This is a genomic window from Streptomyces sp. IBSBF 3136, assembly GCF_036815105.1.
Classification (GTDB): Bacteria; Actinomycetota; Actinomycetes; order Streptomycetales; family Streptomycetaceae; genus Streptomyces.
The window spans coordinates 1-50,053 of sequence record NZ_JAJSZC010000031.1 but is presented as its reverse complement, the minus strand read 5'-3'; the positions used below and the strand labels follow the sequence as shown (position 1 = coordinate 50,053).

General features: G+C 69.9%; 61 protein-coding genes and 1 pseudogene. 7 read left to right on the top strand and 55 right to left on the bottom strand.

The window, feature by feature from the left end:
• Together V7E45_RS09955 and V7E45_RS09950 are read left to right on the top strand one after the other, a co-directional pair.
• Positions 1–2,101: glycoside hydrolase family 3 N-terminal domain-containing protein (locus tag V7E45_RS09955; protein WP_443055999.1), on the top strand; the 2,101-nt coding region annotated here is incomplete at its 5' end.
• Positions 2,102–2,228: 127 nt separating this feature from the next.
• Positions 2,229–3,107: a COG4705 family protein gene (locus tag V7E45_RS09950; RefSeq protein WP_333773725.1), complete on the top strand. Its 879-nt coding sequence runs from the start codon at positions 2,229–2,231 to the stop codon at positions 3,105–3,107.
• Positions 3,108–3,300: 193 nt separating this feature from the next.
• On the opposite strand, the gene V7E45_RS09945 is transcribed toward V7E45_RS09950, so the two are convergent.
• The 4 genes from V7E45_RS09945 to tsaB are packed head-to-tail and all read right to left on the bottom strand — an operon-like array spanning position 3,301 to position 5,828.
• Entirely contained in the window at positions 3,301–3,570 is a 270-nt protein-coding gene (locus V7E45_RS09945) for a hypothetical protein (RefSeq protein ID WP_333773724.1), read from the bottom strand.
• Positions 3,567–4,652: a tRNA (adenosine(37)-N6)-threonylcarbamoyltransferase complex transferase subunit TsaD gene (tsaD, locus tag V7E45_RS09940; RefSeq protein WP_333773723.1), complete on the bottom strand. Its 1,086-nt coding sequence runs from the start codon at positions 4,650–4,652 to the stop codon at positions 3,567–3,569. Before tsaD ends, V7E45_RS09945 begins: the two co-directional genes overlap by 4 nt.
• On the bottom strand, positions 4,645–5,175 hold the full coding sequence (rimI, locus tag V7E45_RS09935) for a ribosomal protein S18-alanine N-acetyltransferase (protein ID WP_333773722.1): 531 nt from the start codon (positions 5,173–5,175) through the stop codon (positions 4,645–4,647). Before rimI ends, tsaD begins: the two co-directional genes overlap by 8 nt.
• Entirely contained in the window at positions 5,172–5,828 is a 657-nt protein-coding gene (gene tsaB, locus V7E45_RS09930) for a tRNA (adenosine(37)-N6)-threonylcarbamoyltransferase complex dimerization subunit type 1 TsaB (protein WP_333773721.1), read from the bottom strand. The genes rimI and tsaB overlap by 4 nt, the downstream gene beginning before the upstream one ends.
• Positions 5,829–5,941: 113 nt before the next feature.
• On the opposite strand from tsaB, the gene V7E45_RS09925 reads away from it, so the two are divergent.
• On the top strand, positions 5,942–6,499 hold the full coding sequence (locus V7E45_RS09925; RefSeq protein WP_333773720.1) for a hypothetical protein: 558 nt from the start codon (positions 5,942–5,944) through the stop codon (positions 6,497–6,499).
• A gap of 68 nt (positions 6,500–6,567) precedes the next feature.
• On the opposite strand, the gene V7E45_RS09920 is transcribed toward V7E45_RS09925, so the two are convergent.
• From V7E45_RS09920 to glmS, 8 genes are all read right to left on the bottom strand, one after another.
• Complete coding sequence (locus V7E45_RS09920) at positions 6,568–6,741, bottom strand: hypothetical protein (RefSeq protein WP_333773719.1); 174 nt, start codon at positions 6,739–6,741, stop codon at positions 6,568–6,570.
• A gap of 167 nt (positions 6,742–6,908) precedes the next feature.
• Complete coding sequence (gene tsaE, locus V7E45_RS09915) at positions 6,909–7,430, bottom strand: tRNA (adenosine(37)-N6)-threonylcarbamoyltransferase complex ATPase subunit type 1 TsaE (protein WP_333773718.1); 522 nt, start codon at positions 7,428–7,430, stop codon at positions 6,909–6,911.
• A complete protein-coding gene (locus V7E45_RS09910; protein ID WP_333773717.1) occupies positions 7,387–8,658 on the bottom strand; it encodes an alpha/beta fold hydrolase in 1,272 nt (423 codons plus the stop codon). The genes tsaE and V7E45_RS09910 overlap by 44 nt, the downstream gene beginning before the upstream one ends.
• A gap of 255 nt (positions 8,659–8,913) precedes the next feature.
• Positions 8,914–10,080, bottom strand: coding sequence for an alanine racemase (alr, locus tag V7E45_RS09905; protein ID WP_333773716.1), 1,167 nt, complete (start codon positions 10,078–10,080; stop codon positions 8,914–8,916).
• 372 nt (positions 10,081–10,452) lie between these two features.
• Entirely contained in the window at positions 10,453–11,883 is a 1,431-nt protein-coding gene (locus tag V7E45_RS09900; protein ID WP_333773715.1) for an NAD(P)H-hydrate dehydratase, read from the bottom strand.
• A gap of 76 nt (positions 11,884–11,959) precedes the next feature.
• Positions 11,960–12,331 carry a holo-ACP synthase gene (locus V7E45_RS09895; protein ID WP_317444897.1) on the bottom strand — a complete coding sequence of 124 codons (372 nt, stop codon included), beginning with the start codon at positions 12,329–12,331 and terminating at the stop codon, positions 11,960–11,962.
• 96 nt (positions 12,332–12,427) lie between these two features.
• Positions 12,428–12,916 (bottom strand): NUDIX domain-containing protein, encoded by a 489-nt coding sequence (locus tag V7E45_RS09890; protein ID WP_333773714.1) that lies wholly within the window; start codon positions 12,914–12,916, stop codon positions 12,428–12,430.
• 27 nt (positions 12,917–12,943) lie between these two features.
• Positions 12,944–14,791 (bottom strand): glutamine--fructose-6-phosphate transaminase (isomerizing), encoded by a 1,848-nt coding sequence (glmS, locus tag V7E45_RS09885; RefSeq protein ID WP_333773713.1) that lies wholly within the window; start codon positions 14,789–14,791, stop codon positions 12,944–12,946.
• Between the two features lie 180 nt (positions 14,792–14,971).
• On the opposite strand from glmS, the gene coaA reads away from it, so the two are divergent.
• Both coaA and V7E45_RS09875 read left to right on the top strand, forming a co-directional pair.
• Complete coding sequence (gene coaA / locus V7E45_RS09880; RefSeq protein ID WP_443056000.1) at positions 14,972–15,940, top strand: type I pantothenate kinase; 969 nt, start codon at positions 14,972–14,974, stop codon at positions 15,938–15,940.
• Between the two features lie 16 nt (positions 15,941–15,956).
• Positions 15,957–16,898, top strand: a complete 942-nt coding sequence (locus V7E45_RS09875) for a DUF389 domain-containing protein (protein WP_333773711.1) — start codon at positions 15,957–15,959, stop codon at positions 16,896–16,898.
• A gap of 73 nt (positions 16,899–16,971) precedes the next feature.
• Here the strand turns inward: V7E45_RS09875 and glmM are convergent, their stop codons facing one another.
• The 3 genes from glmM to rplM all read right to left on the bottom strand — a co-directional run bounded on the left by glmM (position 16,972) and on the right by rplM (position 19,510).
• Complete coding sequence (glmM, locus tag V7E45_RS09870) at positions 16,972–18,330, bottom strand: phosphoglucosamine mutase (RefSeq protein ID WP_333773710.1); 1,359 nt, start codon at positions 18,328–18,330, stop codon at positions 16,972–16,974.
• 178 nt (positions 18,331–18,508) lie between these two features.
• Entirely contained in the window at positions 18,509–19,021 is a 513-nt protein-coding gene (rpsI, locus tag V7E45_RS09865; RefSeq protein ID WP_333773709.1) for a 30S ribosomal protein S9, read from the bottom strand.
• A 45-nt stretch (positions 19,022–19,066) separates the two neighbouring features.
• Complete coding sequence (gene rplM, locus V7E45_RS09860; RefSeq protein WP_020941688.1) at positions 19,067–19,510, bottom strand: 50S ribosomal protein L13; 444 nt, start codon at positions 19,508–19,510, stop codon at positions 19,067–19,069.
• Between the two features lie 299 nt (positions 19,511–19,809).
• Here rplM and V7E45_RS09855 point away from each other — a divergent pair, with 299 nt between their 5' ends.
• Positions 19,810–20,688: a hypothetical protein gene (locus tag V7E45_RS09855; RefSeq protein ID WP_333773708.1), complete on the top strand. Its 879-nt coding sequence runs from the start codon at positions 19,810–19,812 to the stop codon at positions 20,686–20,688.
• 3 nt (positions 20,689–20,691) lie between these two features.
• Here V7E45_RS09855 and truA read toward each other — a convergent pair whose 3' ends face one another.
• The 36 genes from truA to V7E45_RS09675 all read right to left on the bottom strand — a co-directional run bounded on the left by truA (position 20,692) and on the right by V7E45_RS09675 (position 43,430).
• Complete coding sequence (gene truA, locus V7E45_RS09850) at positions 20,692–21,543, bottom strand: tRNA pseudouridine(38-40) synthase TruA (protein WP_333773707.1); 852 nt, start codon at positions 21,541–21,543, stop codon at positions 20,692–20,694.
• A 74-nt stretch (positions 21,544–21,617) separates the two neighbouring features.
• The gene (gene rplQ, locus V7E45_RS09845; RefSeq protein WP_333773706.1) at positions 21,618–22,112 is read right to left on the bottom strand and encodes a 50S ribosomal protein L17; all 495 of its coding nucleotides are present in this window, start codon (positions 22,110–22,112) and stop codon (positions 21,618–21,620) included.
• Positions 22,113–22,302: 190 nt separating this feature from the next.
• Positions 22,303–23,325, bottom strand: coding sequence for a DNA-directed RNA polymerase subunit alpha (locus tag V7E45_RS09840; RefSeq protein WP_003966937.1), 1,023 nt, complete (start codon positions 23,323–23,325; stop codon positions 22,303–22,305).
• Positions 23,326–23,475: 150 nt separating this feature from the next.
• Positions 23,476–23,880 carry a 30S ribosomal protein S11 gene (rpsK, locus tag V7E45_RS09835; RefSeq protein WP_003956432.1) on the bottom strand — a complete coding sequence of 135 codons (405 nt, stop codon included), beginning with the start codon at positions 23,878–23,880 and terminating at the stop codon, positions 23,476–23,478.
• A 70-nt stretch (positions 23,881–23,950) separates the two neighbouring features.
• A complete protein-coding gene (gene rpsM, locus V7E45_RS09830) occupies positions 23,951–24,331 on the bottom strand; it encodes a 30S ribosomal protein S13 (RefSeq protein WP_031167100.1) in 381 nt (126 codons plus the stop codon).
• A gap of 188 nt (positions 24,332–24,519) precedes the next feature.
• Positions 24,520–24,633 carry a 50S ribosomal protein L36 gene (rpmJ, locus tag V7E45_RS09825; protein WP_003974245.1) on the bottom strand — a complete coding sequence of 38 codons (114 nt, stop codon included), beginning with the start codon at positions 24,631–24,633 and terminating at the stop codon, positions 24,520–24,522.
• Positions 24,634–24,691: 58 nt separating this feature from the next.
• On the bottom strand, positions 24,692–24,913 hold the full coding sequence (infA, locus tag V7E45_RS09820; RefSeq protein ID WP_003948620.1) for a translation initiation factor IF-1: 222 nt from the start codon (positions 24,911–24,913) through the stop codon (positions 24,692–24,694).
• Positions 24,914–25,075: 162 nt separating this feature from the next.
• Entirely contained in the window at positions 25,076–25,912 is an 837-nt protein-coding gene (gene map / locus V7E45_RS09815; protein ID WP_333773705.1) for a type I methionyl aminopeptidase, read from the bottom strand.
• A 124-nt stretch (positions 25,913–26,036) separates the two neighbouring features.
• Positions 26,037–26,702 (bottom strand): adenylate kinase, encoded by a 666-nt coding sequence (locus V7E45_RS09810; protein ID WP_333773704.1) that lies wholly within the window; start codon positions 26,700–26,702, stop codon positions 26,037–26,039.
• Positions 26,702–28,015, bottom strand: a complete 1,314-nt coding sequence (gene secY / locus V7E45_RS09805) for a preprotein translocase subunit SecY (RefSeq protein ID WP_333773703.1) — start codon at positions 28,013–28,015, stop codon at positions 26,702–26,704. Before secY ends, V7E45_RS09810 begins: the two co-directional genes overlap by 1 nt.
• Positions 28,016–28,248: 233 nt before the next feature.
• Positions 28,249–28,704, bottom strand: coding sequence for a 50S ribosomal protein L15 (gene rplO / locus V7E45_RS09800; protein ID WP_003974249.1), 456 nt, complete (start codon positions 28,702–28,704; stop codon positions 28,249–28,251).
• Between the two features lie 2 nt (positions 28,705–28,706).
• A complete protein-coding gene (gene rpmD / locus V7E45_RS09795) occupies positions 28,707–28,889 on the bottom strand; it encodes a 50S ribosomal protein L30 (protein ID WP_003974250.1) in 183 nt (60 codons plus the stop codon).
• Positions 28,889–29,494 (bottom strand): 30S ribosomal protein S5, encoded by a 606-nt coding sequence (gene rpsE, locus V7E45_RS09790; protein ID WP_007494753.1) that lies wholly within the window; start codon positions 29,492–29,494, stop codon positions 28,889–28,891. The genes rpmD and rpsE overlap by 1 nt, the downstream gene beginning before the upstream one ends.
• A gap of 39 nt (positions 29,495–29,533) precedes the next feature.
• Positions 29,534–29,917 (bottom strand): 50S ribosomal protein L18, encoded by a 384-nt coding sequence (gene rplR, locus V7E45_RS09785; protein WP_100827758.1) that lies wholly within the window; start codon positions 29,915–29,917, stop codon positions 29,534–29,536.
• 3 nt (positions 29,918–29,920) lie between these two features.
• Positions 29,921–30,460: a 50S ribosomal protein L6 gene (gene rplF / locus V7E45_RS09780; RefSeq protein ID WP_020941678.1), complete on the bottom strand. Its 540-nt coding sequence runs from the start codon at positions 30,458–30,460 to the stop codon at positions 29,921–29,923.
• 24 nt (positions 30,461–30,484) lie between these two features.
• Positions 30,485–30,883: a 30S ribosomal protein S8 gene (rpsH, locus tag V7E45_RS09775; RefSeq protein WP_007384075.1), complete on the bottom strand. Its 399-nt coding sequence runs from the start codon at positions 30,881–30,883 to the stop codon at positions 30,485–30,487.
• A 210-nt stretch (positions 30,884–31,093) separates the two neighbouring features.
• Entirely contained in the window at positions 31,094–31,279 is a 186-nt protein-coding gene (locus V7E45_RS09770; RefSeq protein ID WP_003948630.1) for a type Z 30S ribosomal protein S14, read from the bottom strand.
• Positions 31,280–31,284: 5 nt separating this feature from the next.
• Positions 31,285–31,842 (bottom strand): 50S ribosomal protein L5, encoded by a 558-nt coding sequence (gene rplE, locus V7E45_RS09765; RefSeq protein WP_067119440.1) that lies wholly within the window; start codon positions 31,840–31,842, stop codon positions 31,285–31,287.
• Entirely contained in the window at positions 31,842–32,165 is a 324-nt protein-coding gene (rplX, locus tag V7E45_RS09760; RefSeq protein ID WP_133919849.1) for a 50S ribosomal protein L24, read from the bottom strand. The genes rplE and rplX overlap by 1 nt, the downstream gene beginning before the upstream one ends.
• A gap of 2 nt (positions 32,166–32,167) precedes the next feature.
• Positions 32,168–32,536 carry a 50S ribosomal protein L14 gene (rplN, locus tag V7E45_RS09755; protein WP_003998823.1) on the bottom strand — a complete coding sequence of 123 codons (369 nt, stop codon included), beginning with the start codon at positions 32,534–32,536 and terminating at the stop codon, positions 32,168–32,170.
• Positions 32,537–32,663: 127 nt separating this feature from the next.
• Positions 32,664–32,951, bottom strand: a complete 288-nt coding sequence (gene rpsQ / locus V7E45_RS09750; RefSeq protein WP_020941675.1) for a 30S ribosomal protein S17 — start codon at positions 32,949–32,951, stop codon at positions 32,664–32,666.
• On the bottom strand, positions 32,948–33,172 hold the full coding sequence (gene rpmC / locus V7E45_RS09745) for a 50S ribosomal protein L29 (RefSeq protein WP_018564811.1): 225 nt from the start codon (positions 33,170–33,172) through the stop codon (positions 32,948–32,950). The genes rpsQ and rpmC overlap by 4 nt, the downstream gene beginning before the upstream one ends.
• Complete coding sequence (gene rplP / locus V7E45_RS09740) at positions 33,172–33,591, bottom strand: 50S ribosomal protein L16 (protein ID WP_030745246.1); 420 nt, start codon at positions 33,589–33,591, stop codon at positions 33,172–33,174. Before rplP ends, rpmC begins: the two co-directional genes overlap by 1 nt.
• A gap of 5 nt (positions 33,592–33,596) precedes the next feature.
• Positions 33,597–34,418, bottom strand: a complete 822-nt coding sequence (gene rpsC, locus V7E45_RS09735) for a 30S ribosomal protein S3 (RefSeq protein WP_003998826.1) — start codon at positions 34,416–34,418, stop codon at positions 33,597–33,599.
• Entirely contained in the window at positions 34,418–34,765 is a 348-nt protein-coding gene (rplV, locus tag V7E45_RS09730) for a 50S ribosomal protein L22 (protein ID WP_003974262.1), read from the bottom strand. Before rplV ends, rpsC begins: the two co-directional genes overlap by 1 nt.
• Positions 34,766–34,809: 44 nt before the next feature.
• On the bottom strand, positions 34,810–35,091 hold the full coding sequence (rpsS, locus tag V7E45_RS09725) for a 30S ribosomal protein S19 (protein ID WP_003992359.1): 282 nt from the start codon (positions 35,089–35,091) through the stop codon (positions 34,810–34,812).
• A gap of 12 nt (positions 35,092–35,103) precedes the next feature.
• Positions 35,104–35,940: a 50S ribosomal protein L2 gene (rplB, locus tag V7E45_RS09720; protein WP_020941674.1), complete on the bottom strand. Its 837-nt coding sequence runs from the start codon at positions 35,938–35,940 to the stop codon at positions 35,104–35,106.
• Between the two features lie 40 nt (positions 35,941–35,980).
• On the bottom strand, positions 35,981–36,400 hold the full coding sequence (gene rplW / locus V7E45_RS09715; protein ID WP_020941673.1) for a 50S ribosomal protein L23: 420 nt from the start codon (positions 36,398–36,400) through the stop codon (positions 35,981–35,983).
• Complete coding sequence (gene rplD, locus V7E45_RS09710; protein WP_319151596.1) at positions 36,400–37,056, bottom strand: 50S ribosomal protein L4; 657 nt, start codon at positions 37,054–37,056, stop codon at positions 36,400–36,402. Before rplD ends, rplW begins: the two co-directional genes overlap by 1 nt.
• A gap of 8 nt (positions 37,057–37,064) precedes the next feature.
• Positions 37,065–37,709, bottom strand: coding sequence for a 50S ribosomal protein L3 (gene rplC / locus V7E45_RS09705; protein WP_266560738.1), 645 nt, complete (start codon positions 37,707–37,709; stop codon positions 37,065–37,067).
• A gap of 17 nt (positions 37,710–37,726) precedes the next feature.
• The gene (rpsJ, locus tag V7E45_RS09700) at positions 37,727–38,035 is read right to left on the bottom strand and encodes a 30S ribosomal protein S10 (RefSeq protein WP_003948644.1); all 309 of its coding nucleotides are present in this window, start codon (positions 38,033–38,035) and stop codon (positions 37,727–37,729) included.
• A 420-nt stretch (positions 38,036–38,455) separates the two neighbouring features.
• On the bottom strand, positions 38,456–38,956 hold the full coding sequence (locus tag V7E45_RS09695; RefSeq protein ID WP_333773701.1) for a hypothetical protein: 501 nt from the start codon (positions 38,954–38,956) through the stop codon (positions 38,456–38,458).
• A 234-nt stretch (positions 38,957–39,190) separates the two neighbouring features.
• Positions 39,191–41,011: a hypothetical protein gene (locus V7E45_RS09690; RefSeq protein ID WP_333773700.1), complete on the bottom strand. Its 1,821-nt coding sequence runs from the start codon at positions 41,009–41,011 to the stop codon at positions 39,191–39,193.
• A gap of 16 nt (positions 41,012–41,027) precedes the next feature.
• The gene (locus tag V7E45_RS09685; protein ID WP_333773699.1) at positions 41,028–41,417 is read right to left on the bottom strand and encodes a hypothetical protein; all 390 of its coding nucleotides are present in this window, start codon (positions 41,415–41,417) and stop codon (positions 41,028–41,030) included.
• A 126-nt stretch (positions 41,418–41,543) separates the two neighbouring features.
• Positions 41,544–42,365 carry a dioxygenase family protein gene (locus V7E45_RS09680; protein WP_333773726.1) on the bottom strand — a complete coding sequence of 274 codons (822 nt, stop codon included), beginning with the start codon at positions 42,363–42,365 and terminating at the stop codon, positions 41,544–41,546.
• A 108-nt stretch (positions 42,366–42,473) separates the two neighbouring features.
• Positions 42,474–43,430, bottom strand: a complete 957-nt coding sequence (locus V7E45_RS09675) for an AraC family transcriptional regulator (protein WP_333773698.1) — start codon at positions 43,428–43,430, stop codon at positions 42,474–42,476.
• A 200-nt stretch (positions 43,431–43,630) separates the two neighbouring features.
• Here V7E45_RS09675 and V7E45_RS09670 point away from each other — a divergent pair.
• Positions 43,631–44,082 (top strand): annotated as a pseudogene (locus V7E45_RS09670) (LysR family transcriptional regulator); the annotation flags it as partial.
• A 1,063-nt stretch (positions 44,083–45,145) separates the two neighbouring features.
• Here the strand turns inward: V7E45_RS09670 and tuf are convergent.
• The 4 genes from tuf to rpsL form a co-directional block, all read right to left on the bottom strand.
• A complete protein-coding gene (tuf, locus tag V7E45_RS09665) occupies positions 45,146–46,339 on the bottom strand; it encodes an elongation factor Tu (RefSeq protein WP_020941664.1) in 1,194 nt (397 codons plus the stop codon).
• 156 nt (positions 46,340–46,495) lie between these two features.
• Positions 46,496–48,622: an elongation factor G gene (fusA, locus tag V7E45_RS09660; RefSeq protein ID WP_133919843.1), complete on the bottom strand. Its 2,127-nt coding sequence runs from the start codon at positions 48,620–48,622 to the stop codon at positions 46,496–46,498.
• 39 nt (positions 48,623–48,661) lie between these two features.
• A complete protein-coding gene (gene rpsG, locus V7E45_RS09655; RefSeq protein ID WP_003992340.1) occupies positions 48,662–49,132 on the bottom strand; it encodes a 30S ribosomal protein S7 in 471 nt (156 codons plus the stop codon).
• A gap of 2 nt (positions 49,133–49,134) precedes the next feature.
• Entirely contained in the window at positions 49,135–49,506 is a 372-nt protein-coding gene (gene rpsL / locus V7E45_RS09650; RefSeq protein ID WP_003948652.1) for a 30S ribosomal protein S12, read from the bottom strand.
• Positions 49,507–50,053: the final 547 nt, after the last annotated feature.

Sequence of the window (50,053 nt, the reverse complement as noted above, 5' to 3'; positions counted from 1 at the left end):
TAAGACGAACACGTTGCGCCCGGGGGGGGGGGGCCGGGGGGGGGGCGGGGGGGGGGGGGCGCCCCCCCAGCGCCGGATCACCGCGGCGGGCCGCTTCGGCATCCCGGCGGTGGCCCACGAGGAGTGCCTGGCGGGCTTCACGGCCTGGGGCGCGACGGCGTACCCGGTGCCGCTGGCCTGGGGCGCGGCCTTCGATCCCGACCTGGTGGCGGAGCTGGGCCGGCGGATCGGCCACGACCTGCGCTCGGTCGGCGTCCACCAGGGCCTCGCCCCCGTCCTCGACGTGGTCCGCGACCCGCGCTGGGGCCGGGTGGAGGAGACGATCGGCGAGGACCCGTACCTGGTCGGCACCGTCTGCGCCGCCTATGTGCGGGGCCTGGAGTCGGCCGGGGTCGTCGCCACGCTCAAGCACTTCGCCGGGTACGCGTCCTCGGCGGGTGCCCGCAACCTGGCTCCCGTGCGGGCGGGCGTGCGCGAGTTCGCGGACGTGACACTGCCGCCGTTCGAGATGGCGCTGCGGGAGGGCGGGGCGCGCTCGGTGATGGCCTCGTACACCGAGACCGACGGTGTGCCGGTCTCCGCCGATCCGCACCTGCTCACCGCGCTCCTGCGCGACGAGTGGGGCTTCACCGGCACGGTGGTCGCCGACTACTACGGCATCGGCTTCCTGAGGACCCAGCACCGGGTCGCCGAGGACGAGGCGGGGGCGGCGCACCTGGCGCTCGCCGCGGGCATCGACGTCGAGCTGCCGACGCTGCGGTGCTACGGCGAACCGCTGGTGGCCGCCGTGCGCGCGGGCCGGGTGCCGCAGGCGCTGGTGGACCGGGCGGCCCGCCGGGTGCTGATCCAGAAGTGCGAACTGGGCCTGCTGGACGAGGACTGGCGGCCGGAACCGCGGGGGCCCGTCGACCTCGACTCGGCGGGCAACCGCGCCCTGGCCCGCCGACTGGCCGAGGAGTCGGTGATCCTGCTGGACAACCCCGGCGGGCTGCTCCCGCTGGTTGCCGGCGCCCGGATCGCGGTGGTGGGCCCACGCGCCGCGGACCCGCTGGCGATGCTCGGCTGCTACTCCTTCCCGTGCCACGTGCTCCCCCACCACCCCGGGGTCCCGACGGGCATCGCGATCCCGACCGTCCTGGAGGCCCTGCGCACCGAACTCCCGGACGCCAAGGTGACGTTCGCGCAGGGCTGCGAGGTCACGGACCCGGACACCGCGGGCTTCGCCGAGGCGGTGTCCCGGGCGGCGGAGGCGGACGTGTGCGTGGCGGTCCTCGGCGACCGGGCCGGCCTGTTCGGCCGGGGTACCTCGGGCGAGGGCTGCGACGTGGCCGACCTGCGCCTGCCGGGGGCGCAGGGCGAACTGCTGGACGCGCTGGTCGCCACGGGCGTGCCGGTCGTCCTGGTCCTGCTGACCGGCCGTCCGTACGCCCTGGGCCGCTGGGCCGGCCGGCTGGGCGCGGTCGTGCAGGCGTTCTTCCCCGGCGAGGAGGGCGGCCCGGCGGTCGCCGGGGTCCTGTCGGGGCGGGTGAACCCCTCCGGCCGGCTCCCGGTGAGCGTCCCGCGGCTGCCGGGCGGGCAGCCCTGGACCTACCTCCAGCCGCCGCTGGGCCTGGCGGGCGAGGTCAGCAGCCTGGACCCGACCCCGCTGTACCCCTTCGGCCACGGCCGCTCGTACACCACGTTCGCCTGGGAGGGCGGGACCGGTGCCGAGGTCACCGAGCTGGGCACGGACGGCTCGTACGACCTCCCGGTCACCGTGCGCAACACGGGTGGGCGCGCGGGCGCGGAGGTCGTGCAGCTCTACCTGCACGACCCGGTGGCGTCGGTGACCCGCCCCGACGTGCGCCTGATCGGCTACCGGCGGCTGGAACTGGCCCCCGGCGAGTCCCGGCGGCTGACCTTCCGCTTCCACGCCGACCTGTCGGCCTTCACCGACCGCACGGGCGCCCGGGTGGTGGAACCGGGGGCGCTGGAGCTGCGCCTCGGGCCGTCGAGCGCGGAGGTGCGGCACACGGCCCGGCTGCGGCTGACGGGTCCGGTACGGACCGTGGGCCCGGAGCGGCGGCTGCGCTGCGAGGTGGTGGAGGGGGCGGCGGACTGAGCGGGGGCGAAACCACAGAAACGGCGCTTCCACAAGACCTCGGGACGCACGTGTTCAGGATGCGTTCAGGTTGCGGCTGTCAGGGTCTGGGTCCGACCGCGGTTCCCCCAGACCGACAGGAGCACCCTTGACGACGACGAAGTCCGTGATGAAGAAACTGCCCGAGGTGACTCTGGCGTTCTGGGTCATGAAGATCGCCGCCACCACCCTGGGCGAGACGGCCGGTGACCTGTTCTCGCAGACGCTGAAGCTCGGCTACTTCCTCACCACCATCGCCCTGTTCCTGGTCTTCGTGGTGACGCTGGTGGTCCAGCTGCGCTCCTCGCGCTACAACCCGTTCTTCTACTGGACGGTGATCCTGTCGACCTCCATGGCCGGCACCACCATGTCCGACTTCATGAACCGGGACGCCAGCGCCAAGTACCTCTCGAACGGCGCCACGAAGCTGGGCTGGGGGCCGCAGGGCCTCGGTCTCGGTTACCCGGAGGGCGCGGCGATCCTGGTCTCGCTGCTGCTGCTGATCTTCCTCGGCTGGAAGCTGAGCGGGATGACGTTCCAGATCACGGAGATCGTCAGCTTCCGGGGCGAGGCCCTGTTCTGGTCGGCGATCCTCGTCTCCAACACCCTCGGCACCTCGATGGGCGACTTCCTCTCCGACAGCTCCGGGCTCGGCTACCTGGGCGGCGCGGCGCTGGTGACCGGTGTGCTGCTGGTCCTGGTGGCGCTGATGCGGGTGCCGGCGGTGCCGAACGTCCTGCTCTTCTGGTTCGCCTTCGTGCTCACCCGCCCGCTGGGCGCCACGGCCGGCGACTTCCTCACCAAGCCGGTCGCCAAGGGCGGCCTCGACCTGGGTACGGCGGGTTCGTCCGCGGTGCTGCTCGCGGTGCTGTTCGGCCTGATGGCGTACGCGCAGGTGCGGGAGCGGCGGACGGCTCCCGCCGTCGGCCTGGAGGGCGAGGGCCCCGAGGCGGAGGCGGTCCGGCCGCACGACGCCGGGCGGGTCTGACGGCAACGAGAACACCCCGCTCCCGGGAGACCGGGAGCGGGGTGTTCGACGGAGCGCCGGGCAGGCCTTGCACCTGCATTTCCCCGCAGGAAGCGGGGCGTCTTTCCTTGGACCACCAACGCACTGCGTCCGGGCCGGTGTTCCGGCCGTTCGCGTGTGATGATCATAGCGGGCGACGGGCCCGCGTATCAACTCAGGCGTCCGGCTGTTCCCCGTCCACCGACTCGAACCGCCACCGGTGCACCGCGCGCGTCACCAAGTCCCCGTCGGGCTCGGGCAGTTCCGGCAGGTCGGCGTCGTACGGCGCGTCCCACCAGGTGATGACCAGCACCCGGTCACCGGGGGCGCGGAGGGTCTCGCGGCGCAGCGGCGGTGCATCGAGCGGCTGCGCGCGAGCCCAGTCCAGCAGTTCCCCGCCCCTGCCCTGGGCCGCGCGGGCCTCCCACATCAGGGCGACGGTCACGAGTACAGGTTGTCCTTGCTGACCTCGTGCACGTGGTCGTGGCCCGGGACGTGCGGGGCGGTCACCGGCAGCGAGGAGTCGGCGGACAGGTCCCAGCCGGAGGCGGCCCGGTTGCGGGCGACCATCTCGGCGCCGAGGGCCGCGACCATCGCCCCGTTGTCCGTGCACAGCTTGGGGCGCGGGACGCGCAGCAGGATGCCGGCCGCCTCGCAGCGCTCCTGGGCGAGGACGCGCAGCCGGGAGTTGGCGGCGACGCCGCCGCCGATCATCAGGTGGTCGACGCCCTCGTCCTTGCAGGCGCGCACGGCCTTGCGGGTCAGCACGTCCACCACGGCCTCCTGGAAGGACGCTGCGACGTCCCGCACCGGGACCTCCTCACCGGCCGCCCGCCTGGCCTCGATCCAGCGGGCCACGGCCGTCTTCAGACCGGAGAAGGAGAAGTCGTACGCGGGGTCGCGCGGGCCGGTCAGGCCGCGCGGGAAGGAGATCGCCTGCGGGTCGCCCTCCTTGGCGTACCGGTCGATGACCGGGCCCCCGGGGAAGCCCAGGTTCAGCACCCGGGCGATCTTGTCGAAGGCCTCGCCGGCCGCGTCGTCGATGGTGGCGCCCATCGGGCGGACGTCGGAGGTGATGTCCTCGGACAGCAGCAGGGAGGAGTGGCCGCCGGAGACCAGCAGGGCCATCGTCGGCTCGGGCAGCGGGCCGTGCTCCAGCTGGTCCACGCAGATGTGCGAGGCGAGGTGGTTGACGCCGTACAGGGGCTTGCCGAGCGCGTAGGCGTAGGCCTTGGCGGCCGAGACGCCGACCAGCAGGGCGCCGGCGAGACCGGGGCCGGCCGTGACCGCGATGCCGTCGAGGTCCTTGACGGAGACGCCGGCCTCCTTCAGCGCGCGGTCGATCGTCGGGACCATGGCCTCCAGGTGGGCGCGGGACGCCACCTCGGGGACGACACCGCCGAAGCGGGCGTGCTCGTCGACGCTGGAGGCGATGGCGTCCGCCAGCAGGGTGGTGCCGCGGACGATGCCGACGCCGGTCTCGTCGCAGGAGGTCTCGATGCCGAGGACGAGTGGTTCGTCAGCCATTGATCTCGGTTCCTTGTACTGGGGAGGAGTCCGCGGCGGAGCCGCTGTCGGGTGCGGTGGTCAGGCGCATGACCAGGGCGTCCACGTTGCCCGGCTGGTAGTAGCCGCGCCGGACGCCGATGGCCACGAAGCCGAAGCGCTCGTAGAGCTTCTGGGCGCGCAGGTTGTCGACCCGGCACTCCAGCATGACCTCGGCGCACTCGAAGGCGGTGGCCGCCTTCAGCAGCTCGGTGAGCAGCCGGCCACCGAGGCCGGTGCCCTGCTGGGAGCGGGCGACCGCGATGGTCTGGACGTCGCCGAGGTCGCCGGAGGCGGTGAGGCCCGCGTACCCGACGATCCGGCCGCCGTCCTCGGCCACCACGTACCGCCGGGTGGCCTCGGGGCCCCGGGCGTGGGCCAGCTCGGACCAGAACATCCCCCGGGACCAGGCGTCCTCGGGGAACAGGTCCTTCTCCAGCTCCAGGACCGGGTCGATGTCCCACCAGCGCATCTCGCGCAGGCTCGGGGTTGCCGGTTCCGTCACTTGGGGGTGACCACCTTGTAGTTCTTGGGGACCTGGGCGTCGGGGCGGCGCAGGTACAGCGGGCGCGGGGCGGGCAGCTCGTCACCGGCCGCGAGACGCTCGGCGGCCAGCGCGGCGAGGGCGGCGGCGGACACATGCTCGGGCTCGTGGGCGCTCGGGAACGTGTCCGGGTAGAGCAGCGCGCCCGCGCCGACCGCGGGGAGGCCCGCGACCCGGTCGGTGATGTCGGCGGGGCGGTCGACGGCCGGCTCGATCAGCCGGGTGCGGGAGTCGGCGTACGTGGCCCAGTAGACCTCCTTGCGCCGGGCGTCGGTCGCCACGACGAAGGGGCCCTTCTCGATGTCGGCGGCGTAGGCGAGGGCGTCCAGGGTGCACAGGCCGTACACGGGGACGCCGAGCGCGAGACCGAAGGTGTCGGCGGTCATCAGGCCCACGCGCAGCCCGGTGTAGGGGCCGGGGCCGACGCCGACGGCGATCCCGGTGACGGCCTCCAGCTTGAGGCCCGCCTCGGCGAGGACGCGGTCGACGGCCGGCAGCAGCAGCTCTCCGTGCCGGCGCGCGTCCACCTGGCTCGACGAGACGATGACGTCCGTGCCGTCGTGCAGCGCGACGGTGACGGCGGGGGTGGCGGTATCCAGAGCGAGCAAGAGCACGCGAACAGCCTACGGCGCCCGACGCTCGTGCATGGCCGTCCGGGGCAGACGGTCACCGACTGCTACGGTTCGTACGAAGTACGACATATGGCACGAAGCAGAGGTGGGCGCGCGTGGCAGGGACCAGCTCCGGGATCGTGGCCGGCCTGACCGCCGCGGCCGTCGGAACCGTCGGATTCCTCGCCTACCAGGCGTCGGCGACCGTGCCGCCGGGTCTGGGCGGGAAGTCCGGGGCGAGCGCGTCGCCCTCCGCGGTCGTCAGCAAGGCGCCGCGCGACCGGGGCAATCCGGGGGCCCTGCCGACCGGGTCCGGCAAGGGTGAACGGGTCGTGTACTCGGTGGACGACGACCGCGTCTGGCTGGTCGACGCCCGCGACCGGGTGCAGCGCGGCTTCGGGGTGCACCCGGGCTCCGTGGACCCGCCGGTCGGCCTCTACTGGGTCACGTCCCGCTCCAACACGGCCACCGGGACGGACGGCGCCCCGATCGAGCACGTCGTCCGCTTCACCAGCGTGGACGGGGTGGCCATCGGGTTCAGCGCGGCGGTGGGCACCGGCTCGGACACCGCCATGACGGACGTGAAGACGGGTGGCATCCGGGAGCGGCGCGAGGACGGCGACGCGATGTGGCGGTTCGCCACCATCGGCGTTCCGGTCGTGGTGATCCGCTGAGCGTTCCGGTCGCGGTGAGCCGCCGAGCGTTCCGGTCGCGGTGATCCGCCGACCGTCCCGGCGATCCGCTACGCGGCCGCGCGGTGTTCACTCGCCGGCGGCTCGGGGCGGGCCGGCTCGGGGGCGCTCGGCGGCCGGGAGACCAGTTCGGCGGCCGCGCACGAAGCCAGCAGATCGCGCATGGACACCCCGGGGAGCACGGGCGGCCCGGCCGGTCGCGCCGTGGGTCGAGAAGCGGGCATGGACGCCTCCTGACGTGCGGGGCCGGTACGTGGTTAGGCGCGCCTAACCACGGCCTGGACACCATGTGACCACGCCCGGTACGTCCTGCGCAATGACTTCCCGACGGCCTGTCGGAAAGACGTCGGGAAGGCACCACCGCACGGCCGGTCCGGAGCCGCCGGTCCGCTCAGGCCGCGAGCGTCTCCAGGGCCGCGTCCGCCCACCGGCCGCCGAGTCCGGTCACCGTGACGTGCCGTACCTCGTCCGTGGTGTCCCCGACGGCCCGGTGGATGACGACCTGCAGCCGGTCCTCGGTCAGCTCCTCGACCTTGCCCTCGCCCCACTCCACGACGATCACCGAGTCGGGCAGGGACACGTCCAGGTCGAGGTCCTCCATCTCGTCGAGCCCGCCGGAGAGCCGGTAGGCGTCGACGTGCACGAGCGGCGGGCCGTCGCCGAGCGAGGGGTGCACCCGGGCGATCACGAACGTGGGCGAGGTGACCGCGCCGCGCACGCCCATCCCCTCGCCGAGGCCGCGGGTCAGCGTGGTCTTGCCCGCACCCAGCTCCCCGGTGAGCATCACCAGGTCGCCCGCGCGCAGCAGTTTCGCCAGCCGGCGGCCCAGTTCCCGCATCTGCTCGGGGGACGTGACGGTCAGCCGGGTCTCAGCGGGGTCGTGCGGTGCTGCTGGAGCTGCTGCTTGTTCCATAGCCACTTACGGTAGCCCCTGCGGGCACGGCGCCCGCGCGGGTCAGCAGGTCGGCGAGGCGGTCGGTGACCACTTCCGGGTGCTCCAGCATGACGAGGTGCCCGGCGTCCGGCACCAGCACCAGCTCGGCGTCCGGGAGCAGGTCCGCGATGGCCTCGCTGTGCTCGCTGGGCGTGACCAGGTCCTGCACCCCGGCCAGCACGAGCACGGGGGCGTCCCGGAAGCAGCCGAGTGCCTCGGTCTTGTCGTGGTCGGTGAAGGCCGGGTAGAACTCGGCGACCACGTCGATCGGTGTGGACTCGATCATCCGCTCCGCGAACCGCGCGACCGCCGGGTCGACGTCCCGCCCCGCGAACGAGTACCGCTTGATGATCCCGGCGAACAGGTCGGCGGTGGCCCGGCGCCCCTTCTCCACCAGCTCCGCCTGCTGCCCGAGCGCCTTCAGCACCCCCGGGAGTATCCGGCGCACCGCGTTGACGCCGGCGACGGGCAACCCGAAGTTGACCTCGCCGAGCCGCCCGGACGAGGTGCCGACGAACGCGGTGGCCACCACCCGGTCCCGGATCAGCTCCGGGTACTGGGCGGCCAGCGCCATCGTCGTCATCCCGCCCATGGAGTGGCCGACCAGCACGATCGGGCCGTCCGGCACGGCCGTGTCTATGACCGCCTTCAGGTCGCGGCCGAGCTGGTCGATGGTGAGCGGCACGTCCTGCTGGGTCTGGGCCACGCCCCGCCCGGACCGGCCGTGGCTGCGCTGGTCCCAGTGCACGGTCCGGACGACGCCGCGCAGGGCCGCGCGCTGGAAGTGCCAGGAATCCTGGCTGAGGCAGTAGCCGTGGCAGAAGACGACGGTGACCGGGGCGGGCGCCTTGCGTCCGAACAGCCTGCGGCGGCGCGGGGAGACACCGGTGCCGGGGTCGGGCTCGACGTCGTCGACCTCGTAGTACAGCTCGGTGCCGTCGTCGGAGTACGCCTTGCCGGGGGTGCCGCGCAGAGTGCCGTAGGGGCCCGTCGAGTCCAGCGCGAGACGGGCCTTGCGGCGCATCCCGCGCCCCACCGTCATCCGCTCGACGGCCACGCCGGCGGCCGCGCCCGCGGCCAGGACGCCTATCGCGGCACCGGCGATACCGGTCGCCCTGCGCCAGCTCCCGCCCGCCCCCGCGGTGACGGAGGCGACGGCCGCCGAGGCGACGACGTCCGCCACGGCCTCCGCACTGCTCTCGCTCACGTACCGCTCCTCTTCGCCGTACTGCAGTTCGCCGGGTGATGAAACAGGTGGTGCAGGTGATGCTTGTGGTGCAGATGGTGCTTGTGGTGCAGGTGGTGCAGGTGGTGCCCGTGCTGCCGGTGGTGCCGCTGTGGTGCACATGCCGTCCACGCAGGCGGCGTGGTCACCGCCGTCCGTGCCCGTCCGTGCCCGTCCGTGCTGTTCGGTTCACCGACGGAACAGGGGCAACCCACGTGCCGCGGTCCCCCGAAGGGGCTACCCCTCTTGTTCCCTGTCCACATAGACGCGAGGAACGCGCGTTCCGATCCGCGTGACGATCTCGTACGCGATCGTGCCGCAGGCCTGGGCCCAGTCCTCGGCGGTGGGCTCACCGCGGTCGCCGGGCCCGAACAGCACGGCCTCCGTGCCGACCGGGGGCTCGTCGCCGCCGAGGTCGACCACGAACTGGTCCATGGCCACCCGCCCGGCGACCGTCCGCCACTTGCCGTCGACCAGCACCGGACCGCTGCCGGAGGCGTGCCGGGGCACACCGTCCGCGTAGCCGACGGGAACGAGGCCGAGCGTGGTCGGGCCGGGGGTGACGTAGTGGTGGCCGTAGCTGACCCCGTGGCCGCCCGGCACGTGCTTGACCAGCGCCAGCGACGCGCTCAGCGTCATCACCGGCCGCAGCCCGAAGTCGGTCGGGGCGCCGATCTCCGGACTGGGCGAGACGCCGTACATGGCGATGCCGGGCCGGACGAGGTCGAAGTGGGTCTCCGGGAGGGTCAGCGTGGCCGGGGAGTTGGCGATGTGCCGGACCTCCGGGCGCACGCCCTGCTCCTCCGCGTACGCCAGCATCTCCCGGAACCGGGCGAGCTGGGCCGCGATGGAGGGGTGCCCCGGTTCGTCGGCGCACGCGAAGTGCGACCACAGGCCGGTGATCCGGACCAGTCCGTCGCGCTCGGCCCGCAGTGCCTCACCGACGAGTTCGGGCCAGTCGGCGGGCTGGCAGCCGTTGCGCCCGAGCCCCGTGTCGGCCTTCAGCTGCACCCGCGCGGGCCGGCCGGCCTCCCGGGCCGCCTCCGTCACCTCGCGCAGGGCCCACAGCCCGCTGAGCGAGACGTCGATGTCCGCCTCGATCGCCTGCCGCCACGGTCCGCCGGGCACCCACAGCCAGCACAGCACGCGGGTGTCCAGACCCGCGGCGCGCAGCGCGAGGGCCTCCTCCGGCGTGGCGGTGCCGAGCCAGGTGGCGCCCGCCTCGACGGCAGCGCGGGCGCAGGGCAGCGCCCCGTGGCCGTAGGCGTCGGACTTGACGACGGCCATAAGGGCCGCGCCCTCCGCCCGGGCACGCAGGGCCCGCACATTGGCCCGCAGGGCGGCCAGATCGATCTCGGCCCGGGCGCGCAGGGGCGCGGTCGGCACAGCTGAAGTCTCACTCATGGCGCCCCCAGTCTCTCAGAGGGCCGCGCGGGCCCCGGCGCGGTGTCCGGTACCCGCCCGCACGCCGCCGCCCGGCCGCCCAACCGGCTCCGCCGGGACCGGCGGTGACGCCGTGACCCAAGGACCGTCACGCCGCCCGGAGCCGCCCGGACTGCGCGCGATGCCTCGGCTGTGTACGGCCGGCGGGACCAGCCGGACCGGCCGGACCGGCGGGACCGGCGGGACCGGCCGGACCCGCGTGGTCAGCGGAGCCTGCGGAGCGCCCCCGCGCGGCTTCGGCCCCGGGCACCCGGCCACGCCCACCGGCCCGCACCGCGAACTGCCCCAAGGGCCTGTTGCGAACATGGCAGAGGGCCACTCTCGCGACAGGCCCTAGTCCCACACGTCCCGCCACGCCTCCGGGATCCGCGCCGCGACGTCGTGTGCCCCCACCGGCGCGCCCCGCGCCGCGAACCGCCCCGCGAGCCCGTGCAGGTAGGCCGCGACACTGCCCGCGTCGAGCGCGCGGAGACCGGCCGCCAGCAGCGAGCCGGCGAGTCCGGACAGCACGTCCCCGCTTCCGGCGGTGGCCAGCCAGCCGGTCCCGGTGGAGTTCACCCGCACGGCCCCGCCGCCGGGGTCGGCGACCAGAGTCGTGGACCCCTTCAGCAGCACGGTCGCCCGGTAGACGGCGGCCAGTTCCCGCACCGAGGCCAGCCTGGCCGCCTCGACCTCCTCGCGCCGCACCCCGAGCAGCGCGGCCGCCTCACCGGCGTGCGGGGTCATCAGCGTCGGTGCCGTGCGCGAGCGCACCGCGTCCCGCTCCGCCAGCCGCAGCCCGTCGGCGTCGACCAGCACCGGCACCTCGGCGGCCAGCACCTCCGCCACGGTCGCCGCGTCGTCCCCGGCGCCGGGCCCGACCACCCACGCCTGCACCCGCCCCGCCCGGTCCGGACCCCCGTCCGACACCAGGGTCTCCGGGAACCGCGCGAGGACGGCGTCCCCGGCGGGCCCGACGTACCGCACGGCGCCCGCGCCACCGCGCAGCGCCCCGGACACGGCGAGCACGGCGGCCCCCGGGTACCGCGCCGAGCCCGCGGCGATCCCGACTACGCCCCGCCGGTACTTGTCGCTCTCCACCGCCGGGGACGGCAGCAGCCGCGCCACGTCGGCGTGCTGCAACGCCTCCAACTCGGCCCCGGGCGGCAGTTCGAGCCCGATGTCGACCAGCCGGACCGAACCGGCGTGCTCACGCGCCGGGTCGACCAGCAGCCCCGGCTTGTGCGTACCGAAGGTGACGGTGAGGTCGGCCCGGATCGCGGCCCCGCGCACCTCGCCGGTGTCCGCCTCCACCCCGCTCGGCAGGTCCACGGCGACGACCGCCGCCCGCGACCGCCCCACCACCGTGGCCAGCGCCTCGGCGTCCGGCCGCAGCCCGCCCTTGCCCCCGATACCGACGATGCCGTCGAGGACGAGGTCGGCCCGCTCGATCAGCTCCTCCTCGGAACCCGGTGCCGCGACGGAGCCTCCGGCGCGCCGCAACGCGGCGAGCCCCGGGGAGTGGGTGCGCCCGGGCGCGAGCAGTACGGCCGTGACCCCCGCGCCCCGCCGGGCGAGCCGCGCGCCCGCGTACAACGCGTCGCCGCCGTTGTCCCCGCTGCCCACGAGCAGCACCACCCGGCTGCCGTACACCCGCCCGAGCAGGTCGGCGCAGGCGGCCGCCAGCCCTGCGGCGGCCCGCTGCATCAGCGCTCCCTCCGGCAGCCGCGCCATCAACGCCCGTTCGGCCGCCCTTACCGTCTCCACGCTGTACGCAGTACGCATGGCATCGAGTCTGCCCCGGAAGGACGGTCGCCCACACTCGGACCACCCGGACCGGCCCAGAGGTCGGCCGAGCGCGCTACCCCTCCGCGACCACCACCGCCGAGGCGACACCCGCGTCATGACTGAGCGACACGTGCCAGGACCGCACGCCGAGTTCGGCCGCCTTCGCGGCCACCGTGCCCGTGACCCGCAGCCGGGGCTGCCCGCTGTCCTCGACGTACACCTCGGCGTCGGTCCAGTGCAGCCCCGGCGGGGCGCCCAGCGCCTTGGCCAGTGCCTCCTTGGCCGCGAACCGCGCCGCGAGGGACGCGATGCCGCGCCGCTCGCCGCTGGGCAGCAGCAACTCGCTCTTGACGAACAGCCGATCGGCCAGCCCAGGCGTCCGGTCCAGCGATGCCCGGAACCGGTCGATCTCGGCGACGTCGATTCCGACCCCGATGATGCTCATGCGGGGCAGCCTACGGCGGGCAGCGGCACCGCGACGGCCGCCCACCCCGCTCGCGACCGACGGGCCGACGGGCGGACGGGCCGACGGGCCGACGGACTAGGGCTCCTGGCGCAGCGCCCGGGCGACGAGGTCGTGGACGAGGAACTCGCCGGGACGGCGGTTCTCCTTGAGGCGTTCGAGGTCGCCGGGGCCGAACCAGTCGTAGGCGGTGTGCTTGGACCGTTCGAGGGCGGGACGGTCCAGGTCGCCCTCGACGTCCACGAGATAGTCGGCCTCGTGCCGCAGTCCGAGGCCGTCGTCGCCGTGCCAGGTGGTGGTGCCCAGGTGGCGGCGCACCCGGCTCAGGCGCCACCCCGTCTCCTCCTCGACCTCCCGTGCGAGGGCGTCCAGGAGGGCCTCCCCCGGCTCGACATGGCCGCCCACGATGTCCCAGGAGTCGGGGAACAGCCGCCGCAGTGGGCTCCGCTTCTGCGCGAAGGCACCGCCGGGGCCGAGGATGACGGCCCCGACGGCCCACAGCTCGCCCGGCGCGGGAACGGGTACCTCGACGCCGGGGTCCACCCGGTACGACTCAGCTGCGGCCATGGGCGACAGCGTAGGCCCGGCGGCGCCTCACTCGACCGTCACGGACTTGGCCAGGTTGCGCGGCTGGTCCACCTCGTTGCCGCGGGCCGTGGCCAGTTCGCAGGCGAACACCTGGAGGGGCACGCTGGCCACCAGTGGCTGGAGCAGGGTGGGGGTGGCCGGGATCCGGATCAGGTGGTCCGCGTACGGGACCACCGCCTCGTCGCCCTCCTCCGCGATCACGATCGTCCGCGCCCCGCGGGCCCGGATCTCCTGGATGTTGGAGACGATCTTGTCGTGGATCACGGACCGTCCGCGCGGTGAGGGGACCACCACGACCACCGGCAGGTCCTCCTCGATCAGCGCGATCGGGCCGTGCTTCAGCTCGCCCGCCGCGAAGCCCTCGGCGTGCATGTAGGCGAGTTCCTTCAGCTTCAGGGCGCCTTCGAGGGCGACCGGGTAGCCGACGTGCCGGCCCAGGAACAGCACCGTGTTCTTGGTGGCCAGGGAGCGGGCGAGCGACCGCACCGGTTCCATGGTCTCCAGCACGCGCTCGACCTCGCCCGAGATCTGGGACAGGTCCCGGATGACGGCACGGATCTCGTCGCCCCACTTGGTGCCCCGCACCTGGCCGAGGTACAGCGCCACCAGGTAGCAGGCCACGAGCTGGGTCAGGAACGCCTTGGTGGAGGCGACGGCCACCTCCGGCCCGGCGTGCGTGTACAGCACGGCGTCCGACTCGCGCGGGATCGTCGAGCCGTTGGTGTTGCAGATCGCCAGCACCTTGGAACCCTGCTCGCGGGCGTGCCGCAGCGCCATCAGGGTGTCCATGGTCTCGCCGGACTGGGAGATGGCGATGACCAGCGAGCGGCCGTCCAGGATGGGGTCCCGGTAGCGGAACTCGCTCGCCAGCTCCACCTCGCAGGGGATGCGGGTCCAGTGCTCGATGGCGTACTTGGCGATCATCCCGGCGTGGAAGGCGGTGCCGCAGGCGACGATGACGACCTTGTCCACCTCGCGCAGCTCCGAGGGGGAGATCCGCACCTCGTCCAGGGTCAGCGAGCCGGCCGCGTCGATCCGACCCAGCAGCGTGTCGGCGACCGCCTTCGGCTGCTCGGCGATCTCCTTGAGCATGAAGTAGTCGTAGCCGCCCTTCTCGGCGGCCGAGGCGTCCCAGTCGACGTGGTACGAGCGGACGTCCGCCTCACGGCCGTCGAATCCGGTCACCGTCACGCCGTCCCGGCGCAGCTCCACCACCTGGTCCTGGCCCAGTTCGATGGCCGAGCGGGTGTGCTCGATGAACGCGGCCACGTCGGAGGCGAGAAACGCCTCGCCCTCTCCGACACCGACCACGAGCGGGGAGTTGCGGCGGGCGCCCACCACCAGGTCCGGCGCGTCCGCGTGCACGGCGACCAGGGTGAACGCGCCCTCCAGACGCCGGCACACCAGCCGCATGGCCTCCGCCAGATCGGCGCAGGAGGAGAACTCCTCGGCGAGGAGGTGGGCGACGACCTCGGTGTCCGTCTCGGAGGTCAGCTCGTGGCCACGCTCGGCGAGTTCGGCGCGCAGCAGCGCGAAGTTCTCGATGATGCCGTTGTGGACGACCGCGACGCGGCCCGCGTTGTCCAGGTGCGGATGGGCGTTCGCGTCCGTGGGTCCGCCGTGGGTGGCCCACCGGGTGTGGCCGATGCCCGTCGACCCCGCCGGCAGCGGCCGGTCGACGAGCTCCTTCTCCAGGTTGACCAGCTTCCCGGCCTTCTTCGCCGCGGCGAGCCCACCGTCCGCCAGCACGGCGACCCCGGCCGAGTCGTACCCCCGGTACTCCAGCCGCTTCAGGCCGGCCATCACGACATCGAGCGCCGACTGCGACCCCACGTATCCCACGATTCCGCACATGCGCGGCAGCCTACGACCCACACCGCTCCCCAACGGGTCACAGCGTGCCCGAAATCGGAAATTCCTGAGGGGCGTGGGGTGTCCCTCATGGACGCACCGGAGGCGCGGCGTGACGTACCCCACCCCGCCGCCCCGTTCAAACTCCGTTAACAATGGACTGTGATCTCACCGGTCTCCTCGATGCCCCGGAGCGCCCACCGGCCAAGGCCGGAGGCGACTCCCTACGTCGACCTCACCCGTGCGGAGTGGAGCGCGCTGCGCGACAAGACGCCGCTGCCGCTCACCGCCGAGGAGGTGGAGAAGCTGCGCGGTCTGGGTGACGTGATCGACCTGGACGAGGTGCGGGACATCTACCTCCCGCTCTCCCGGTTGCTCAACCTGTACGTCGGCGCCACCGACGGGCTGCGAGGGGCGCTGAACACGTTCCTCGGGGAGAAGGGCTCCCAGTCCGGCACGCCGTTCGTCATAGGCGTCGCCGGGTCGGTCGCGGTGGGCAAGTCCACCGTGGCCCGGCTGCTCCAGGCCCTGCTGTCCCGCTGGCCGGAACACCCCCGCGTGGAACTGGTCACCACCGACGGCTTCCTGCTGCCCACCGAGGAGTTGGAGGCCCGCGGCCTGATGTCGCGGAAGGGTTTCCCCGAGTCCTACGACCGCCGCGCGCTGACCCGCTTCGTCGCCGACATCAAGGCCGGCAAGGAGGAGGTCACCGCCCCCGTCTACTCACACCTGATCTACGACATCGTCCCCGACCGGCGGCTGACCGTGCGGCGCCCGGACATCCTGATCGTCGAGGGGCTCAACGTGCTCCAGCCCGCGCTGCCGGGCAAGGACGGCCGCACCCGGGTCGGCCTCGCCGACTTCTTCGACTTCAGCGTGTACGTCGACGCGGGCGCCGACGTCATCGAGCACTGGTACCTCAGCCGTTTCAAGAAGCTGCGCCAGACGGCCTTCCAGAAGCCGGACTCCTACTTCCGCAAGTACACCCAGGTCTCCGAGGAGGAAGCCCTGGACTACGCCCGCACGCTGTGGCGCACCATCAACAAGCCCAACCTGGTGGAGAACATCGCCCCCACCCGCGGCCGCGCCACCCTGATCCTGCGCAAGGGCCCGGACCACAAGGTGCAGCGGCTGAGGCTGCGCAAGCTGTGACCGCTACCCTGCGGGCATGCTGCATCTGCGTCTGATCACACCGTCCGACAAGACGGACGACGTGGTGCGCTTGATCGAGAAGACGGTCGGCACCACACATCTCGCCGTCGTCCCCGGCGCCGCCCGCACCCCGGCCGGGGACGTCGTGATGTGCGACGTGGCCCGCGAGGCGGGCGACGAACTGCTGACGGGGCTGCAGCGGTTGGGCATCGGGAACACCGGCTCCATCGCCGTGGAGAACATCGACCTGTCGCTGTCCGAGCGGGCCGACAAGGCCGAGGCGGAGGCGCCCGGGGAGAGTGCCGACGCCGTGCTGTGGGAGCACCTGAGCGAGGCGACGCACGAGGAGTCGACGCTGTCGGTGACCTACGTCGCCTTCATCACCCTGGCCACCATGATCGCGGCCTGTGGCGTGGTGCTGGACAACGCGATCCTGATCGTGGGCGCGATGGCGGTGGGGCCGGAGTTCGGGCCGCTGGCCGGGATCTGCACGGCGGTGGTGCGGCGGGCCCCACGACTGGCGCTGCGCTCACTGATCGCACTGCTGGTGGGCTTCGCGGCAGCCATGTTGCTGACCTCGGCGTTCAGCCTCTTCATGGACGCGGTGGGACTGTTCAGCAAGGCGCGGCTGGAGGCGGAGCGGCCCAACACCGGGTTCATCTACGCCCCGGACTGGTTCTCGTTCGTGGTGGCCGTCCTCGCCGGGGCCGCCGGCACGCTGTCGCTGACGTCCGCCAAGTCTGATGCCCTGGTCGGTGTCGCCATCTCCGTGACGACCGTGCCGGCCGCCGCCAACGCGGCCGTGGCCCTGATGTACGGCGACGACAACCAGGCCGCGCGTTCGACGGAGCAGTTGCTGCTGAACCTGCTCGGCATCGTCGTCGCCGGCACGCTCACGCTGCTCGCCCAGAAGTGGTTCTGGGCCGTGCAGCGCGAGCGCACCCCGCGACCGGACTGAGGGCCAGTCGCGAAAGTGGCCTCGCCGCCCGAAGGGCGGCCGGCACGGCAGAGGACCGCTCTCGCGGCAGGCCCTAGCCCAGCGCCGACTTCACCGCGTCGGCCAGCCGGCCGGCGACCGACCGGGCCTGGTCGATGTCGGCGGCCTCCACCATCACCCGCACCAGCGGCTCGGTGCCGGAGGGACGCAGCAGCACCCGGCCGGTCTCCCCCAGCTCACGCTCGGCGTCGGCGACGGCGGCGGCCAGGTCGGCCGAGGTCTTCACCCGGGACTTGTCCACGTCCGGCACGTTGATCAGGACCTGCGGCAGCCGCTCCATCACGGACGCAAGCTCCCGCAGCGTACGGCCGGTCTCGGCCACCCGCGCCGCCAGCAGCAGACCGGTCAGCGTGCCGTCACCGGTCGTCGCGTGGTCGAGGACGATCACGTGCCCGGACTGCTCGCCGCCCAGGGCGAAGCCGTGCTGCTTCATCTCCTCCAGCACGTACCGGTCGCCCACGGCCGTCTGCACGAGCCGGATGCCCACCCGCTCCATGGCCAGCTTGAAGCCCAGGTTGGACATGACCGTGGCGACGACGGTGTCGGAGCGCAGCTCCGAGCGCTCGCGCAGCGCCATCGCCAGCACGGCCAGGATCTGGTCGCCGTCGATCTCCTCACCGGTGTGGTCCACGGCCAGGCAGCGGTCGGCGTCCCCGTCGTGCGCGACGCCGAAGTCCGCGCCGTGCTCGACGACCGCGGCCTTCAGCTTGCCCAGGTGGGTGGAGCCGCAGCCGTCGTTGATGTTGAGCCCGTCCGGCTCGGCGCCGATGGTGACGATCTGCGCGCCGGCCCGGGTGAACACCTCAGGCGAGACACTCGCGGCCGCGCCGTGCGCCTCGTCGAGCACGATCTTCAGACCGTCGAGACGGTTCGGCAGCGCCGACAGCAGATGGCCGACGTACTGCTCGAAGCCCTCGTCGTACGACCGCACGCGCCCCACCCCGGCGCCGGTGGGCCGCTCCCAGGGCTCGCCGTGGCGGTGGGACTCGTAGACGCCCTCGATGCGGTCCTCGAGCTCGTCGGCGAGCTTGTGGCCACCGCGCGCGAAGAACTTGATGCCGTTGTCCGGCATGGCGTTGTGGCTGGCGGAGAGCATCACACCGAGGTCGGCGCCGAGCGCGCCGGTCAGGTACGCGACCGCGGGCGTCGGCAGCACGCCGACGCTCAGCACGTCCACGCCGGCGCTCGCCAGGCCGGCCACCACGGCGGCCTCCAGGAACTCCCCGGACGCGCGCGGGTCCCGTCCGACCACGGCCTTCGGCCGGTGGCCCTCGAAGGTGCCCGCCTCGGCCAGCACGTGCGCCGCCGCGACGGACAGGCCGAGCGCCATCTCGGCGGTCAGGTCCGCGTTGGCTACACCGCGCACGCCGTCCGTGCCGAAGAGTCGTCCCACTTGTCCTCCTGAGGAAGCGTCCTTGCTGCCGGAATGATGGCAGACGCCATGCGATCCGATCACACAAGCCTTTGAGCGTCTTGTGTCGTTATACGCCCTTGACTGGGATAAACGAACGCCCCGACGGCACATGTGGCGTGCCGCCGGGGCGTTCGGAGTACGAGCAGGCAGCTGCTGTTTAGCGCTTGCTGTACTGCGGGGCCTTGCGGGCCTTCTTCAGACCGGCCTTCTTGCGCTCGACCGCACGGTCGTCGCGCGTGAGGAAGCCGGCCTTCTTCAGCGGGCCGCGGTTGTTGTCGACGTCCGCCTCGTTCAGCGCACGGGCGACACCGAGACGGAGCGCACCGGCCTGACCGGAGACACCGCCACCCGCGATGCGGGCGATGACGTCGTAACGGCCCTCGAGCTCGAGCACCTTGAAGGGCTCGTTGACTTCCTGCTGGTGCACCTTGTTCGGGAAGTAGTCCTCGAGGGTGCGACCGTTGATCTTCCACTTGCCGGTGCCCGGGACGATCCGGACACGGGCGATGGCGTTCTTGCGGCGGCCCAGGCCGGCGGCCGGCTGGGGCTCACCGAAGCGGGACGCGAGGGACTCGGAGGTGTACTCGCCCTCGACGGGGACGTCCGACTCCGTGGTGTAGCTGTCGATGTCAAGCTCTTCGAGCGGCTGCTCGGCAGTGGTCTCGGCCACGATTCTCCTCAGAAGATTCTGTTCAGTCTTAGGGGGCGGCCGGACTTACTGCGCGACCTGGGTGATCTCGAACGGCACCGGCTGCTGCGCAGCGTGCGGGTGCACGTCACCCTTGTAGACCTTCAGCTTCGAGAGCATCTGACGGCCCAGCGTGTTCTTGGGGAGCATGCCCTTGACGGCCTTCTCGATGGCCTTCTCGGGGTTCTTGTCGAGCAGCTCGTCGTAACGGACGGAGCGCAGACCACCCGGGTAGCCGGAGTGGCGGTACGCCATCTTCTGGGTCCGCTTGTTGCCGGACAGGTGCACCTTGTCGGCGTTGATGATGATGACGAAGTCACCGGTGTCGACGTGGGGGGCGTAGATCGGCTTGTGCTTGCCCCGCAGAAGGGACGCGGCGGTCGTGGCGAGACGACCCAGGACGACGTCCTGAGCGTCGATGACGTGCCACTGGCGCGTCACATCGCCGGGCTTGGGGCTGTACGTACGCACGGTTCGTAGCCTTCGCTTCGAGTGAATGGTCCTGAACAGGTCACCGAAACGATCACGACAGCCCTGACCGCACCACGGTTGACGCAAACCGCGTGCTGGTCGCTGGTCATCGGCCCGGTGGACCGGTGTAAGGGCCCGTCCCGTGAGAATGAGCAAGCCAATACACAACGAAGAAGCAGGTTACCTGCACGGGCCCGGACGGGTCAAAACGAGGCCCTTCCCCCTCATGTCGGCGGACAAACGCGGCATGCCGACCGACGCGGTCCTGTACCCCGGAACCCACGTCTAAGATGCGCCCCATGAGTTACGGGCAGGGGGGACCCCAGTCTCAGTGGGATCCCTGGAAACCTAATTCCCAGCAGCCGTGGAGCAGCGGCGGCGACGACGGGACTCCGGACTGGGCCGCGCTCGCCGAGGCATCGGAGACGCGGAACAAGCGCCGCAGGCTGCTCTTCATCGGCGGCGGTGTGCTCGCCACGATCGGCGTCGGGACCGCCGTGGCGATGGCCGTCGTGTCCGCGAACGGGGACGACAACGCCTCCGGCAACCCCACCAGCCTGCCCGCGACCGCCTCGCTGCCCAGCGGCTCCGCCACGGCGCCGTCCTTCGCTCCGACCAGCGCCCCGCCGCCGCTGGACCCGAAGGACTTCATATCCAGCGCCAAGAAGGACACCGCGCCGCTGAGCCCCGAGACGCTCTTCCCGGGCACGCAGCTCACCGTGGGCGACACGGTGTACAAGAAGGGCGCCACGGCGGACGCGAAGAACTGCTCCACCGGCGCCGACGGCACCCTGCCCAAGATCCTCACCGCCAACGGCTGCACCCGGCTGCTGCGGGCCAGCTACGTGAAGGACGGGGTCGCCGTCACCGTCGGCGTCGCCGTCTTCGACACGGCGGCCCAGGCCGAGAAGGCCAAGGGCCAGACCGACGGCCGGAGCATGGTGCTCTCGCTGGCCGGCAAGGGCGTCAAGCCCTTCTGCAACGCCGCGATCTGCCGCTCCACGCGCAACGCCTACGGCCGCTACGCCTACTTCACGATCAGCGGCTTCACCAACGGCAAGAACGTCACCAAGAAGGACACGGACGTCTTCCGCACCGGTGACGACCTCCAGCAGTTCACCGCGAACCAGATCTACCGCCGCGGCCAGGCCCAGGCCTCCTCGGCGGCGAACCGGTAGCGCTCAGCAGCAGCCCGCCGACGGCAGCGACCGCTTGTTCCTGGCCTCCCTGTTCCGGGCGGCCAGGAGGTCGTCGGCGGGGTAGCCGACCTCCTCCAGGGTCAGCCCGTGCGGGCGCACGACGTGTACGGCGGAGTCCCGCACACCCGCGGCCAGCACCTTCCCGGGCCACTCCGGCCCGCGGTGCCCGTCGCCCACGAACAGCAGCGCGCCGATCAGCGAGCGCACCATGTTGTGGCAGAACGCGTCCGCCCGGACCGTGGCGGTGACGACGCCGTCGCCGCCCCGCACCAGGCTCAGCTCCTGGAGCGTGCGGATCGTGGTCGCGCCCTCGCGCCGCTTGCAGTACGCGGCGAAGTCGTGCTCCCCCAGCAGGGCCCGCGCGGCCTCGTTCATGGCGTCCACGTCGAGCGGCCAGTCGTGCCACAGCACATGGCCGCGCAGCAGCGGGTCCACGCCACCGGGGTTGTCGGTGACCCGGTAGGCGTAGCGCCGCCAGATCGCCGAGAAGCGCGCGTTGAAGCCGTCCGGCGCCTCACCGACCCGCCATACCCGCACGTCCTTGGAGAGCCGCCCGGCCAGCCGCTTGAGCAGCTTCTCGCGGTGCTCGGCCCACAGCTCGGCGGGCAGATCGACGTGCGCCACCTGGCCGCGCGCGTGCACACCGGCGTCGGTCCGCCCGGCCACGGTCAGCTCGTACGTCTCCTTGGACCGCGTCACCGTGCGCAGGGCGTCCTCGATCTCGCCCTGCACGGTCCGCTTGCCGCCGGCCTGCTTGGCCCAGCCGTGGAAGCCGGAGCCGTCGTAGGACAGGTCGAGGCGGACGCGGACATGACCGGGCTGTACTTCACTCACAGACAGATCCTCTCAGTACGCGAAAGCGGGCCCGCCCCGAAGGGCGAACCCGCTTTCCAGCGTCAGGCAGAGCCTCAGGCGTCCTTGGACTCCTCGGCCGGAGCCTCGGCGGCGTCCTCGACCTTGGTCTCCTCGACCTGGGTCTCGTCGGCCTCCTTGACCGCGCGCTTGGTGGCGGCCTCGGCCTCACCCACGGCCTTCTGCTGCACCGTCAGCGCCTCGACCAGCTCGATGACGGCCATGGGCGCGTTGTCGCCACGGCGGTTACCGATCTTGGTGATGCGCGTGTAGCCACCCGGACGGTTCTCGTACCGCGGGCCGATCTCGGTGAAGAGCGTGTGGACGATGCTCTTGTCCGTGATGACCTGGAGCACCTGACGGCGGTTGTGAAGGTCGCCCTTCTTCGCCTTGGTGACCAGACGCTCGGCGTACGGGCGCAGGCGGCGGGCCTTCGCCTCGGTGGTGGTGATGCGGCCGTGCTCGAACAGCGACTTCGCGAGGTTCGCGAGGAGCAGCTTCTCGTGCGCGGCGCTGCCGCCCAGACGGGCACCCTTGGTGGGCTTCGGCATTATCTTCTCCTGTGTGTCTGCCCCGGCCGTGTCAGGTACCGAGGTCAGTATCCGAGCAGACGGTTGTCTGTCGAAGATCCGGGCGCCTTCTCAGACACCCGGAGGGCCCGCGCCCCATAGGGGCGCGGGGAACTGCGCGACCAGCCACGGCCGGCCCGCAGCCGCAGAACCGGTGCTCCTCGCGGAGCGCTCAGTACTGCTCGGTCTCGACGAAACCGGCATCCGCGTCGTCGTCCGCACCAAAGGCGTCCGCGGCGGCGGTGGGGTCGAATCCGGGCGGGCTGTCCTTGAGGGCCAGGCCCATGCCGGCCAGCTTCGCCTTGACCTCGTCGATCGACTTCGCACCGAAGTTGCGGATGTCGAGCAGGTCGGCCTCCGAGCGGGCGACGAGCTCACCCACGGAGTGGATGCCCTCGCGCTTGAGGCAGTTGTACGACCGAACGGTGAGCTCCAGCTCCTCGATCGGCAGCGCCAGGTCCGCGGCCAGGGCGGCGTCCGTCGGGGACGGGCCCATGTCGATGCCCTCGGCGTCGATGTTCAGCTCGCGGGCGAGACCGAACAGCTCGACCAGGGTCTTGCCGGCCGACGCCATGGCGTCACGGGGACGCATGGCCTGCTTCGTCTCGACGTCGACGATCAGCTTGTCGAAGTCGGTGCGCTGCTCGACACGGGTGGCCTCGACCTTGTACGTGACCTTGAGCACGGGGCTGTAGATGGAGTCGACCGGGATACGGCCGATCTCCTGGCCCACCTGCTTGTTCTGCACGGCGGAGACGTAGCCGCGACCGCGCTCGACGGTCAGCTCCATCTCCAGCTTGCCCTTGCCGTTGAGCGTGGCGAGGACCAGGTCGGGGTTGTGGACCTCGACACCGGCCGGGGGCGCGATGTCGGCGGCGGTGACCAGACCCGGGCCCTGCTTGCGCAGGTACATCACGACCGGCTCGTCGTGCTCCGAGGAGACGACCAGCTGCTTGATGTTGAGGATCAGGTCGGTGACGTCCTCCTTGACGCCCGGCACGGTGGTGAACTCGTGCAGCACGCCGTCGATCCGGATGCTGGTGACAGCGGCACCGGGGATCGAGGAGAGGAGGGTACGGCGGAGGGAGTTGCCGAGGGTGTAGCCGAAGCCCGGCTCCAGCGGCTCGATCACGAACCGGGAGCGGAACTCGTCGACGACCTCTTCGGTCAACGAGGGACGCTGAGCGATCAGCATGTGTGGATCAGATCCTTCATTCGTGGACGCCCGCTATTTGACGCCCGACGGAAACCGCACCTGTGAGAAGTGCGGGTACTGCAAGGGTACGGGCGGTACGCCCCGAAGGAGCCGTACCGCCCGAGTACCGCTGGCCGCGAGAGCGACGCGTCAGACGCGGCGACGCTTCGGCGGACGGCAGCCGTTGTGCGGGGTCGGGGTGACGTCCTGGATGGAGCCGACCTCGAGGCCCGTGGCCTGCAGGGAGCGGATCGCGGTCTCACGACCGGAGCCCGGGCCCTTGACGAACACGTCGACCTTGCGCATGCCGTGCTCCTGGGCGCGGCGGGCAGCCGACTCGGCGGCCATCTGCGCGGCGAACGGCGTGGACTTCCGGGAGCCCTTGAAGCCGACGTGGCCGGCGGAGGCCCAGGAGATCACGTTGCCCGACGGGTCCGTGATGGACACGATCGTGTTGTTGAACGTGCTCTTGATGTGCGCGTGGCCGTGAGCGACGTTCTTCTTTTCCTTGCGGCGCACCTTCTTGGCAGCGCCCTGACGACCCTTGGGGGGCATCTACAAACTCCTACGGGGAGGTGGTCGGTCCTACAGCGAAGACCGCTGATGAAGCGTTGTCCGCTGAGGACTACTTCTTGCCCGGCTTCTTCTTGCCGGCGATGGCGCGACGCGGGCCCTTGCGGGTGCGGGCGTTCGTGCTGGTGCGCTGACCGCGGACAGGCAGACCACGACGGTGACGGAGACCCTGGTAGCAGCCGATCTCGACCTTGCGGCGGATGTCGGCCTGGATCTCGCGACGGAGGTCACCCTCGGTCTTGATGTTGTTGTCGACGTACTCGCGGATCGCGACCAGCTGCTCTTCGGTCAGGTCACGGACGCGGGTGTTCGGGTCGATACCGGTCTCCGCCAGCGTCTGCTGGGAGAGGGTCCGGCCGATGCCGAACACATAGGTGAGGGCGACCTCCACGCGCTTTTCGCGCGGGATGTCAACACCGGAAACGCGTGCCATTCAATGGCTCCTGGTGAATCTTCGGAGGTCTTCCGCAGAACCGGTTCCCGGCCGCCGTACCAGGTACGAACCGGGTCCCCGGCCTCCGAACCGGGGGTGTCGAGCCCAGGGGCTCGGGTTCTGCGTATGAACAATTCAGCTTGCGTCGCGCGAAACTCTGCGATGAATGCAGAGGGATCGGTCGTGCGTCAGCCCTGGCGCTGCTTGTGGCGCGGGTTATCGCAGATGACCATGACCCGACCGTGACGGCGGATCACCCTGCACTTGTCGCAGATCTTCTTGACGCTCGGCTTGACCTTCATTGGTGAGGTTCTCCGGGTCAGTGCCATCGCTCCGGGAGGCCCGGGGCGCGGGCAAGATCTACTTGTAGCGGTAGACGATCCGGCCACGCGTCAGGTCGTAAGGAGACAGCTCCACCACGACCCGGTCGTCAGGGAGGATACGGATGTAGTGCATACGCATCTTGCCGCTGATGTGTGCCAGGACCTGGTGGCCGTTCTGGAGCTCGACCTTGAACATGGCGTTCGGCAGAGACTCGACGACAGTGCCCTCGATCTCGATGGCACCTTGCTTCTTGGCCACGCTTCGCCCTTCGAATCGACTACCTTGATCGACTCTCTGGGCCGCCCCGATGGGCGGCTGCGAGCGCATGCGGACATGCGGGTGCACGAGAGCCGACGAGTCAGTCTACGTCAGCGCACCCGGAAACACGAATCGGGGAAGTCTGCCCCGTGACGGAGATCCTCATGCAAGAGGGTCGGGAGCGGTCGTGACGCCGTACTCGGCGAGCTTCGCCCGGCCGCCGTCGGGAGCCGTCAGGACCAGGGGGCCCGCTTCGGTGAGCGCGACCGAGTGCTCCCAGTGCGAGGACCAGGTGCCGTCCGTGGTGATGACCGTCCAGTCGTCGGACAGGACCTCGGTGCGCGGGGTGCCGAGGGAGACCATCGGCTCGATCGCGAGGCAGAAGCCGGGCACCAGCTTGGGGCCCTTTCCGCGGCGGCGGTCGACGTAGTTCAGCAGGTGCGGGTCCATGTGCATCTCGGTGCCGATGCCGTGGCCGCCGTAGTCCTCGATGATCCCGTACTTGCCGCCGCCGGGCTTGGGCTGGCGGCGGATGTACGTCTCGATGGCCCGGGAGACGTCCACCAGGCGATTGCCCTGCTTCATGGCCGCGATACCGGCCCACATCGACTCTTCCGTCACCCGGGACAGCTCGATCAGCTCCGGGGCGTGACCGGAGCCCACGAACGCGGTGTAGGCCGCGTCGCCGTGCCAGCCGTCGACGATCGCGCCGCAGTCGATGGAGATGATGTCGCCGTCCTTCAGGACGACGTCCTCGGAGGGGATGCCGTGGACGACCACGTCGTTGACCGAGGTGCAGATGGTGGCGGGGAAGCCGCCGTAGCCGAGGAAGTTCGACTTGGCGCCGTGCTCGGCGAGCACCTTGCGGGCGACCTCGTCCAGGTCCCTGGTGCTGGCGCCCGGCACGGCCGCCTCCCGGGTGGCCGCGTGGAGCGCGGCGACGACCAATCCCGCCGCACGCATCTTGGCGATCTGCTCGGGGGTCTTGATCTGCACCATGAGGGTCCTGCGCTCTCCGTCACACGTCGGCTGGGTTACGTACACAACACTACGGCCGCGGCGCCCTGGCAGTCCCCCCGAACGGAGGTCCGGGGAAGGGCACCGCGGCCGGAAGGACCGCGCTCTACTTGTTCTCGGCCTTCTCGCGCTTCAGGGCGTCCAGCGCCCGCTCGGTGACCTCGTCGACCGGGCCGAGCGCGGAGATCGTGCGGACCAGGCCCTGCGACTTGTAGTAGTCGATGATCGGCTCGGTCTGCGTGTGGTAGACCTCCAGCCGCTTGCGGACGGTCTCCTCGGAGTCGTCGTCGCGCTGGTACAGCTCACCGCCGCAGACGTCGCAGACGCCTTCCCGCTTCGGCCGGCTGTACGTCACGTGGAACACGTGGGAGGAGTCGTTGCGGCAGATGCGCCGGCCCGCGATCCGCTTGACGACCTCGGCCTCCGGGACCTCCAGGTCCAGGACGGCGTCCAGCGTGATGCCCTCGGTCTGCAGCAGCTGGTCCAGCGCCTCGGCCTGCGAGACGTTGCGCGGGAAGCCGTCCAGCAGGAAGCCGCCCTCCGCGTCCGGCTGCTCCATGCGGTCCTTCGCCATCGCGATGGTCACCTCGTCGGGGACGAGGTTGCCGGCGTCCATGTAGGACTTCGCGAGCTTGCCCAGCTCGGTCTGCTGGCTGATGTTGGCCCGGAACAGGTCGCCCGTGGAGATGTGCGGGACGGCCAGCTTCTCTGCGAGCCGTACGGCTTGCGTTCCCTTACCAGCACCCGGCGGCCCGACGAGGACGATACGCATCAGCGGAGGAACCCTTCGTAATTGCGCTGCTGGAGCTGGCTCTCGATCTGCTTCACCGTCTCCAGGCCGACACCCACGATGATGAGGATGCTGGTCCCGCCGAACGGGAAGTTCTGGCTTGCGCCGAAGCCGACCAACGCCATTGTCGGTACGAGAGCGATCAGACCCAGATACAGCGAACCCGGCCAGGTGATCCGGTTGAGCACGTAGCTGAGGTACTCAGCGGTCGGTCGGCCAGCCCGGATGCCCGGGATGAAGCCACCATACTTCTTCATGTTGTCGGCGACTTCCTCGGGGTTGAAGGAGATCGCCACGTAGAAGAACGCGAAGAACACGATGAGCAAGAAGTACATCGTGATGTAAATCGGGTGATCACCCTTGGTCAGATTCTGCTCGACCCAGGTCTTCCAGCCCGACTTGCCCCCGGCGAACTGCGCGACGAGCGCCGGAATGTACAGCAGCGACGAGGCGAAAATGACGGGAATCACACCCGCCTGGTTCACCTTGAGCGGGATGTACGTGGACGTACCGCCGTAGGAACGCCGGCCGATCATGCGCTTCGCGTACTGCACCGGGATGCGGCGCTGGGCCTGCTCGACGAAGACCACGAGCGCGACCATGACCAGGCCGACCAGGATCACGGTGCCGAACTCGATCCAGCCGCCGGCCAGCGTGCCCTGCTTCTTGATGGCCCACAGGGCGGACGGGAAGGTGGCGGCGATCGAGATGAACATCAGGATCGACATGCCGTTGCCGATGCCGCGGTCGGTGATCAGCTCACCGAGCCACATGACGACCGCCGTACCGGCGGTCATGCAGATGACCATGGTGATCGTGGTGAAGATCGCCTGGTCCGGGACGATGGAGTTGGCGACCGGGCAGCCGCTGAACAGCGCGCCGCTGCGCGCGGTGGCCACCAGACCGGTCCCCTGGAGGATGGCGAGCGCCACCGTCAGGTAACGGGTGTACTGCGTGATCTTCGCGGTACCCGCCTGGCCCTCCTTCTTGAGGGCTTCGAGGCGCGGGATGACCACGGTCAGCAGCTGAAGGATGATGCTGGCCGTGATGTACGGCATGATGCCGAGCGCGAAAATCGTGATCTGCAGAAGCGCGCCACCGCTGAACATGTTGACCAGTCCGAAGAGACCCTGGTTGGCGGACGCCTCGTCCATGCACTGCTGGACTGCCTTGTAGTCGACGCCGGGGATCGGAATGTGGGTACCCATCCGGTACACCACGATGATGGCCAGCGTGAAGAGCAGCTTCTTACGCAGGTCGGGCGTCCTGAACGCCCGGGCGAACGCGGTGAGCACGGTGCCTCCTGCGACCCCCGCGCAACTGCGTCAAGGGTGACGGTCTTGAGGTTCGACGAATGACTAACGGCCAACTGCCGCTCAGAGTGCCCCATGGGAGCATCCTGTGAAAGTGGGCAGTGCAGGCCACCTTACCTGCGGGACCGCTGCCCTAGGAACGACCAACCGGGGATACCCCTTTTGTGGGGTATCCCCGGTCGGGATCGTTCACGTCATCGAGGCGTCCGAAAGACTCAGACGAGCTCGGTGACCGTACCGCCGGCGGCGGTGATCTTCTCCTTGGCGGAACCGGAGACGGCGTCCACCGTCACCTGCAGCGCCACGGAGATCTCGCCCTGGCCGAGGACCTTGACGAGGCTGTTCTTGCGAACGGCACCCTTGGCCACCAGACCCTCGACCGTGACCTCGCCACCCTCGGGGTAGAGCGCGGCCAGCTTGTCGAGGTTCACGACCTGGAACTCGGTCTTGAACGGGTTCTTGAAGCCCTTGAGCTTCGGGAGACGCATGTGGAGGGGCATCTGCCCACCCTCGAAGCGCTCCGGAACCTGGTAACGGGCCTTCGTGCCCTTGGTACCACGACCGGCCGTCTTACCCTTCGACGCCTCACCACGACCGACACGGGTCTTCGCGGTCTTGGCGCCCGGGGCGGGACGGAGGTTGTGGATCTTGAGCGGGTTGTTCTCCGCCATGATCAGTCGACCTCCTCGACCGTCACGAGGTGGCGGACGGTGTGCACCATGCCGCGGAACTCGGGACGGTCCTCCTTGACGACCTGCGTGTTGATGCCCTTGAGACCAAGGGAACGCAGGGTGTCACGGTGGTTCTGCTTGCTGCCGATGTAGGACTTGACCTGCGTGATCTTGAGCTGAGCCATCACGCACCCGCCCCGGCACGCGCACGGAGAAGAGCCGCGGGAGCGACGTCCTCGAGAGGCAGACCACGGCGAGCCGCGACCTCCTCCGGACGCTGCAGGCCCTTCAGGGCCGCCACGGTCGCGTGCACGATGTTGATCGCGTTGTCGGAGCCGAGCGACTTCGACAGGATGTCGTGGATACCGGCGCACTCGAGCACGGCGCGCACCGGACCACCGGCGATAACGCCGGTACCCGGGGACGCGGGCTTGAGCAGCACGACGCCGGCAGCCTTCTCACCCTGGATCGGGTGCGGGATGGTGCCCTGGATACGCGGGACCTTGAAGAAGTGCTTCTTGGCCTCCTCAACGCCCTTGGCGATGGCGGCCGGCACCTCCTTGGCCTTGCCGTAACCGACACCCACGGTGCCGTCACCATCGCCCACCACGACCAGCGCGGTGAAGCTGAAGCGACGACCACCCTTCACAACCTTGGCGACACGGTTGATCGCGACGACACGCTCAACGTACGCGGTCTTCTCGGCGGCAGCAGCGCCGCCGTCACGGCCCTTCCGGTCCCGCCGCTCGCCGCCACCGGCACCGCCACCGCGGCGCTGGGGTCCAGCCATTGGAATTACCTCTCTCTGTTTCCGCTAGCTACGGCAGGCTCAGAACTTGAGCCCGGCTTCGCGGGCGGCGTCCGCCAGGGCGGCGATGCGCCCGGCGTACTGGTTGCCACCACGGTCGAACACGACAGCCTCGACACCGGCGGCCTTGGCGCGCTCGGCGACCAGGGCGCCGACCTGCTTGGCCTGCGCGGACTTGTCGCCCTCGCCACCACGGACCGACGCGTCCAGGGTGGACGCGGAAGCCAGGGTGTGGCCCTTCAGGTCGTCGATCACCTGCGCCACGATGTGGCGGTTGGAGCGGGTCACAACCAGACGGGGACGCTCCGCCGTACCGGAGATCCGCTTGCGGATCCGGATGTGACGGCGCTTGATCGCGGCGCGCTTGTAGGCGTCGCCCTTGAGGATCTTCTGCCCGTATGCCATGGCTTACTTACCCGCCTTTCCGACCTTGCGGCGGATGACTTCGCCCTCGTACTTGACGCCCTTGGCCTTGTACGGGTCGGGCTTGCGCAGCTTGCGGATGTTGGCCGCAACCTCGCCGACCTTCTGCTTGTCGATGCCCTCGACCTGGAAGCGGGTCGGGGTCTCCACCTTGAAGGTGATTCCCTCGGGCGCCTCGACGGTGATCGGGTGGCTGTAGCCGAGCGCGAACTCGAGGTTCGAACCCTTGGCCGTCACGCGGTAACCGACACCGCTGATCTCGAGCTTCTTCACGTAACCCTGGGTCACGCCGGTGATCATGTTCGCCACCAGCGTGCGGGACAGGCCGTGGAGGGCCTTGTTCTGACGCTCGTCGTTCGGACGGGTGACGTTGAGCACGCCGTCCTCACCCTTGACGATGTCGATCGGCGCGACGACGGTGTGGGTCAGCGTGCCCTTGGGGCCCTTGACCGAGACCGTACGGCCGTCGATGGTGACGTCCACGCCGGCGGGAACCGTGATGGGGAGCTTGCCAATACGCGACATAGCTGTTTCCTCCGTTCCCTTCCGTTACCAGACGTAGGCGAGGACTTCCCCACCCACGCCCTTCTTGCCGGCCTGCTTGTCGGTGAGGAGCCCGTGCGACGTGGAGATGATCGCCACGCCGAGGCCGCCCAGCACCTTCGGCAGGTTGGTGGACTTCGCGTACACCCGGAGACCGGGCTTGGAGATCCGCTTGATGCCCGCGATGGAGCGCTCACGGTTCGGGCCGAACTTCAGCTCGAGAACGAGGTTCTTACCGACCTCGGCGTCCTCGACCTTCCAGCCCGTGATGAAGCCCTCCTGCTGGAGGATCTCCGCGATGTGCGACTTGATCTTCGATGCCGGCATCGTCACGGAGTCGTGGTATGCCGAGTTCGCGTTCCGCAGACGCGTAAGCATGTCTGCGATCGGATCAGTCATGGTCATGAATTGGCCTTCGGCCTCTCTCGCCGGGGTTTCCTGGTGCGCCATCCCTCTCCCCGATCCGAGACGGGACGGGTGCGGCGCGGTGGACCTACGGCGTAGTAAGTCGTACGGGCGCGGCAGGCGCCCAACCCCACAAGCCTACGGCATGTGGAGAAGGGCCCTGCCGACCCAGTTGCTTACCGAGAGCTTCAGGAATCCCTAAAAGCGGGATTACCAGGAGCTCTTGGTCACGCCCGGCAGCTCGCCACGGTGAGCCATCTCACGAAGGCACACGCGGCACAGGCCGAACTTGCGGTACACGGAGTGCGGACGGCCGCAGCGCTGGCAGCGCGTGTAGCCACGCACACCGAACTTGGGCTTGCGAGCAGCCTTGGCAATCAGAGCCTTCTTCGCCATCTCGCTCACGCCTCCTTGAACGGGAAGCCGAGGTGACGAAGGAGCGCGCGGCCCTCAGCGTCGTTGGTCGCCGTGGTCACCACGGTGATGTCCATGCCCCGGGTACGGTCGATCTTGTCCTGGTCGATCTCGTGGAACATGACCTGCTCCGTGAGACCGAAGGTGTAGTTGCCACGGCCGTCGAACTGCTTGGGGGACAGACCACGGAAGTCGCGGATGCGCGGGAGCGCGAGCGACAGGGTGCGGTCCAGGAACTCCCACATGCGGTCGCCACGAAGCGTGACGTGGGCACCGATCGGCTGGCCCTCACGCAGCTTGAACTGCGCGATGGACTTGCGGGCCTTGGTGACCTGCGGCTTCTGGCCGGTGATCGTGGTGAGGTCGCGGATCGCGCCCTCGATCAGCTTGGAGTCGCGGGCGGCGTCGCCCACACCCATGTTGACCACGATCTTGACGAGACCGGGGATCTGCATGACGTTCTCGTACTTGAACTCGTCACGCAGCTTGCCCGCGATCTCCTCGCGGTACTTCTGCTTCAGGCGCGGAGTGGTGGTGGTAGCCATCAGATGTCCTCACCCGTCCGCTTGGCAACGCGGATCTTGTTGCCCTCATCGTCGAAGCGGTAACCGACACGCGTGACGACCTTCTGGCCGTCCTTCTCAACGACCAGCTGGACGTTGGAGACGTGGATCGGCGCCTCGGTCGTGACGATGCCGCCGGCCTGCGAACCGCGAGCGGTCGGACCGGCCTTGGTGTGCTTCTTGACCCGGTTGACACCCTCGACCAGGACGCGGTCCTCGCGGGGGAAGGCCGCGATGACCTTGCCCTGCTTGCCCTTGTCCTTACCGGTGATGACCTGGACCAGGTCGCCCTTCTTGATCTTCATGCTTACAGCACCTCCGGCGCGAGCGAGATGATCTTCATGAACTTCTTCTCGCGCAGCTCACGGCCGACCGGGCCGAAGATACGGGTGCCGCGAGGGTCGCCGTCGTTCTTCAGAATGACGGCGGCGTTCTCGTCGAAGCGGATGTACGAGCCGTCCGGCCGACGGCGCTCCTTGACGGTGCGAACGATGACCGCCTTGACGACGTCACCCTTCTTCACGTTGCCACCGGGGATCGCGTCCTTGACGGTGGCGACGATGACGTCACCGATGCCCGCGTAGCGGCGACCGGAGCCACCGAGCACACGGATGCAAAGGATTTCCTTCGCACCAGTGTTGTCGGCGACGCGCAGTCGCGACTCCTGCTGGATCACGTCTATCTCCTGTTTGTCTGCCGGTTCCCGGCAGGGGCCTCGGACGAGTGCCCCTGCCGAGCCTGGCGGAACTGTCCTGCGGGTTTGCCCGCAGGCGTACTTGTTGGAATTCCCTTGCGGGAATTACCTACTTGGCCTTCTCGAGGATCTCGACGACGCGCCAGCGCTTCGTCGCGGACAGCGGCCGGGTCTCCATGAGGAGGACACGGTCGCCGACACCCGCGGCGTTCTGCTCGTCGTGCGCCTTGAGCTTGTTCGTACGGCGGATGACCTTGCCGTAAAGCGCGTGCTTGACGCGGTCCTCGACGGCGACGACGACGGTCTTGTCCATCTTGTCGCTGACGACGAGGCCCTCACGGGTCTTGCGGAAGCCGCGTGCCTCGGTGTTCTGCTCAGTCACGTTGTTCTCGCTCATGCGTTCTCCACCGTTTCGATGCCCAGCTCGCGCTCGCGCATCAGGGTGTAGATCCGCGCGATGTCCTTACGGACGGCCTTCAGCCGACCGTGGTTCTCGAGCTGACCCGTCGCCGCCTGGAAGCGGAGGTTGAACAGCTCTTCCTTGGCCTCGCGGAGCTTACCCAGAAGCTCCTCGTTGCCCAGCTCGCGCAGCTCGGACGCCTTGGTACCGGCCGACATCACGCTTCACCTGCCTCGCGCTTGACGATCCGGCACTTCATCGGCAGCTTGTGGGCCGCACGGGTCAGCGCCTCACGGGCGATCTTCTCGTTGGGGTACGACAGCTCGAACATGACACGTCCGGGCTTGACGTTGGCGATCCACCACTCCGGAGAACCCTTACCGGAACCCATGCGGGTCTCGGCGGGCTTCTTGGTGAGCGGACGGTCCGGGTAGATGTTGATCCAGACCTTGCCGCCACGCTTGATGTGGCGGGTCATCGCGATACGGGCCGCCTCGATCTGGCGGTTCGTCACGTAGGCCGGGGTCAGCGCCTGGATGCCGTATTCGCCGAACGCAACCTGCGTTCCACCCTTGGACATACCGCTGCGCTTCGGGTGGTGCTGCTTGCGGTGCTTGACCCTACGGGGGATCAGCATTTCGGTCAGGCCTCCGTTCCGGTGCTCTCAGCCGGAGCGGACGCGGGAGCCTCGGCCTTGGGGGCCTCGGCGCCGGCAGCCTGCTGCGGCTTGCGACCGCGCCGCTCGCCACCACGGCCACCACGGGCCGGGCGGTCAGCACCGCCACGGGCCGGGCGGTTACCCGCACGGGCCGCAGCGTTCTCGGCGCGGACCTCGGCGATGTTCTTCACGTCGCCCTTGTAGATCCAGACCTTCACGCCGATGCGGCCGAAGGTCGTCTTGGCCTCGAAGAAGCCGTAGTCCACGTTCGCACGGAGCGTGTGCAGGGGCACGCGGCCCTCGCGGTAGAACTCCGAGCGGGACATCTCGGCGCCACCGAGGCGGCCGCCGCACTGGATCTTGATGCCCTTGGCGCCGGCCTTCATCGCCGACTGCATGCTCTTGCGCATGGCACGGCGGAAGGAGACGCGGGAGGAGAGCTGCTCGGCAACGGCCTGAGCAACCAGCTGAGCGTCCGTCTCGGGGTTCTTGACCTCGAGGATGTTCAGCTGGACCTGCTTGCCCGTGAGCTTCTCGAGGTCGCCGCGGATGCGGTCGGCCTCGGCGCCACGGCGGCCGATGACGATGCCCGGACGAGCGGTGTGGATGTCCACCCGCACGCGGTCACGGGTGCGCTCGATCTCAACCTTCGAGATGCCGGCGCGCTCCATGCCGGACGTCATCATCCGACGGATGGCGACGTCTTCCTTGACGTAGTCCTTGTACAGCTTGTCGGCGTACCAACGCGACTTGAAGTCGGTCGTGACACCGAGCCGGAACCCATGCGGGTTAACCTTCTGGCCCATTACCGGGTTCCTTCCTTGCTGCTGACGACCACGGTGATGTGGCTGGTCCGCTTGCGGATCCGGTAGGCACGGCCCTGGGCACGCGGCCGGAACCGCTTCAGGGTCGGGCCCTCGTCGACGTAGGCCTCGGAAATGAAGAGGCTGTCGGCGTCGGTGTGGTCGTAGTTGTGCGCGGCGTTGGCGATGGCGCTGTCGAGCACCTTGCCGACCGGCACGGAGGCTGCCTGCGGAGCGAATCGCAGAACAGCCTGAGCCTCCGTGGCATCCATGCCACGGATAAGGTCCACCACGCGGCGGGCCTTCATGGGCGTAACGCGGATGTACCGCGCCTGGGCCCTGGCTTCCATGGTTGTCCCTCTCAGTTACTTACGTGTCTGAATGCGATCCGCTACTAGCGGCGCTTCGACTTCCGGTCGTCCTTGACGTGGCCCCGGAAGGTGCGGGTCGGCGAGAACTCGCCGAGCTTGTGACCGACCATCGACTCGGTGACGAACACCGGGATGTGGGTCTTGCCGTTGTGCACCGCGAGCGTGTGGCCGAGCATGGCCGGGACGATCATGGAGCGACGGGACCAGGTCTTGATGACGTTCTTGGTGCCGGCTTCGTTCTGGGCGTCCACCTTCTTGATCAGGTGGTCGTCGACGAAGGGCCCCTTCTTCAGGCTACGAGGCATCTCAACCCGTCCTTAGCGCTTCTTGTTCGTCTTGCGGCGGCGGACGATGTACTTGTTCGACGCCTTCTTGGGCGAACGAGTACGGCCTTCCTTCTTGCCCCACGGGGACACAGGGTGGCGACCACCGGAGGTCCGGCCCTCACCACCACCGTGCGGGTGGTCGACCGGGTTCATGACGACACCACGGACGGTCGGGCGAACGCCCAGCCACCGCTTACGGCCGGCCTTGCCCCAGTTGATGTTGCTCTGCTCGGCGTTGCCGACCTCACCGATGGTGGCGCGGCAGCGGACGTCGACCAGGCGGATCTCACCGGACGGCATGCGCAGGTGGGCGTAGGCGCCCTCCTTCGCGAGCAGCTGCACGGAGGCACCGGCGGAGCGGGCGAACTTGGCACCGCCACCGGGACGGAGCTCGATCGCGTGGATCGTGGTACCGACCGGGATGTTGCGGAGGGCCAGGTTGTTGCCCGGCTTGATGTCGGCCCCGGGACCGTTCTCGACGCGGTCACCCTGCTGCAGGTTGCGCGGGGCGAGGATGTAGCGCTTCTCGCCGTCGGCGTAGTGCAGCAGCGCGATGCGCGCGGTGCGGTTGGGGTCGTACTCGATGTGCGCGACCTTCGCCGGCACGCCGTCCTTGTCGTGACGACGGAAGTCGATCACGCGGTAGGCGCGCTTGTGTCCGCCACCCTGGTGGCGAACGGTCACACGACCGGCGTTGTTACGGCCGCCCTTGCTGTGCAGGGGGCGGACCAGCGACTTCTCCGGCGTGGACCGCGTGACCTCGACGAAGTCGGCGACGCTGGCGCCACGACGGCCCGGCGTAGTCGGCTTGTACTTGCGGATTCCCATTTCTCAGTCCTCGTCCGATATCGGACGATCCGGACCGCCCTTAGGCGGTCGGACCGCCGAAGATGTCGATACGGTCGCCCTCGGCGAGGGTCACGATCGCGCGCTTGGTGGCGGCACGCTGACCGAAGCCGGTCTTCGTGCGCTTGCGCTTGCCCTGGCGGTTGATCGTGTTGACCCCGGTGACCTTGACCTCGAAGACCGCCTGGACGGCCTGCTTGATCTGGGTCTTGTTGGCGCCCGGGGCGACGACGAACGTGTACTTGTTCTCGTCGAGGAGCGCGTAGCTCTTCTCCGAGACGACCGGCTTGAGCAGCACGTCACGGGGGTCCGTGAAGGACTTGCTCAGCGGGGTCTCGACGGTGTTCTTGCCCTCGGCGGCGTGGCGACGCGCCTTGGCGACGCGCGCGGCCTTGGCGGCCTTGGCGGCCTTCGAGGCAATGCTCGGGTGACGCGTAGCCATCAGGCTTCGCTCCCTTCGGTGTCAGCGGCCTGGGGGCCAGACACGAAGGACTCGAAAGCGGCCTGGGTGAAGACCACGTCGTCCGAGACGAGAACGTCGTACGTGTTCAGCTGGCCCGGCTCCAGGATGTGGACCTGGGGCAGGTTGCGGGCGGACAGCCACGCGGCCTCGTCGGAGCGGTCGACGACCAGGAGCAGGTTCTTGCGCTCCGAGATCTTGCCGAACAGGCTCTTCGCGGCCTTGGTGCTGGGGTTCGCGCCCTCGACCACGCCGGAGACGACGTGGATGCGGTTGTGACGCGCCCGGTCGGTGAGGGCGTGGCGCAGGGCCGCGGCCTTCATCTTCTTCGGGGTGCGCTGCGAGTAGTCACGCGGCACGGGACCGTGCACGACGCCACCACCGGCGAACTGCGGCGCGCGGGTCGAGCCCTGACGGGCGCGGCCGGTGCCCTTCTGGCGGTAAGGCTTCTTGCCACCACCACGGACTTCGCCACGGGTCTTGGTCTTGTGCGTGCCCTGGCGGGCAGCGGCCAGCTGCGCAACGACGACCTGGTGGATCAGCGGAATGCTGATCTTTTCCACGTCGAAGATCTCCGCGGGGAGCTCGACGGAACCGGCCTTGTCGCCCGCCGGCGAAAGGATGTCAACAGTGCTCATCGGTTACCTCAGGCCCCCTTGGCCGCGGTGCGGACCAGGACGAGGCCGCCGTTCGGACCGGGAACCGCGCCCTTGATGAGCAGCAGACCCTTCTCCGCGTCAACGGCGTGGACGGTCAGGTTCTGGGTGGTGACCCGCTCGTTGCCCATGCGACCCGCCATGCGGAGGCCCTTGAACACGCGGCCCGGGGTGGCGCAGCCACCGATGGAACCGGGCGAGCGGTGCTTGCGCTGGGTGCCGTGTCCGGCGCCGAGGCCCTTGAAGTTGTGACGCTTCATGACACCGGCGAAGCCCTTGCCCTTGCTCTTGCCGGTCACGTCGACCTTGATGCCGGCCTCGAACACCTCGGCGGTGATCTCCTGGCCGAGGGTGTACTCGCCGGCGTCGGCGGTACGGATCTCGACGAGGTGGCGGCGGGGAGTGACGTCGGCCTTGGCGAAGTGGCCCTTGAGGGGCTTGTTCACCTTGCGCGGGTCGATCTCGCCGAAAGCGATCTGGACGGACTCGTAGCCGTCGACATCGTTCGTGCGGACCTGGGTGACGACGTTGGGGCCGGCCTTGACGACGGTGACCGGAACAACACGGTTGTTCTCGTCCCACACCTGCGTCATGCCGAGCTTCTCGCCCAGGATGCCCTTGATCTGCTTAGCCATTCTCAGCTCACCGACCCTCAGAGCTTGATCTCGATGTCGACACCGGCCGGGAGGTCGAGTCGCATCAGAGAGTCAACGGTCTTGGGGGTGGGGTCGAGAATGTCGATCAGGCGCTTGTGCGTGCGCATCTCGAAGTGCTCGCGCGAGTCCTTGTACTTGTGCGGCGACTTGATGACGCAGTACACGTTCTTCTCAGTGGGCAGCGGCACCGGGCCCGCGACCGACGCACCAGTGCGGGTCACCGTCTCGACGATCTTCTTCGCCGAGGAGTCGATGACCTCGTGGTCGTAGGCCTTGAGCCGGATGCGGATCTTCTGTCCCGCCATGGCTACTCAGTAGTCCTGTCTCTTCTTACGCTCTGGAACTCGGTGGTTCCGCTCTCTCGTCTCCGACCCACGCGGTCGGGCGTGTCGCGCTCCCGCTGACACAGATGCCCCTTGTTCGAACATCCCTGCGGGAATGCACACGGCCCTTCCGGAACCGCAGACCGGGGGCGAAGACCCACCGGGCGCCTGGCCGGTGCCGCGCTCACACTTCCCGGAAGATTCCCGTACGTCCGCCCCAGCGCTGCCATCAGGCAGTTAGGGCGACGAGTACTGTGGGACTCGCTTCCAGTCCTCCCGGCGGGAGGCGCGCAGCATCAACACTCGACCGAGCAACTCCGACAGTCTGCCATATGGGTCGGGGGCCTGGCCAATCGGGCGGAAGAGATTACCCCGAGAGTGACGTAGGTCAAACGGAGCGCCTCACCGACACCCCAGAGTCCTGAGCGTCGCCGGGAAGTAGGCCCGCATGAACTTCTCGATGCCACCCCGGTGCGTGCCGTCGCCGACCTTGATCCCGGGGAGCTGGAGGGTGAGCGTGAAGTAGTTGCCACCCTTGGTCTTGCAGGGGGCTTGAGAGATGGCTCCGTCTGTGCCGATGAGGGTCTTGTATCTGGAGGTGACACTGTGTGGCTCTGTGATACCTGAGACTGCACCGCTGTCCTCTGCCAGGTACATGAGATCAGTCGCCACGGAGCGCCACGAAAAGCGGAGCCTGAGGATCACGTCGTTTCCCGTGGAGATCAGGCACGGAGCCGTGATGGCCTCCGCCCGATCCACACGGTTGTACTCTCGCCAGCCTCCCGTCGGCACGACGAGCAGACGCGTGAGCGCGGGCTCAATAGGTGTGCCGCAGATTTCCTTCGGGATCTCACTGTTCGCCGAACGGGCACACGACACCAGAGCCAGTGCGAGGCCCAGCAAGATGGCGGACGAGCGAGCTCTCACTTTGCCACCGCCCCGGAGACGCCAGAGGCATGGTCGATGCCGTCTCCTGCTGATCTGTTGATCTCGGTCTGGGGATCGAAGTGAGGGTCATCGCCAGTCTGGTGCGACCGGGACCACTCCCGCGACAGAGCCACCAACTGTTGGTTCCTGTCGGAATATGCCTGGAAATTGTCCTGCGTCTGCTTTGCGTCCAGCCGCTTCTGCTCATCCTCAAGCCATTTGCCTGTCACGTAAGTCAAAGCCTGCCTGTACGTCCTCACCAGCCACCGGGATGTAACTGATCGCCTTGTCGAAGATGGGCTTCGCTTCGAATTCCGCGGTCTTGGGATCACTTTGGGCCTGGATGCGAGCCTCTTCCAGGAACCCGACGGTGCGGCCAGCCCGGCGAAGGGAGTCTGCAGTCTCGGATCGATCTGCATGGATGTTGGCAACCAACGCCTGGTTCAACCCCCCGTTCAGCGTGCCGTAGGCGTGCTGGTCCTTGGACACCTGTTTGGCTACCTCGAAGAGTTCGTCCTGCTTCAGGGGGGAGTGGCGGATGTCGATCTCGCTCATCGAGGCGTGCACCGTCGCACCATGGTTGACCAGTACGTTCGCCATCGGCTGCCGCAGGGACGGGGGGAAGTCGTCGCCCCGGTTCGCCAGGTGCTTCAGGGCTGACTTGAAGACCGCCTCGTTGGGGGCCGTGTGGGCCACGTAGTGGGCGTGCCTGTCCGCCGGGTCGATTCCCGTCGCCGCAGCCTGCAGCGCCGCCCCGAAGCCCGCGCGGTCGTCCCCGTCAGGCCCGGCCGCGTAGGTGCCGGTCTTCGCGCCCGCGTGTTCGTGCAGGACCACGTTCCAGTCCCGCTCCTCCACCAGGTAGCGCATACGGGCGTCCGAGCCGAGGTACTCCGCGGCTGTGGCGGGGTCCCGGCTCATGACGGCCAGCGCGCCGTCCACCGGGTCGTTGGCGAACCAGCCCCCGTGCCCGCCGCTGTACGAGCCCTTCAACCGCCAGATCCCCGGCTCCCGCCGCTCCGCAGCGATCATGTCGTCCGTGAGGTCCTCCAGCATGCGCGGCGCGTACCCGTGCCCCTTGGACATCAGCGTCACCAGCGACTGGTAGCCCATTGCCTTGTCCAGCCGCTCCCCCTGCGCGTCCGTGGCGTAGTGCCTGGTTCCGGCGCGCCGCACAGCGGCTCGCCAGTGCCGGTACCAGGGCGAGCGCGTGTCCCGGGTCGCCGTCGCCAGTGTGTCCGCGAGACCCGACTCGATCGTCGCGTACGCCCCCGCCGACGCCCCGCCCCGCACGTGGACCAGGTCGTTCAGCTCGTTCGTCAGCGTGATCGTGCCCGCCGCGCCCAGGTCGTCCAGCAGGGTCCGCGAGAACGCCTCGTCGCCGGAGTTGTCGCGGAACGTCCGCTCGAGTTCGGCGAGGTCGTGCCGCGACAGGTGGCCGCCCCGCCCGAGCCGGCCCAGCGCGTCCTCCGCGGCAAGCGCCTCGTACTTCTCGACGTCCCCCAGCGCCTGGCCGTTGAAGCCCCGGCCGCCGACCAGCGGGTCCGCGTCGACGACCACGGCCGCCAGGGCGGTCTCGACCCCCGCGTCAGCGTCGGTCACGGCCCGAACGGCCGCGTCGATGCGGTCCTGCCAGGACCGTACGGTCGCCTCGTCCGGCTCCTTGGCGTGCGCGGGGTCGGCGCTGACCAGGCCGCCGTCCGACACCCGCATCCCGGCCGCGCGCGCCTCCCCGAGCGCCGCCGTCAGTCTGCCCTTCAGCTCCGTGAACCGGGCGTGCGCGTCGCGCAGCAGGGAGGCGATCGCCTTGGCCTCCGTCTGGGCGCGGCGCAGTTCCGTGAGCGTGACGCCGAACCGGCCGTGGGCCGCCTCCGCGCTCATCCCGCTCCAGGCGGGGCCGGTCGAGATGCCGTGGACGTCCCGGCGGTACGCCGTCTCCTGCTTGGCGAACTCCGCCGCCATGCCGTCCCAGCGCTCGGCGGCGCCGGTCAGCGCGCCGAGGTCGGTGCTCATGATCTCGTGGTACGTCGGCATGTCCCGGCCGTCCCCGTCAGTACAGGTCGAGCGCGGAGGTGCGCCGCAGGTCGGCGCCGACCGCCAGATCCGCGCTGGTCAGGACCACGTTCGTACGGTTCAGCGCGTCCTTCTCGGCGCCCAGCCGGTCCATCAGGTTCTTCACCTGGTCGCCCCAGGCCGCGTGGGCCCTGCGCAGCGCCGGGGCGGTGCGCCAGCCGTGTCCGTCGCGTGCGCCGAATGCCTTCACCGCCGCGCCGGTCTCGTCGTCCGCCCACGCTCCGGCCCTGCGTGTGTCCGGCTCGATGTGGTCGTGCAGCGCCTTGGCCGCCGCCCGCTTCTCCACCGGGGTGGACGCCAGTCTCCCCGCGCCACGGCCGTACCCGCCGTGACCGTGACCGCCGTGGTTTCCTGCCGGACCGTCCATCGTTCGCCCCTCGCCGTATCGACGTCCACCGCCAGTACCTCAACCGGTGGACGCCGATCTTCGTCACGGGGAGTTTCCCGGCCGTCGCGTTGACGTCGGGCGAGGTGGGGGGGAGACGGGCGGGCGTCAGGCGGCCCGCCACAGCGCCGGGACCGCCGGCGGCTCCCAGCCGGGCTGGGCCGTGTGGGCCTGGAGGCAGACGTAGCCGCGGCCCGCGTGGGTGACCCGGTCGCCGGCCCGGTAGGCGGTGCCCACGGCCCAGGTGCCGCCGGAGGGCGGGGTGCCGGTCGGGGTGGGTCCGGGGCCGGGGTCCTGGGGGACGTCGAGGACGAGGTCGAAGGCCGCCTCGCGGCCGCCGTTGCCGTCGCGCACGGTCATCAGCAGCCGTGCGTCGAAGATCGGGTCGGTGTTGTTGCGCGGTTCGTTGGGGAAGTACAGCTGGGTGGTCAGGACGGGCCGCCCCGGGGCCTGCGCCTTGACGTGGAGGTGCCGGGTGCGGCCGGGGTAGAGGCCGGGGACGATCGTCGTCAGCGCGAAGGAGCCGCGCGAGTCGGTGTACTGGTGTCCGCGCAGCCGGAAGCCGGTGTTGTCGTACGCGCCGTCGGTGTCGGCCTGCCAGAAGTCCAGCAGGGCGCCGGTGACCGGGAGGCAGGAGCGGCCGAAGACGTAGCCGGTCAGGGTCAGCCGGGTGCCGGGCAGTCCCGGTTCCAGCAGGCTGGTGCGCTGGGGCGAGTCGGGCTTGAAGTACGGGCCCTCGATCTGCTCGGGCGTGGGGTGGTCGCCGTCGTCGCAGGCCGGGGTGAGCGGCACGGCCGTGCCGGTGGGGGTGAGGGTGCGGGCCAGGGCCGGGCCACCGGCGAACGCGACGGGGATCGCGGCGGTGGCCGCGAGCGCGGCGCGTAGGACGGTCTTGCGGGCGACGCGGCCGTTCCTCCCCGCGTTGTCCATGCCTGTCGTACCCACGTCGTCCATACCTGCGTGGTCCATGCCTGCGTTGTCCATGCCTGCGTTGTCCATGCCTGCTCCTTGTGGGGGGGCGTCGGATCGGCAATGAACCTAGGCGCGGGCCCCTGGGGCTTCGATGGACTGGTGGTGGCCACTGTGGTGCTTTCGCCAGTCGCCGGGGCTGATGCCGGTCTCCCGCCGGAAAAAGCGGCAGAAGTAGGCGGGGTCGGTGATCCCGACGCGGGCGGCGACCTGTCCCACCGGCAGGTCGGTGTGGGCCAGCAGGCGCTGGGCCCGGTACACGCGGGCCTCGATCAGCAGTCGGCCGGGGCTGCGGCCGGTGGCCGCGCGCACGGCCTGGGTGAGGTGGCCCGGTGTCACCCCGAGCCGTTCGGCGCACTCCCGCACCGACCATGCGGCCGTCTCGGGCCGCGCCGTGAGCCGGGCGAACGCCTCGGCCAGCACCGGCGGCCGGCCCGCGGCCTCCGCCGGGCCGGCTTCCCGGTCAGGGCCGGTCTCTTCCGCCGTGCCGGCCAGCCGTACCGTGCGGACGACGAGGACATGCAGCAGGGCGCGCAGCACCGTCTCGTACCCGGGGGTCCGCTGCCGGTGCTCCGCCGCCAGGTCGGCCATCAGGCGGCCGGTGCGCAGGTCGTCCTCGGCGTCCAGGTCGAACCAGCAGGTTGCGGCGAGCCGCCGCAGCAGGCGGTGGTCCCCGGGGTGGTCCACCAGGAAGTCCTCGGTGAACAGCGCGAGCGTGCCGTCGAGCCCTCGCTGGTCCTCCCAGCAGTGGATCTGCCCCGGCAGGATCACGGCCAGTCGCGCGGGACGCACGGGCCACCGGGCCAGGTCGACGACATGGGTGCCCGAACCGGCGGTGACGTGGACGATCTCGTAGAACGTGTGGCGGTGCGGCAGGTCGGCCCGGGACAGCGGGCCCATCTCGTCGAAGGAACCCGCCGCGAACGGCGGCGCGTCGGGTCCGGCGATCTCCAGCCGGTGCAGGGGTGGCTCTCCGGCGCGCGGGGCGGGGCAGGGCGTGCCGGGCGGGACGGTGGTGCTGCGCATGATCCTCCCCGGAGCAGGTACAGACCAATCGAGGCGGGGTCACGATCCCACAGCCCCGCGCCGGCGACAATCGGCCCCACCTCACCTGAGCCATCACCTCGGGCGCCACCGCCGCCTCAACCCAAGTCCGGCCACTGGCACCCCCATCGGTCCGCACCAAACCCTTGCCCCCTCCTCCCCCGCGTCCCAGGCTCCCCTCATTGAGCTGGAGGCCGATCGCGGAGGCAGGCAGTCCGACGCGGGCCGCCACACTGCTCGGGCTCGCGCAGCCCGCGTTGAGCGCGCAGCTCCGGCGGCTCCAACGGACCCTGGGCGGGCCGCTGTTCGAGCGTGGGCGGCACGGTGTGCGGGCCACCGCGCTGGGCGAACTGGTGCTGGAGCGCACCCGGATCGTGCTGCCCGCGGTGAGCGAACTCCAGCAGGAGGCGGCCCGGTTCGCCCACGCCCGGCGGGCGACGGAGCGGCTGCGACTGGGCGGCACGCACGGCCCGCTGCTGGGCGCGCTGGTGGACCGGCTGGCCGAGGCGGTGCCCGGGCCACCGTGACCACCCGCGCCTCCTGGTCCGAGCGCGAGCTGGCCGGGCTGCTGGCCGAGGGACGGCTGGACTTCGCGCTGGCCGGCACCTGCGGCTCGGCCGCTGCGCCCGACGCGACGCAACAGATCACGTCCCCGGCCGGCCGCACGCCCGGGGCGAAGCGGGTGACGAGGTCCAGCGGATTGTGCTTGCGGTCCGGACGACTCAGCGAGCGGCGCAGCCCGGGCAGCACCCCGGGCTGACGGGGGTCGAACAGGGCCAGGGCCCTGTCGGGCCGTCCGCCGGCCAGCACCGCCGGGTCGAGGTTGGTGGCGACCAGGAATTCCTTGGTGCGGCGCAGGCCCGCCGCGACGTCCGCCTGGCCCAGACCGCCGGCCGCCCTGGCGGCGGGCAGCTCGATGGCGTCGGCGCCGTCGGACCAGGCCCGGGCGGGGAACCGAGGAAGGGGTGCGTGAGCGTCGGCGTCCCGTCCTGGCCGGCCACGCCCGGGGCGGTGGTGGGCCGGGCGGTCTCGCGGCGGGCAGCGTGAACGGGGAGGCGGCGCCGGCGGCCGAGGACTCGTGGCCGGGCAGCCGGTCGAGCAGCAGCGAGGGGCGCACGGCCACCATGGCGACGGCCGCGGTCGGCACCACACCGAGCGCCGTCGTCACCCGGCGCCGGCGGTACGCCCTGCCGTCGAGCTCGCGCCAGGCCGGTCCGGTGCGCCAGCCGGCGGGGTCGGCGCCTGTGCCGTCCGCTCCGGCTTGCGGGGGCGGCCCGGGCGCGGCGCACGGCCCCTGCGGTCTCCCGCTCGCGCCTGCGCCTCGACCTCGTCCCGCAGCCGTCGGGTGACCAGCCTCGCCCGGGCGGACGGCTCCTTGGGCGCACCGGTGGCTCCACCCTCGGCGGCGTCGCGGAGGAACGCCTCCCCCCGCTCGTCGGTTGTCGCGGCCGGTTCGCCCGACTCCTCGTCGGGGCGTTCGGGAGGCGGATTCCTAGGGCCGGCGACGGCCCGCTCACAAGCCGTCGCCGGGGTCGTACGGAAGCCGGGATCCAACCGGTACGGCTTCGCAGCGCGGCCCCGTACAACCCCGCGGCCCGGCTCCCGTGCCGGGAACGCGAAGGGGCCCGTACGACCGAAGTCGTACGGGCCCCTCCGACAGCTACCAGGTCGAAGACCCGGGCCGGATCAGCTCAAGATCACTTGTTGATCTTGGTGACCTGGCCGGCGCCCACGGTCCGGCCACCCTCACGGATGGCGAACTTCAGGCCCTCTTCCATGGCGACGGGCTGGATGAGCTCCACCTTCATCTCGGTGTTGTCACCCGGCATGACCATCTCGGTGCCCTCGGGGAGGGTCACGACGCCGGTCACGTCCGTCGTACGGAAGTAGAACTGCGGACGGTAGTTGTTGAAGAACGGCGTGTGGCGGCCACCCTCGTCCTTGGAGAGGATGTAGGCCTGCGCCTCGAACTCGGTGTGCGGGGTGACCGAGCCCGGCTTGATGATGACCTGGCCGCGCTCGACGTCCTCGCGCTTGATGCCACGGAGGAGCAGACCGACGTTCTCACCGGCCTGGCCCTCGTCGAGCAGCTTGCGGAACATCTCGATGCCGGTGACCGTGGTGGTGGTCTTCTCGGTCTTGATGCCGATGATGTCGACGGTCTCGTTGACCTTGAGGACACCACGCTCGATACGACCGGTGACGACGGTGCCACGACCGGTGATCGTGAAGACGTCCTCGATCGGCATCAGGAACGGCTTGTCGACGTCACGCTCGGGCTCGGGGATGTTCTCGTCCACAGCCTGCATGAGGTTGAGGACGGACTGGCCCCACTCCTTGTCGCCCTCGAGGGCCTTGAGCGCGGAGACGCGGACGACCGGCAGGTCGTCGCCCGGGAACTCGTACTCGGAGAGGAGCTCACGGACCTCGAGCTCGACGAGCTCCAGGATCTCCTCGTCGTCCACCATGTCGGCCTTGTTCAGGGCGACGACGATGTACGGAACGCCGACCTGGCGGGCCAGGAGCACGTGCTCCTTGGTCTGCGGCATCGGGCCGTCGGTGGCGGCGACCACGAGGATGGCGCCGTCCATCTGGGCCGCACCGGTGATCATGTTCTTGATGTAGTCCGCGTGACCGGGGCAGTCGACGTGGGCGTAGTGACGGGTCTCCGTCTGGTACTCGACGTGCGCGATCGAGATGGTGATACCGCGCTGGCGCTCCTCAGGAGCCTTGTCGATCTGGTCGAACGCCGAGGCCTCGTTCAGGTCCGGGAACGCGTCGTGCAGCACCTTGGTAATGGCGGCCGTGAGGGTCGTCTTACCGTGGTCGATGTGACCGATGGTGCCGATGTTGACGTGCGGCTTAGTCCGCTCGAACTTCGCCTTCGCCACTGGGGTCCTCCTGTGGAGTGGTTCTGGTACGCCTTACTTCATCGGCGCCAGGTGATCTTTGCTGGATAGCCCGGAACCCGGGGCAAACATCCTTGTTTGCGGCTGTTTGCCCCGCGAGGCTCCGGAGTCAAGCCTAAAGCGTGTGAACGCGGTGCGTTACTCGCCCTTGGCCTTCGCGATGATCTCCTCGGCGACGTTCCGCGGAACCTCGGCGTAGGAGTCGAACTGCATGGAGTAGCTGGCCCGGCCGGACGTCTTGCTGCGCAGGTCGCCGACGTAGCCGAACATCTCCGAGAGGGGCACGAGACCCTTCACGACGCGGGCACCGGCCCGCTCCTCCATGGCCTGGATCTGGCCACGGCGGGAGTTGATGTCGCCGATGACCTCACCCATGTAGTCCTCGGGCGTGGTGACCTCGACGGCCATCATCGGCTCGAGCAGCACGGGGCTGGCCTTGCGCGCGGCCTCCTTGAAGGCCTGCGAGCCGGCGATCTTGAAGGCGAGCTCGGAGGAGTCGACCTCGTGGTAGCCACCGTCGATCAGCGTGACGCGCACGCCGGTCATCTCGTAGCCCGCGAGGATGCCGAACTGCATGGCCTCCTGCGCACCGGCGTCCACCGAAGGGATGTACTCCTTCGGGATACGGCCACCGGTGACCTTGTTCACGAACTCGTACGAGGCGTCGCCGCCCTCGATCGGCTCGATCGCGATCTGCACCTTGGCGAACTGGCCGGTACCACCAGTCTGCTTCTTGTGCGTGTAGTCGACGCGCTCGACGGCCTTGCGGATCGTCTCGCGGTAGGCCACCTGCGGCTTGCCGACGTTGGCCTCGACCTTGAACTCACGGCGCATACGGTCGACCAGCACCTCGAGGTGCAGCTCGCCCATACCACCGATGATGGTCTGGCCGGTCTCCTCGTCCGAGTGGACCTGGAAGGACGGGTCCTCCTCGGCCAGGCGCTGGATCGCGACGCCCAGCTTCTCCTGGTCGCCCTTCGACTTGGGCTCGATGGCGACCTGGATGACCGGCGCCGGGAAGTCCATGGACTCCAGGATCACCGGCTGCTTGTCGTCGCACAGCGTCTCACCGGTCGTGGTCTGCTTCAGACCCATGACGGCGATGATGTCGCCGGCGCCCACCGAGTCGATCTCCTCACGCTTGTTCGCGTGCATGCGGTAGATCTTGCCGATGCGCTCCTTCTTGCCCTTGACGGAGTTCAGCACCGAGGTGCCGGACTCCAGGCGGCCCGAGTAGACCCGGACGAAGGTGAGCTTGCCCAGGTGCGGGTCGCTCATGATCTTGAAGGCCAGAGCCGACAGGGGCTCCTCGTCGGACGGCTTGCGCTTGACGACCGTCTCCGGGTCCTTCACGTCGTGGCCCTCGATGGCCTCGACGTCCAGGGGGGAGGGGAGGTAGCGCACGACCGCGTCGAGCAGGGGCTGGACGCCCTTGTTCTTGAACGCGGTGCCGCAGAACACCGGGGTGACCGTGGTGTCCTTGGACTTGCCGGACGCGATGGTGATGCGACGGATCGCGGCGTACAGCTGCTCCACGGAGGGCTCGGTGCCCTCCAGGTACAGCTCCATGATCTCTTCGTCGTTCTCGGCCACGGCCTCGAGCAGCTTGCCGCGGTACTCCTCGGCAGCCTCGGTGTGCGTGTCCGGGATGTCGACGACGTCGTACATCTCGCCCTTGGTGGCCTCGGCGGACCAGACCAGGGCCTTCATCGTCACGAGGTCGACGACGCCCTTGAAGTCGGCCTCGGCACCGATCGGGAGCTGCATCACGATCGGCTGAGCGCCGAGGCGGTCAGAGATCATGTCGACGCAGCGGTGGAACTCGGCACCGGTCCGGTCGAGCTTGTTGACGAAGCAGATGCGCGGGACGCCGTAGCGGTCCGCCTGACGCCACACGGTCTCGGACTGGGGCTCGACGCCGGCGACGCCGTCGAACACCGTCACGGCACCGTCGAGCACCCGCAGGGAACGCTCCACCTCGACGGTGAAGTCGACGTGACCCGGCGTGTCGATGATGTTGATGGTGTGGTCGACGTCTTCGAGCGGCCAGTGGCAGGTGGTGGCAGCAGAGGTGATCGTGATGCCACGCTCCTGCTCCTGCTCCATCCAGTCCATGGTGGCAGCGCCGTCGTGGACCTCACCGATCTTGTAAGACACACCGGTGTAGAACAGGATCCGCTCGGTGGTGGTCGTCTTGCCCGCGTCGATGTGGGCCATGATCCCGATGTTGCGGACCTTGGCCAGGTCAAGTGAAGTGGTAGCCATAAGGCTTCAGTCTTCTCTCGGTCTCGATGTGGGTAGCGACTACCAGCGGTAGTGCGCGAAGGCCTTGTTGGACTCGGCCATCTTGTGCGTGTCCTCGCGCTTCTTCACAGCGGCACCCAGGCCGTTGGAGGCGTCGAGAAGCTCGTTGAGCAGACGCTCGGTCATGGTCTTCTCGCGACGGGCGCGGGAGTAACCGACCAGCCAGCGCAGCGCGAGCGTGTTGGCACGACCGGGCTTGACCTCGATCGGAACCTGGTACGTCGCACCACCGACACGGCGGGACTTGACCTCGAGGGTCGGCTTGATGTTCTCCAGCGCGCGCTTCAGCGTGATGATCGGGTCGTTGCCCGTCTTCTCACGCAGACCCTCCATGGCGCCGTAGACGATGCGCTCGGCGGTGGAGCGCTTGCCGTTGAGCAGCACCTTGTTGATGAGGGAGGTCACCAGAGGAGAACCGTAGACCGGGTCGATGATGACCGGGCGCTTCGGGGCGGGGCCCTTACGAGGCATTCTTACTTCTCCTTCTTGGCGCCGTAACGGCTGCGAGCCTGCTTGCGGTTCTTGACACCCTGGGTGTCGAGCGAGCCGCGGATGATCTTGTAACGAACACCCGGCAGGTCCTTCACACGGCCGCCGCGCACGAGCACGATGGAGTGCTCCTGCAGGTTGTGTCCCTCACCCGGAATGTAAGCGGTGACCTCGATCCCGCTGGTCAGACGCACACGCGCGACCTTACGCAGGGCCGAGTTCGGCTTCTTCGGGGTGGTCGTGAACACACGCGTGCAGACGCCACGACGCTGAGGGGAACCCTCGAGTGCCGGCGTCTTGTTCTTCTCGACCTTGTCCTGCCGGCCCTTACGGACCAGCTGCTGGATCGTAGGCACTACTTCTCCGGTTTCTGTGTGCCGAGTAAAGCTAACCTGGAACTTCTCCGACCCACGCGGTCGGGTGTGTCGAATCCCGCAGACCTTCGCCGCCAAGCGAAAAGGGCGCAGATTTCGGTGGCCGGTGACGGCTCGCTGTGCGGTTGAAGGCACGCACGAGAGCCAGGGCACACCCCAGGCACAAGGTCTGAGCGTACCTACCTCATTCGCTGTGGTCAAAACAAATGGAGTCCAGCGCCGTTCCGGCGCTCCCGGCGCGCCGATCCGGTCGGTCGGGCGTACCCTTCGCGGTCGTCGAAACGGGCCGACCTGCACGGAAGGCCGGCCACCTCCAGGGCTGCCGAACAGCCGCCGGCGCTCTCACGGGCCCCTCACGGTCTCTCACGGCGCCCTCACGGCCCTGTCTCCCCCGCCCGGCCGGAAGACCCCGCCGCAGGCCCGGACCGCCCCCACTCGGGCGCTGGGCCCGCACGACGCCGAAGGGGGGGGGGGGCCCGGGGGGGGGGGGGGGGGGGGGGGGGGGGGGGGGGGGGGGGGGGGGGGGGGG

Excerpts from the sequence above, each read along its gene's own strand:
- tsaD (WP_333773723.1), bottom strand. The coding sequence starts at position 4,652 with ATGGCTGACGAACCACTCGTCCTCGGCATCGAGACCTCCTGCGACGAG.
- V7E45_RS09920 (WP_333773719.1), bottom strand. The coding sequence starts at position 6,741 with ATGCCCGCTTCTCGACCCACGGCGCGACCGGCCGGGCCGCCCGTGCTC.
- tsaE (WP_333773718.1), bottom strand. The coding sequence starts at position 7,430 with ATGGAACAAGCAGCAGCTCCAGCAGCACCGCACGACCCCGCTGAGACC.
- alr (WP_333773716.1), bottom strand. The coding sequence starts at position 10,080 with ATGAGTGAGACTTCAGCTGTGCCGACCGCGCCCCTGCGCGCCCGGGCC.
- V7E45_RS09900 (WP_333773715.1), bottom strand. The coding sequence starts at position 11,883 with ATGCGTACTGCGTACAGCGTGGAGACGGTAAGGGCGGCCGAACGGGCG.
- V7E45_RS09895 (WP_317444897.1), bottom strand. The coding sequence starts at position 12,331 with ATGAGCATCATCGGGGTCGGAATCGACGTCGCCGAGATCGACCGGTTC.
- V7E45_RS09890 (WP_333773714.1), bottom strand. The coding sequence starts at position 12,916 with ATGGCCGCAGCTGAGTCGTACCGGGTGGACCCCGGCGTCGAGGTACCC.
- glmS (WP_333773713.1), bottom strand. The coding sequence starts at position 14,791 with ATGTGCGGAATCGTGGGATACGTGGGGTCGCAGTCGGCGCTCGATGTC.
- coaA (WP_443056000.1), top strand. The coding sequence starts at position 14,972 with ATGCCCCGGAGCGCCCACCGGCCAAGGCCGGAGGCGACTCCCTACGTC.
- V7E45_RS09875 (WP_333773711.1), top strand. The coding sequence starts at position 15,957 with ATGCTGCATCTGCGTCTGATCACACCGTCCGACAAGACGGACGACGTG.
- V7E45_RS09855 (WP_333773708.1), top strand. The coding sequence starts at position 19,810 with ATGAGTTACGGGCAGGGGGGACCCCAGTCTCAGTGGGATCCCTGGAAA.
- rplQ (WP_333773706.1), bottom strand. The coding sequence starts at position 22,112 with ATGCCGAAGCCCACCAAGGGTGCCCGTCTGGGCGGCAGCGCCGCGCAC.
- V7E45_RS09840 (WP_003966937.1), bottom strand. The coding sequence starts at position 23,325 with ATGCTGATCGCTCAGCGTCCCTCGTTGACCGAAGAGGTCGTCGACGAG.
- rpsK (WP_003956432.1), bottom strand. The coding sequence starts at position 23,880 with ATGCCCCCCAAGGGTCGTCAGGGCGCTGCCAAGAAGGTGCGCCGCAAG.
- rpsM (WP_031167100.1), bottom strand. The coding sequence starts at position 24,331 with ATGGCACGCGTTTCCGGTGTTGACATCCCGCGCGAAAAGCGCGTGGAG.
- rpmJ (WP_003974245.1), bottom strand. The coding sequence starts at position 24,633 with ATGAAGGTCAAGCCGAGCGTCAAGAAGATCTGCGACAAGTGCAGGGTG.
- map (WP_333773705.1), bottom strand. The coding sequence starts at position 25,912 with ATGGTGCAGATCAAGACCCCCGAGCAGATCGCCAAGATGCGTGCGGCG.
- V7E45_RS09810 (WP_333773704.1), bottom strand. The coding sequence starts at position 26,702 with ATGCGTATCGTCCTCGTCGGGCCGCCGGGTGCTGGTAAGGGAACGCAA.
- rplO (WP_003974249.1), bottom strand. The coding sequence starts at position 28,704 with ATGGCGGAGAACAACCCGCTCAAGATCCACAACCTCCGTCCCGCCCCG.
- rpmD (WP_003974250.1), bottom strand. The coding sequence starts at position 28,889 with ATGGCTCAGCTCAAGATCACGCAGGTCAAGTCCTACATCGGCAGCAAG.
- rpsE (WP_007494753.1), bottom strand. The coding sequence starts at position 29,494 with ATGGCTGGACCCCAGCGCCGCGGTGGCGGTGCCGGTGGCGGCGAGCGG.
- rplR (WP_100827758.1), bottom strand. The coding sequence starts at position 29,917 with ATGGCATACGGGCAGAAGATCCTCAAGGGCGACGCCTACAAGCGCGCC.
- rplF (WP_020941678.1), bottom strand. The coding sequence starts at position 30,460 with ATGTCGCGTATTGGCAAGCTCCCCATCACGGTTCCCGCCGGCGTGGAC.
- rpsH (WP_007384075.1), bottom strand. The coding sequence starts at position 30,883 with ATGACCATGACTGATCCGATCGCAGACATGCTTACGCGTCTGCGGAAC.
- V7E45_RS09770 (WP_003948630.1), bottom strand. The coding sequence starts at position 31,279 with ATGGCGAAGAAGGCTCTGATTGCCAAGGCTGCTCGCAAGCCCAAGTTC.
- rplE (WP_067119440.1), bottom strand. The coding sequence starts at position 31,842 with ATGGCTACCACCACCACTCCGCGCCTGAAGCAGAAGTACCGCGAGGAG.
- rplX (WP_133919849.1), bottom strand. The coding sequence starts at position 32,165 with ATGAAGATCAAGAAGGGCGACCTGGTCCAGGTCATCACCGGTAAGGAC.
- rpsQ (WP_020941675.1), bottom strand. The coding sequence starts at position 32,951 with ATGAGCGAGAACAACGTGACTGAGCAGAACACCGAGGCACGCGGCTTC.
- rpmC (WP_018564811.1), bottom strand. The coding sequence starts at position 33,172 with ATGTCGGCCGGTACCAAGGCGTCCGAGCTGCGCGAGCTGGGCAACGAG.
- rplP (WP_030745246.1), bottom strand. The coding sequence starts at position 33,591 with ATGCTGATCCCCCGTAGGGTCAAGCACCGCAAGCAGCACCACCCGAAG.
- rpsC (WP_003998826.1), bottom strand. The coding sequence starts at position 34,418 with ATGGGCCAGAAGGTTAACCCGCATGGGTTCCGGCTCGGTGTCACGACC.
- rplV (WP_003974262.1), bottom strand. The coding sequence starts at position 34,765 with ATGGAAGCCAGGGCCCAGGCGCGGTACATCCGCGTTACGCCCATGAAG.
- rpsS (WP_003992359.1), bottom strand. The coding sequence starts at position 35,091 with ATGCCTCGTAGCCTGAAGAAGGGGCCCTTCGTCGACGACCACCTGATC.
- rplB (WP_020941674.1), bottom strand. The coding sequence starts at position 35,940 with ATGGGAATCCGCAAGTACAAGCCGACTACGCCGGGCCGTCGTGGCGCC.
- rplW (WP_020941673.1), bottom strand. The coding sequence starts at position 36,400 with ATGGCTACGCGTCACCCGAGCATTGCCTCGAAGGCCGCCAAGGCCGCC.
- rplD (WP_319151596.1), bottom strand. The coding sequence starts at position 37,056 with ATGAGCACTGTTGACATCCTTTCGCCGGCGGGCGACAAGGCCGGTTCC.
- rplC (WP_266560738.1), bottom strand. The coding sequence starts at position 37,709 with ATGGCTAAGCAGATCAAGGGCATCCTGGGCGAGAAGCTCGGCATGACG.
- rpsJ (WP_003948644.1), bottom strand. The coding sequence starts at position 38,035 with ATGGCGGGACAGAAGATCCGCATCCGGCTCAAGGCCTACGACCACGAG.
- V7E45_RS09690 (WP_333773700.1), bottom strand. The coding sequence starts at position 41,011 with ATGCCGACGTACCACGAGATCATGAGCACCGACCTCGGCGCGCTGACC.
- V7E45_RS09685 (WP_333773699.1), bottom strand. The coding sequence starts at position 41,417 with ATGGACGGTCCGGCAGGAAACCACGGCGGTCACGGTCACGGCGGGTAC.
- V7E45_RS09680 (WP_333773726.1), bottom strand. The coding sequence starts at position 42,365 with ATGGACAACGCGGGGAGGAACGGCCGCGTCGCCCGCAAGACCGTCCTA.
- V7E45_RS09675 (WP_333773698.1), bottom strand. The coding sequence starts at position 43,430 with ATGCGCAGCACCACCGTCCCGCCCGGCACGCCCTGCCCCGCCCCGCGC.
- fusA (WP_133919843.1), bottom strand. The coding sequence starts at position 48,622 with ATGGCTACCACTTCACTTGACCTGGCCAAGGTCCGCAACATCGGGATC.
- rpsG (WP_003992340.1), bottom strand. The coding sequence starts at position 49,132 with ATGCCTCGTAAGGGCCCCGCCCCGAAGCGCCCGGTCATCATCGACCCG.